The following is a 57,671-nucleotide window of genomic DNA, read 5'->3' as shown; positions in this document are numbered from 1 at the left end:
TGGGCTTCCGGTGCTGTGGATCGACTCGGCGCTCGAGATGACGGTAGGCAAGGCGTCGGCACAGGTCGGGCATGCCTCGATGTTGTTGGCAGCGGCCATGTCCGAGAAACAGTGCTGGGCATGGGCGCAGAACGACTTCCGTTGCTCGGTACGCGACGCAAGTCCGAAACAGTGGGCCGAGGCAGTAGGTCGATTGAAGAGGTCGGAGGCCGTCGCGGTGCGCGATGCGGGGTTCACGGAAGTGGCACCAGGCTCCATGACAGTCATCGCTGTTCCGTAGAGACCTCACCCGACCAGTCCAGTGTCGGCAACTTGGCTATGGATGAACAGTCCAGTGGCCTTCAAGATGGTCGAGTGTTGATACGGAGATTCGCCTCGTTGTTCGTCGGTCTGTGGTTGTACGGCTTCTCGATGGCCATGATGATCACTGCCGGCCTCGGACTGGACCCCTGGGACGTGTTTCATCAGGGTGTGGCCGAGCATGTTTCGCTCAGTTTCGGCGTGATCACTGCTATTACCGGTGCGGTGGTACTGCTGCTCTGGATTCCGATCCGGCAGCGGCCAGGATTCGGCACGGTCGCGAATGTCGTTGTCATTGCAATCTCGGTGGATACTTCACTGGCCTTCTTGCCGGTCTTCGATTCCATGCCAGTTCGTGCCGCGATCATGGTCGCGGGCATCCTCCTCAACGGTCTGGCCAGCGTTCTCTACATCGGCGCAGGCATGGGGCCGGGTCCCCGCGACGGGTTGATGACAGGACTGGTCGCGCGCACCGGCTTGTCGGTCAGGCTCGTGCGTACCAGCATCGAAATCGCGGTCCTCGCTACCGGATGGCTTCTCGGTGGAACCGTCGGCGTCGGAACCGTGTTGTACGCCTTCGGGATCGGGCCGACCATTCAATTCCTGATCAAGGTGCTGCCGGATTCCATGACTGCAGCGGTTACCGGCGGACGTGACACCGAACGTAAGGCCAAGACCGTGGGTCCGGTCAACGAGATCTCGGTGCCGACGGGAACTTCCGCCGTGGAGGCAGGTTCGCCGGTCGGTGACGCCGAATCGAACGATGCAGTCAAGGTGCCGTCGAACCATTCCGGAGTGCCGACCGTGACCTGAACCGGTCCGCCGGAATGCAGAATCAGGAGCCAACTGTCGTCACCGAGCGGGCGCCCGGTCCGAGTGTGAGACCGAACGTCGGCTCCGTCGATCCAGGCCTGCAGTGTTCGGTGACTCTCGTCGTACCATGCGGTGTCGTCGAACTCGACGCCGGCAGAGTCGAACCAGACGAGGTCCGGGTGCTCCAGTCTCCTTCTGCCTTCGAAGAATTCGGGCTGACGCAACGCCGGTGCCGCTCGGCGTAACGCGAACGCTCGGGAGACGAACTGCACCAACGACTGATCGGCCCTCGCCCAGTCCAGTGCCCACGAATCGGCTGGGGAGGCAAGTGTGGGAACACAATACGCGTTGTTGTTTCCGCCCAGGCTGTGGCCGAACTCGTCTCCGGCGGTGAGCATCGGTGTGCCTGTCGACAGCACGAGTGTGGCCAGTAGCGCCCGTACGTGACGTGCCCTGGCGTCCTGAATCTCGGGATCGGTGCTCGGGCCTTCGATTCCGTGGTTGAACGAATCGTTGTGATCGGCGCCGTCACGATTGTCTTCACCGTTGGCCTCGTTGTGCTTGTGGTTGTATGCCACGAGATCGGCGGCGGTGAACCCGTCGTGCGCCGTGACGAAGTTGATCGACGCCCAGGGGCGACGGCCGCTGCCGGCAAAGATGTCCTCGGAACCGGCGAGGCGCGACGCGACCTTCCGAACGCTGGAGCCGCCGTTCCAGAACTGGCGAATGGTGCTGCGGTACTTGTCGTTCCATTCCGACCACTGGAGTCCGAAGTTTCCGACCTGGTAACCGTCGGCCGTCGCATCCCACGGTTCGGCGATGAGCTTGCACCGAGTCAGGACCGGATCGGAGGAGATGGCGGACAGGATGGACGCGCGCTGGTCGAAGGCCCCGCCGCGCGGCCGACCCAACGCGCTCGCGAGATCGAATCGGAAGCCGTCGACACCCATTTCGGTGGCCCAGTAACGGAGGCTGTCCGTGATCATGCGGACGGCGATGGGGGAGCAGGCGTCGACCGTGTTGCCGCACCCGGTCAGATCGATGTCGCGGCCGTTGCCGTCGAGAAGGTAGTAGCCAGGGCCGTCCAAACCTCGCCAGCTGACACTGATTCCGTCGACGCTCTGCTCGCAGGTGTGGTTGTAGACGACGTCGAGGATGACCTCGATGCCTGCCGCGTGGAGTGCGTCGACCATGATCCGGAACTCGGTGACTTCGCCGCCCGGAGTCGCCGCGTATCCGGGATGCGGGGCGAAGTACGACGTCGTCGAGTATCCCCAGTGATTGCGCATCCCTCGCTCGCGGACGCTGTGTTCGGTCAGAAACGCCTGTACGGGAAGCAGTTCCACGGCGGTGACGCCGAGTGAGACGAGGTGATCGATCACAGCCGGTGCCGTCAGGCCGAGGTACGTTCCGCGGTGGGCGGCGGGAACTCCTGGATGAGCGGCGGTGTATGCGCCGACATGCAGTTCGTAGATCACGCTTTCCTCCCACGGCGTCTCGAGGCGGGCCGAGGCGGGAGCGAGGCCGGGAGTCACCACGGACAGCGGCACGTGGCCGAGCGAGTCGAGCGTCGACGGGTCGCCGAAAGGATCGTCGGCGTACGACAGGAGGGCGCGGTGGTCACCGAGTTCCCCTTCGATGCGGCGCGCCCACGGATCGATGAGCAGCTTGTGTGGATTCAGTCTCAGTCCGGCACGCGGATTCCACGGGCCGATCGCCCGAATTCCGTACCGCTGCCCCGCGCCGATCCCGGCGATGATCCCGTGCCAGATTCCGTACGTGTGTTGCCGGAGTTCGACGCGATCTTCGTTTCCGTCCTGGTCGATCAGGCAGATCTGGACGCTCGACGCAGCTGGTGCGTGGACCGCGAACTGGGTTCCGGAGTCCACGATGTGGGCGCCGAGTGGGAATGGAGACCCGGGCGTCGGGGCGGGAGTTTCGATGAGAGGCGACACGCAAGATGATCCTGCCGTGAACGGCCGGAGAATGTGCGGGAAGATGTTCGGGTGCCGCTACCTGATCCAGATCTGCTCATCGATTTCGACAACGTACTCATCCGCCGGGGAGGGTCCACTCTCGTGGGGCCCGTCACCTGGAAAGTGGAGCTGGACGAGCGATGGGTGGTGCTCGGACCCAACGGTGCCGGCAAGACGTCGCTGCTGCGAATCGCAGCCGGTGAAACTTTCCCGACCAGCGGTTCTGCCCACCTCCTCGGTGAAGTTCTCGGCAAGGTCGACGTCAACGAGTTGCGCCCGCGAATCGGACTGTCCTCGTCGTCGTTGGCGAACCGGGTGCCCGGCGACGAGAAGGTCAGCGACCTCGTCGTGTCGGCCGGCTACGCCGTCCTCGGTCGGTGGCGCGAGGAGTACGAAACCATGGACACCTCGCGTGCTGTGGAGATGCTCGAAAGCCTCGGCGCCGAGCACCTGGCGGATCGGACGTACGGGACGCTTTCCGAAGGCGAGCGCAAGCGAGTCCTCATCGCGCGAGCTCTGATGACCGATCCCGAACTTCTACTTCTGGACGAGCCCGCCGCTGGGCTCGACCTCGGTGGCCGTGAGGAACTCGTGGCCAGACTCGCAGAACTGGCTGCCGATCCGGACGCCCCGGCTACCGTTCTGATCACCCATCACGTCGAGGAAATCCCGCCGGGCTTCACGCACGCACTCCTTCTCAAGGAAGGTGAGGTCGTCTCCCAGGGTCTTCTGGACGACGTGATCACCGCCGAAAATCTGAGCGCGGCATTCAGCCAGTCCATCAGCCTCGACAAGGCGGACGGCCGATACTTCGCGCGACGTGCGAGGCCGTCCGGAGCTCATCGCGCGTGAGCGTCAGTGGGACCTGAAATGCGGCCCAGATCACAGATCGCGTAGGTTCGCGAAGCATGGCTAACGAGAATGCAAACGCTGTCCCCGAGCCCAAGGATGCGTCGACCGTCATCTTGGTGCGCGATGCCGAATCCGGTATCGAGATCTTCCTGCTTCAACGAGTGCAGGGGATGGCGTTCGCCGGGGGCATGACGGTCTTTCCCGGCGGCGGCGTCGACAAGTCCGATGCGACGGCCGAGGTCGAGTGGGCCGGCCCTTCCGTCGAGTGGTGGGCCGAGCGATTCAGCACGGATGTGGCTCGGGCGAAGGCTCTCGTCTTGGCTGCGGTGCGGGAAACTTTCGAGGAGTGCGGCGTCCTGCTCGCCGGACCGACCGCGGACACCGTCGTCGCGGACACGGCCGGCTACGCACAGGACCGCGTTGCTCTCGAAAAGCACGAGCTGTCGTTCAGCGATTTCCTGAAGAAGGAGAACCTGGTCCTGCGAACGGATCTGCTGCGGCCGTGGGCGAACTGGATCACGCCGGTGGGCGAGACACGCCGCTACGACACCCGATTCTTCGTCGCAGCGTCACCGACCGGACAGATCGCGGACGGGGTCACCTCCGAGGCCGCCGAGGTACGTTGGCAGAGCCCGCAGGACGCGCTGGCGCACTGGCGGGAGGGTGGCAGCATCCTGTTGCCGCCGACGTGGAGCCAGCTGACCGAATTGGCCAAGTTCAGCTCGGTGGCGGAGATACTCGCAGCCGAGCCGGAGATCCCCGTCATCCTGCCGACGCTGATCACCGACGAGGAAACACTGCGCGTCGAATTCCCGAACCAGGACGGTTACTACACCGCCGGACCGCATCCGTGGTCGATCAAGGTGGCAAAGTAGATTCTCGATCATGGCTGAATTTGTGACTCTCGAAGTTTCCGAAGGCATCGGCACCATCCGTCTGGCGCGCCCGCCCATGAACGCGCTGAACCGTCAGGTCCAGGACGAGTTGGCCGCTGCTGCACACGCCGCGACCGTCGACAAGGCAGTCAAGGCAGTCATCGTCTACGGCGGCGAGAAGGTTTTTGCTGCCGGCGCCGACGTCAAGGAAATGGCCGAGATGGACTACGGCCAGATCCGTGACGCGATCGGCGGCATGCAGGCAGGACTCGGCGCCGTGGCGTCCATCCCGAAGCCGACCGTTGCCGCGATCACCGGATACGCACTCGGTGGCGGTCTCGAAGTTGCACTGTCGGCCGATCGCCGGATCGTCGGAGACAACGCCAAGCTCGGAGTTCCGGAGATTCTGCTCGGAATCATTCCCGGTGGCGGCGGAACGCAGCGCCTCGCTCGGCTGATCGGTCCGGCCAAGGCCAAGGATCTGGTCTTCAGCGGCCGTTTCGTCGGGGCCGACGAGGCGTTGGCCATCGGTTTGGTCGACGAGGTCGTCGCTCCCGACGACGTCTACACCGCGGCCCGGACATGGGCCTCGCAGTTTGTCGGGGGAGCGTCACGCGCGTTGGCTGCTGCCAAGGCAGCCATCGACGAAGGTCTGAACACCGACCTGGAATCCGGCCTCAAGATCGAGCAGCATCTGTTCGCCGGATTGTTCGCGACCAAGGATCAGACGATCGGCATGGAGTCGTTCATCGCCAACGGTCCGGGCAAGGCCGAGTTCACGGGCGAGTAGGCTCCCCTAAACTAGAACTTGTTCATCTCTTACCAGCGAGTAGGATAGCCGCCATGACAGCCAGCCCGAATGACGACGCAACCGTCACGCCGCCCGCCGCTACCGACACCTCGGTAGTCGACCCCGCGCCGCGGCCGCACGCCACGGCCGAAGAGGTCGAGGCCGCTCGTAAGGACACCAAGCTCGCTCAGGTGCTCTACCACGACTGGGAAGCCGAAACCTACGACGACAAGTGGTCCATCTCGTACGACGAGCGCTGCATCGACTACGCACGTGGTCGTTTCGACGCCGTCGCGGGCGACCAGCCGCTCCCGTACGAGCGCGCCCTCGAACTGGGTTGCGGCACCGGATTCTTCCTCCTGAACCTGATGCAGGGCGGAGTCGCCAAGACCGGTTCGGTCACCGACCTCTCGCCCGGCATGGTCAAGGTCGCACTGCGCAATGCCGAAAGCCTCGGCCTTCCGGTCGACGGCCGTGTTGCCGACGCCGAGACCATTCCGTACGAGGACAACACCTTCGACCTGGTGGTCGGCCACGCCGTGCTGCACCACATCCCGGACGTGGAGAAGTCGCTGCGCGAGGTCCTCCGTGTTCTCAAGCCCGGCGGTCGTTTCGTCTTCGCCGGTGAGCCCACGACTGTCGGCAACTTCTACGCCCGCTGGCTCGGCCGCGCGACGTGGGAAGCAACCACACGCGTGACCAAGCTGCCGTTCCTGGCAGATTGGCGTCGCCCGCAGGAGGAGCTCGACGAGTCTTCTCGCGCAGCAGCTCTCGAGGCTGTCGTCGACATCCACACGTTCGACCCCACGGACCTCGAGAACATGGCGAAGTCCGCCGGCGCCGATCAGGTCCACGCTGCCACCGAGGAATTCGCCGCGGCGCTGCTCGGCTGGCCGGTCCGTACCTTCGAGGCGGCTGTTCCGCCGGAGAAGCTCGGTTGGGGCTGGGGGCGTTTCGCTTTCGGTGGTTGGAAGACGCTCAGCTGGGTCGACGAGAAGGTGCTCCGCCACGTCGTTCCTCGCGGATTCTTCTACAACGTCATGATCACCGGCGTGAAGCCCGGCAACTGAATTGGGTTATGACTTCACCCTCGGCGACGTCGACTATCTCGGAAGTGATTCCGGCGTAGCTGCCTTGGCCGAGGTGGATCAGCTCGAACTGTCCACGCGTACGCGTCTGGCCGACATCGGCCGGGCGCGTACGCGTTTCGGTGATCACATGCCTGCGCTCGTGGACACCGTTCTGCTTCGACGCAAAGCCGCTGCGAAACTGCCCGGCAGCGATCAGTGGTTGTTCACGGACGACGCGATGCAGCAGGCCACTCCCGGCGTCGTGGCGGCGCACCGCGCGCAGCGTCTGATCGGGCGCGACGTCCACGACGTGACGTGCTCGATCGGCGCCGAACTGCACGCCTTGACCGGAGTTGCGCATCGCGTGATCGGCAGCGACATCGATTCCGTCCGGCTGGCGATGGCGCAGCGCAATGTGCCGAGCGCAGCGTTGTTGCGTGCCGACGCACTCCGCCCGACGACACGCGAGACCGTCGTACTGGCGGACCCGGCGCGGCGATCGGGCGGTCGTCGCACTCACGATCCCGCAGCCCTGATGCCGCCGCTACCGGACCTCATCGAGGCGTACTCCGGCCGTGATCTCGCCGTGAAGTGCGCTCCCGGACTCGATTTCGACAACCTCGGCTGGGCCGGCGAAGTCGAGGTCGTCTCGCTCGACGGCGGAGTCAAGGAAGCTTGCCTGTGGTCGACGGGACTGGCCGAGTCCGGCGTCACGCGTCGAGCTTCGGTGCTTCGCTCCGACGGGAGCGGGTGGGCGATCACCGACGCCGAGGACGACGTTATTCCGGAGCAGGCTCCGGGGGAGTGGATCATCGACCCGGACGGCGCGGTAGTGCGCGCAGGCCTGGTGCGCCACTACGCGGCCAGACACGGCCTGTGGCAGCTCGATCCGCGGATCGCCTATCTGACCGGCGACAGCGTCCCTGAGGGAGTTCGCGGATTCCGGATCCTCGAGCAGATCAAGTACTCGGAGAAACTGCTCAAACAGACGCTGTCCAAGAGGGACTGCGGTGTGGCCGAAATTTTGGTGCGCGGAGTCGACGTCGACCCGGCAGTGCTGCGTCCACGGCTCAAGCTCAAGGGCTCGCTTGCGCTGAGCGTCGTGATCGTGCGGATCGGACGATCGGCGTCGGCCTTCATCTGTGAGGCGTCCCGCTAGCTCACTTGAAGACGAACAGCTCACCGATTGCGCTGGGCGTCAACACTTCACCCTTCGGGCCGATGGAGGTGCCGACGGTGAAGCCGACCGCTCCGGGCAGCGTGTCCTGATCCACCGTCTCACCGGTCTCCGTGTCGAAGGTGATCAGGCTCAATCCGTTCTCACCCTCGCGGACGACGGTGTAGCCGGTGTTGCCGGCGGTCTGCGCCGGAACGCCCAATTGCAGAAGGTCTTTGCGTTCCCAGGCGAGTTCGGCGTGATCTCCCTCGTCGCGCACGGCAAGGAGGTGACCCTTGTCGCCGCCGGCGGGGATGATCAAACCGTCGTCGGACGTCGAGGCACTACCGGCCGAGTTGAAGCCGATGTCGTAACTCCATCTGGTGTCACCGGTTTCGGCGTCCACCGCCCACAGCGACCCGTTGTTGTCGGTGGCGTACACGGTCTTGCCGTCCTTCGACAGGTCCGGGCTCGACGCCGTCCCACCGGGAAGCGCGTCGGTGGACCACTCGCGGGTGATGGACGGATTGTCACCGCCCGTGTACTTCATGGCGACCAGATCGGCTGCCTGAGAACTGGGTCCGTAGAAGGTGAAGTAGAACTTGCCGGTGCCCAGGTCGACTGCCGGCGTATTGGCCACCGGGCAGCCGGCGGTACCGAGGAAGCACTCGTTCAAACCCTTGTTGTCGGGAATGAGTTCTGCATTCGAGCCCTGGTCGATCGACGGCGGCGGGATCAGGTCGAACGACGGAAGAACCTTTGCGCCGGTCTGCGGGTTGAGCACGTTGATCTGACCCAGCTGGGTGATGAACAACAGGTTTCCGTCGCCGGTGAACTGCGACGAGAGGGGAGTGCCCACAACGAGCGTGCGCCAACGCAATTGACCCGTTTCAGTGAAGGACATCATCGCGCCGCTCTCGCCGACGTAGACATTGGTGGCCGTGTCGACGATGGGCGTCGAGGCGACTACTCCGTCGTTGAGTCGAGCGCACCACTTCTTGCGACCCGAATCCATCTGGAAAGAAAAGAGATTGCAGCCGTTCTCGGTGCGGGCGGTGACGAAACTCTGGCCGTTCGCGGCCACCGACGCGTACGCGGCAACCGGACCGCCGAGGGGGCGTGACCAGGCGAACTCGACATCGCGTGAACCGGTGACCGGGCTCGTGTCGCTGTTGCGGGCGTCGGCGTGCATGGCCGGCCAACCCGCCGACGCGTACCGGTCCACCCGTCCGTCGTCGCTGCCGCAACCGGCGATCAGGACCGCAACGATCGCCGTCGACACCATCACGGACGACCGTAGGACCCGCCGCATCACAATCTCCCTGCCTTCACTTCGTCAAGAGCCTTCGGTAACTGCACAAGCCCGGAGCAGAGACTATCCCGACCGGGGCAACGTGACGGGGCACACCCCGAGGGTCGGTGAGTCGGCCCCACGTAGGCTGAACACTCATGACGAGCATGTGGGGCGCACCGTTGCGCACTCGATGGCGGGGATCACGCCGCAACGACAGCGATCAGGCCAAGTTCTTGACCGTCGATTCCCTCAAATGGGTTCTGGCGAACAAGGCGTACACGCCCTGGTACCTGGTGCGGTACTACCGTCTCGCCAAGTTCAAGATGGCCAACCCGCACGTGATCCTGCGCGGCATGGTGTTCCTCGGCAAGAACGTCGAAATCCATTCCACCCCCGATCTGTCCCGCCTCGAGATCGGGCGCTGGGTACACATCGGCGACGGCAACGCGATCCGTTGCCACGAAGGTTCGCTGCGCATCGGCGACAAGGTCGTCTTCGGCAAGGACAACGTCGTCAACACCTATCTCGACATCGAAATCGGTGCGTCGACGCTCGTAGCCGACTGGTGCTACATCTGCGACTTCGACCACCGCATGGACGACATCAACACACCGATCAAGGACCAGGGCATCGTCAAGGGCCCCGTCCGTATCGGCCCGGACACCTGGGTGGCAGCGAAGGTCACCGTGCTGCGAAATACCCGCGTCGGACGCGGTTGTGTTCTCGGTGCGCACGCCGTCGTCAAGGGAGACATCCCGGATTACAGCATCGCCGTCGGCTCGCCCGCAAAGGCGGTCAAGAACCGCAAGTCCGATTGGGAAGCCGGCGCTGCCGATCGTGCGAAGTACATCGCGGCACTCGAGGACATCGCACGCAAGAAGGCTGCTGCGGACGCTGCCGACGCGTCGTCGACGCCTTAGCTCACGTTCTGACAGCACCAGCGATTACTTTCGGCGCCGCCACCGGTCTGTATCGGTATCGGCGCCGAAAGTCTGCGCCGGTGAAAGGAGTGCCGACATGAGCGAACAGACACCCGAATGGGTCGTGGCGCAGCGCCGCGAACTGGTGGGATTTCTCGAAGGCCTGAGCACGGAGCAGTGGAACGCGCCGACCCTGTGCGACGGGTGGCGGGTCCGCGAAGTGATCGCGCACATCACCATGCCCTACCGATACTCGGCGCCGCGATTCGTCGTGGAAATGGTCAAGTCACGCGGAAACTTCAACAAGATGTCGAATCGGCGAGCGCTCGCCGACGCGTCGGAAGTCGGTGAGCAACAATTGCTTGCCTCGCTTCGCGACAATGTTGCACACCCGTGGAAGCCGCCGGGTGGTGGCTTCGAGGGTGCACTCTCGCACGACGTGATCCACGGTCAGGACATTCGCGTGGCACTCGGCGACGATTACGTGGTGCCAGAAGACCGGCTCACTCGCGTGCTCAGCGGACTCTCGCCCAAAACCGTGAAGTATTTCGGGACGGACCTCGACGGCGCTCGGTTGCGCGCCGACGACCGAGACTGGACGTACGGCGCCGGCGCCGAGGTCCACGGAGCGGCGCAGGATCTGCTGCTGGTGCTGTGCGGCCGGATGTTGCCACCCGGCCATCTGCTCGGGGACGCGAGTTCTCGCTTCACCGCGCCCTTCCCGATCCGCTGAGGTCAGCGCTTCAGCGGCCGGGTAGCGGACGCTCGGGGATCTGCGGACGAGCCAACGGCTGCCGCACCCGACGCTTTGCGCCCGCGTAGACGTGCGCAGTCTCCTCGGCGACCTGATGCCAGTCGAAGTCCGATGTCAGGCGTGCGCGGGCGGCCACTGCCCGTTCCTGCGCCCCGGCGGGATCGTCGAGAACCTCGCGGACAGCCGAGGTGAGCCCGGCGATGTCGCCCGGTTGGAAGGACATCCCCGTCACCCCGTCGACGACGGCTTCGCCCAGTCCGCCTGCGGTGGACGTGATCAGCGGAGTGCCGGCTGCCGCCGCTTCGAGGGCGATGATCCCGAAGGGCTCGTAGCGGGACGGCAGGACGATGGCGTCCGCTCCGTGCAGCCAGCTGAGCAGTTCGGTGTGATCGAGGTTGCCGAGAAAGTCCACTGCCCGCGCGACGCGATGAGTCCGCGCCTGTTGGTAGAGCCACGTGAACTGGGTGCCTTCGCCCGCGATCGCGAGGGTCGTGCCGGGGTGGCTACGACGGATTCGGGGGAGAGCCGCGATGGCGTCCTGCACGCCCTTCTCGTATTCCAGGCGGCCGACGAAGAGGAGTTTCGGCGGTCCGGACCGCGGTCCACGTTCGCGAAAGTTCCACGTGGTCACGTCGATTCCGTTGCGGATGACGGTGATCGGCGGAAGCGTCGGGCCGTAGAGCTCGGTCACTTCTTCCTGCATGGACGCCGAACAGGTTATGAGAGAGTCGGATTCGTTTGCCAGCCACCACTCGACGGAGTGGACCTGGCGGTTGATGCGTCCGGAGATCCAGCCGCTGTGGCGACCCGCCTCGGTGGCATGGAGTGTGGAAACCAGTGGGACGTCATAGAATTCGGCAAGGGCGATAGCCGGATGTGCGACCAGCCAGTCGTGCGCGTGTACGACGTCCGGCTGCCAGCCCTCGCCCACTCCCGGCTTGTGCAGCGCCATCCCGGCGCGGACCATCGCGTGACCCATCGCGAGGGTCCACGCGAGCATGTCCTCACCGAAGACGAAGTGAGCGGGGTCTTCGGCCACCGCGACGACAAGGACGCCTTCGGAGATGTGCGTGACCGTCGGGTGCGTGGACGCATCGGTGCCGGACGGTCGCCGTGAGAGGACCACAACCTCGTGGCCTGCAGCCGCAAGCTCGGTGGCGAGATGGTGGACGTGGCGACCGAGCCCGCCCACGACGACCGGTGGGTACTCCCACGAGACGATGAGAATCTTCACGACGCACTCCCGTTCGCCAGTTCCGTGTCGGGCAGACGGCGTGCATCCAGACCTGGGAACAGTCCGTCGGCACGATTCCAGCCTTCGGCTAGGCGCTCGGCGACGGTGTCGCGGGCGGAAACCGCCGCTTCGGAGATTTCCCTGGTCGCGTGGGCGTGCTTGTGTGCGCGTTCGCGGGCGTACCCCGCGGCCGAATCCTTGCTCACCATGAATGCCCAATCGCTCGAAACTGTCATCAGTGTCTCGCGAAGTACCTGATCGTTGACGCGGTTTCGCAGTTCCGGTCGGCCGGGAGCGTTGTCGCGTCCGCGAGACTTGTCCACGGTGGTGAGGGCAGTCTCGACTACTTCGGAGTTCAGTTGCACGAGGTCGGACACCTGATCGCCGGCCCACACGCGCCAGTCCTTGCCCGATCCCCAGGACGAATCCTCGAGTTGAACGGGTTCGCCGACGTATCCCGATGCCTTGGCGTCAGCGAGGGTCCCGACGCGAATTCCGGCCTCGGGGAGCGCGCGCAGGAGCTTTTCGAGCCACTGCGGACCTTCGTGCCACCAGTGCCCGAACAGTTCCGTGTCGAAAGCCGCGACCACGAGGGCGTCGCGGCCGATACGGGCGGACTCACTGCGCAGACGCGCCCGAACGGTTTCGACGAAGTCGGCAACATGCTTGTCGACGGCGGCGGCAGCGAGTTCGGGGTCGTACGGCAACTTGTCGGCGGAGTCGACGGTCCGTCCGGTGACCCGCGACGGCTTGAGGCCCGTCTCGTGGTCGTAGGTGTGGAAGTCGCGGTAAGCAGCGTGACCCGGGTATCCGGATTTCGGGGACCAGACGCGGTAGCTGACCTGCAGGTCGCGGCCGAAGGCAACCACGTCGGATTCACGAACCGGGCGGCCGAGGGACGTGTCGCCGCGCAAGGCGGGACCGTCGACCATGAAGTGGGTGACGCCCGCTTCGGCGTACCCGCGCTCCATACCCGGTGTGTACCCGCACTCGGGTCCCCAGATCCCGGTCGGAGTGTGGCTCCACCGGGCATGCGCGTCGGCGAGACCCTCGCGGAGAGAGAAGGCCCGCAAGCGAGGATCGAGCAGGGGTTGGAACGGGTGGGCCAGCGGCCCGCCGAGAAGCTCGAAGGCCTCGCGATCGATGAGGTCCCGGAACACCGGGGAAGCGCCGTGCTGCCAGTGAGTCTCGAAATCCTCCAGAGCGGCGGCTGACGCCCGGTGTTCGCGCGCGCCGAGTTCGCGGTGCGCCGCGTCCGGCATCCCGGCGGCTTCGTGGGCACGGATCTGCCAGTTGCCGAGCCAATGATGCATCCCGGCGAGGCAGTGGGGATCGTCCAACTGAGCCGCGAGCACCGGCGTGATTCCCAGTGTCAGCAGGTGCGATCGGCCCTCGTCGGCCAGGCGTCGAAGCGCGGCGGCAAGCGGAATGTACGACGCAGCCCAGGACTGGTAGATCCATTCCTCGCCGACGGGCCATCTGCCGTGGTTGGCGAGCCACGGCAGATGGGAGTGCAGAACCAGGGCGAACATCCCCGGTTCGGTGACGGGTGTTGCGTTACTCACTCGCCGGTTTCCTTCACGGCGATGTCCTTCACTGCGGTGTCCTTCACGGCGATGGCGACGAGGTCGAGGCTGTCGTCGATGTCGGGTTCGCTGATGCTGAAGTCGTCGACGGTGATGCCCTCGACGTCGCGGGTGAGATCTTCCGGCCAGGGCTCGCCGGCCAACGCGCGGTCGATCTGCGCGTTGATGAACGATCCGCCGTGCTTCGCGTCGAGTTCCTTCAAACGAGAACCGTGGTGGACGCCGGTCATCAACTGAACGCGGAATCCGGCGTCTTCGAGCAATTCGGTCATTTCGGCGGCGTTGAGCTCACGAGTGTGGAAAGGGTTGAGCGGCGTGTCGCGGCCGGGGGAGAACGTGATCCGGTTGGGGGTACTGATCAGAAGTTCACCGCCGGGAGCGAGAACGCGGAAGCACTCGCGCAGGAACTGACCCTGATCCCACAGGTGCTCGATCACCTGGAAATTGACGACGACGTCAACCGAGTTGTCGGCCAGTGGAAGCTCGGCGAGATTGCCGTGGAGCATCTCGACGCGGGGGTAGCGCGCACGAACGTGTTCGACCGCGGAGATGTCGTAGTCCAGGCCCGTAACCTTCGTTGCGACGTCCGCAATCATGTTGGCGCCGTAGCCTTCTCCGGATCCGGCCTCGAGGACTCGGCGGTCCGTGCAGCGCTCCAGAAGTGCGCGGTACACCACTTCGTGGCGCCGGAACCAGTAGTTCTCCTCGGGGATTCCTGGCACGGTTCGTTCGCCCGTCAAGGGCAGGGGTGCGTCCTCGTGGTTGCTGACACTCGTTTCACTCACCCGTGCGAGATTAGTGCCATCCGAGTAGAACGTGTTCGCCGTGGTCCAGATCACTGCTGTCAATTCCTGTTCGTGCCGTTATGGTGGACGAGGTTCCACGTTAAGTTACCCACCGGTAACTTAACGTGGGGTAATCTAACGCACAGCCGACGTGAACCGAGAAATCCGCCCGTGGGGAGACCTGTCGGACTCTCTTTTCGGACGCTCGGACTGCGCGAGCACCACAGACGATTTATCAGGTGAATTACACACAGGAGGTCGACGAAGACCCATGACGAATATCGTTGTTTTGATCAAGCAGGTCCCCGACACATGGTCCGAGCGCAAGCTGACCGACGGCGACTACACGCTTGACCGTGAAGCCGCCGACGCAGTCCTCGACGAGATCAACGAGCGCTCCGTCGAAGAAGCACTCCTCATCAAGGAAGCTCAGGGCGGTGAGGTAACGGTGCTGTCCGCAGGTCCCGACCGCGCCACCGACGCTATCCGCAAGGCTCTGTCGATGGGCGCCGACAAGGCCGTCCACATCAACGACCCGGCACTGCACGGCTCCGACGCGATCCAGACCGCATGGACGCTCGCTGCTGCTCTCGGACAGATCACCTTCGAGAACGACGAGCCTGCCGACCTGATCATCGCCGGCAACGAGGCCACCGACGGCCGCGTCGGCGCTGTTCCGGCCATCATCGCCGAGTACCTGGGCATCCCGCAGCTCACGCAGCTGCGCAAGGTCGTCGTCGCCGACGGCAAGATCACCGGTGAGCGCGAGACCGACGAGGGCGTCTTCGGCCTCGAGGCTTCGCTGCCCGCGATCGTCTCGGTCACCGAGAAGATCAACGAGCCGCGCTTCCCGTCCTTCAAGGGCATCATGGCCGCGAAGAAGAAGGAAGTTCTCGTCTACACGCTGGCCGACCTCGGAGTCGATCCGGAGACCGTCGGTGTTGCGAACGCCGGCACCACCGTGACGTCCTCCACCCCGAAGCCCCCCCGTACCGCTGGTGAGCGCATCGTCGACGAGGGAGACGGTGGCACCAAGATTGCCGCTTACCTCGTCAGCAACAAGGTCATCTGACCGCGCCCTTCTAGACATCCAGCAGAAGAACTCAGGGAGAGTTAAGTCATGGCAGAAGTACTTGTGCTCGTAGAGCACGCAGAGGGTGCGCTGAAGAAGGTCAGCACCGAACTCATCACCGCTGCACGCGCACTCGGTGAGCCGTCGGCAGTTGTCGCCGGCCCCGCGGGCACCGCAGCAAAGCTCGCCGACGCTCTGGCAGCAGCCGGCGCCGAGAAGATCTACGTCGCCGAGTCCGACGACATCGACGGCTACCTCGTCACCCCCAAGGTCGACGTTCTCGCCGCTCTGGTCGAGTCCACCAGCCCGGCAGCGGTCATCACCGCGGCCGGCACCGAGGGCAAAGAGGTTGCCGGTCGTCTGGCCGCACGTCTGGGCTCCGGACTGCTGACCGACGTCATCGAGATCAAGGCTGACGGCACCGGCGTCCACTCCATCTTCGGTGGCGCGTTCACCGTCGAGGCCAAGGCCAACGGCGACGTTCCCGTCTACTCGGTTCGCCCGGGTGCAGTCGAGGCTGCTCCGCAGGCCGGCGCAGGCGAGCAGATCACCGTCGAGGTTCCGGCTCAGGACGAGAGTGCCGTCAAGGTCACCTCGCGTGAGCCCATCGTCGGCGGCGACCGCCCCGAGCTCACCGAGGCCTCGGTTGTCGTCTCCGGTGGACGTGGCGTCGGCAGCGCGGACAAGTTCTCCGTCGTCGAAGAGCTGGCCGATTCCCTCGGCGCTGCAGTCGGTGCTTCGCGTGCCGCTGTGGACTCGGGTTACTACCCCGGACAGTTCCAGGTCGGTCAGACCGGTAAGACGGTCTCGCCGCAGCTGTACATCGCGCTCGGCATTTCCGGTGCCATCCAGCACCGTGCCGGCATGCAGACGTCCAAGACCATCGTCGCGGTCAACAAGGACGAAGAGGCACCCATCTTCGAGATCGCCGACTTCGGCATCGTGGGCGACCTGTTCAACGTCGCACCGCAGCTCACCGAAGCTGTGAAGTCCCACAAGGGCTAGAAAGCACAAACTGCTGTGCGCCTTTATCAACCCCCCGCGGTTGATAAAGGCGCACAGTGCTTTATTCACCCGGCCTGCATCGGCATGTCACTTCGTCGATACCGAGACGCCGTTCGCGCTCGATAAACCTTGCGCATGACAATTACGTCAGTCCTTCGCTCCGCGAGTGACAATCTCGGCCGTGAGGTCGCCCAGCCGAGATATTCCCTGATCGTCTCCTCCGACCGCGAGCATCGTGTCGCAGCGCAGCGCCTTCGATACCGAGTGTTCGCCTCCGAGCCAGGCTTCTCCCTCCCGGCCTCGGCCGGCGTGTTCGAGCTCGACGCCGACGCCTTCGACGAATTCTGTGATCATCTTCTCGTTCGCGACAACATCACCGAGGAGTACGTCGGCTGCTACCGAATGCTGCCGCCGGATTCCGCTGCGGCCGCGGGTGGGTATTACACCGCAACGGAATTCGACATCTCCGCGCTCGATCCGGTGGCGAACAGAATCGTCGAAATGGGTCGCGCGTGCGTCGATCCCGCTCACCGCACCGGATCCGTCCTCAGCCTGATGTGGTCAGGAATCCTGCACTACCTCGAATTGACCGGATACGAGTGGGTGATGGGCTGCGTCTCCGTGCCCGTCCTCCCGAGCCCCGATTCAATCGCCGGCGCCGATGTCCGCGGCGTCCGTGACTTCGTGATGAACAAACACGCCAGTCCGGCGTCACGGCGGGTGACTCCACGAAACCCGGTGGTCCTCGGCGGTCTGACGCTCGACGAGATTGCCGCACCGGAACGCGTCACGATGCCGCCGTTGCTTCGTGGCTACTTGCGGATGGGCGCGACGATCTGCGGGGAACCTGCTCACGATCCCGAATTCGGTGTGGCCGATTTTGTTGCGCTGCAAGGCCTTCACTCCGCCAACAAGCGCTACCTCGAACGGCTGCGATCGGCGGCCGCCGCGCACGAATCGGGGATCGGCTGATGACCGCGACGTTGCCGTACTGGGTGCCGACGAGCCCCTGCGGCGACGGGTGCCTACCCGCGGACGCACCCCGTGTGTCGAGTATCACCGTGGTGGCCCGCGGGGTCATGGTCGGCGCCGCACTGGTGACTGCGCCGGTGCTTTCGGCCGGTTGGCTGCTCCCGCGCGCCTGGCGTACGGAGATGCAGCGCGGATACTCGCGGGCGTTGCTGCGTTGCCTGGGGATGAAGCTCACGGTCGACGATCAGCGGTTGGGGCGCGCCGAACCGGCGGGCGTGATGGTTGTCGCCGGCCACGTGTCGTGGACCGACGTCCTCGTCGCGAGTGCCGTTGCCCCGGCCAACTTCGTCGCCCGTGCCGACCTGCTCGACTGGGCAGTGCTCGGTGGTCTCGCGCGCCGGATGCGCGTCGTCCCCATCGATCGCGCTCGACTGCGTGAACTTCCCGGAACCGTCGACGTCGTTCGCGAGCGCTTGCAGCGAGGTGTCCGTGTGATGGTGTTTCCCGAGGGAACGACCTGGTGCGGCCGGGCGTACGGCGGTTTTCGCCCGGCGATGTTCCAAGCTGCCGTCGACGCCGAATGCCCGGTTCAGCCCATGGCGATCCGCTACGAGAACGCCGACGGTTCCCTGTGCACCGGACCGTGCTTTGTCGGCACCGAAACGATCGGTCAGTCCATCCGCCGGATCCTGCGTCAGAAGAACGTCGAGGTGAAGGTCAGGCTGGCTCCATTCGAGGAGGCAGGGGAGTGTCGAATCGACCTCGCACAGCGATGCGAGAGAGCCGTACGGGGCGTCGAAACCATCGATCTGGCAGCTCACGACATCTTCGACCCCGCGCCGGAACTCGTGACACAAGCCGTGGGACAAATCGATCCCTCCCCGGCGATGACCGCGTAGCCTCCTGAGCGAGGCTGGGCGAACTCTCGTGCTGGGCTATCCTTGTCAAGCCATGACTCTGCCTGCACACAGTGCCCACGCCGGATTTCCGGTGTACCTCGATCATGCCGCCACGACTCCGATGTCGGCAGCCGCTATCGAGGCGATGACCGATACCTTCAAAACCGTGGGCAACGCGTCCTCGCTGCACGGCTCCGGCCGTGCGGCCCGGCGCCGCGTCGAGGAATCGCGCGAGTCGATCGCCGCGAGCCTGGGCGCGCGGCCGTCGGAGGTCATCTTCACCTCCGGAGGAACCGAGAGCGACAATCTCGCGGTCAAGGGCATCTACTGGGCTCGCCGTGACGCCGATCCGCGACGCACTCGAATTCTGGCCAGCTCCGTCGAGCATCATGCGGTGCTCGACGCCGTCGAGTGGCTCGAGCAGCACGAGGGCGCGCGTGTGACGTGGTTGCCGGTCGACGAGAACGGTGTCGTCGACCCGAAGACGTTGCGCGACGAGCTGTCCGTCCACGCCGACGAGGTGGCACTCGTGACGGTGATGTGGGCCAACAACGAGGTCGGCTCGATCATGCCGATCATGGAGTTGGCAGAGGTCGCGGCAGAGTTCGAGATTCCGATGCACAGCGACGCGGTCCAGGCCGTTGCACAATTGCCCGTCGATTTCGCGGCGAGCAAGTTGTCCGCGCTGAGCATCGCGGCGCATAAGTTCGGTGGTCCGCACGGCGTCGGCGCACTGCTGCTCGGACGCCAGGTTCCCTGTGTGCCGCTCCTTCACGGCGGCGGACACGAACGTGATCTGCGTTCGGGCACTCCGGATACTGCGGGTGTTGTCGGGATGGCTGCGGCGCTGCGCGCGAATGTCGAGAACTTCGATTCCAGCACAAGGGAATTGGCGCAGTTGCGCGATCGGTTGATAGACGGAGTCCTGGAGATCCTTCCCGAGTCGGTGCTCAACGGCCCGACCGGATCCGATCGGCTTCCCGGTAACGCGCACTTCACCTTTCCCGGTTGCGAGGGCGATTCGCTGTTGATGCTCCTCGACGCGGCCGGTATCGAATGCTCCACCGGTTCGGCCTGCACCGCTGGTGTGGCCCGGGCCAGCCACGTATTGATCGCGATGGGCGTCGAATCGTCTGTCGCGCGTGGCTCCCTGAGATTTTCGCTCGGACATACGTCGAGTGTCACCGATGTGGACGCGCTGATCGCTGCGCTTCCACAAGTAGTAGAGCGCGCTCGGGCCGCCGGTCTTGCCGGCGCCGGTTCGCGTGGAGGGGATCGCTGATGCGAGTACTCGCAGCCATGAGCGGAGGCGTCGACTCCGCTGTCGCCGCCGCCCGCGCCGTTGCCGCCGGACATGACGTCGTCGGTGTTCATCTTGCGCTGTCCACGGCGCCGGGCGCATTGCGGACGGGTTCGCGTGGTTGCTGCTCGAAGGAAGATGCCGGCGACGCCAGGCGCGCTGCCGACGTCCTCGGAATACCCTTCTACGTCTGGGATTTCGCCGATCGTTTCAAGGAAGACGTGATCGACGACTTCGTGGCGTCGTACGCAGCGGGTGAGACCCCGAATCCGTGCCTGCGGTGCAACGAGAAGATCAAATTCACCGCACTGGCCGATCGTGCGGTCGCTCTCGGTTTCGATGCCGTGGCGACGGGTCACTACGCGCGCCTCGAAGACGGCGTCCTGCGCCGGGCGGTTGATGCGGACAAGGATCAGTCGTACGTCCTCGGTGTGCTGACTGCTGATCAGCTTTCGCGGGCGATGTTCCCGATCGGTGACACACCGAAGGAACAGATCCGCGAGGAAGCCGCCGAACGAGGCCTGGCTGTGGCGAACAAGCCCGACAGCCATGACATCTGCTTCATCCCGACCGGCGATACTCGAGCATTCCTGGGTGCGCGGATCGGCGTTCGTCCCGGAAGCGTCGTCGACGCCGATTCGGGTGAGGTCCTCGCTGCGCACGACGGCGTACACGGTTTCACGATCGGACAGCGCAAGGGGCTCGGCGTCGAAGGTCCCGCGGGTGACGGCCGTCCGCGGTACGTGACTGCGATCGAGCCCGAAACCGGAACGGTACGAGTCGGTTCGGCCAAGAATCTCGACGTCTGGGCCATCTCGGCCCAGCGCGCGATCTGGACTTCGGGCCAAGCGCCGGAAGGCCCCGTCGAGTGCATGGTGCAGGTTCGTGCGCACGGCGGATTGGCGCAGGCCGTTGCGGAGGCCGTCGATGACGGTACTTCAACCGGCGGTATCGCGATTTCGTTGCGCGAACCACTGACCGGCGTCGCGAAGGGCCAGGCCGTCGTGTTGTATCGCCCCGACAGCGAACTAGGCGACCAGGTTCTCGGCAGTGGCACCATCTCCGGCACCGAATCCGAGCCGAACGCACTGTGACACAGCAGGTTTCCATCGGTGGCCTCGTCACCGGAATCGGATCCTGGCCGGGCACGGACGCCCGCGAAAGTGCCGCAACCATCCTCGGTGAACTGGGCGGTTTCCCACACCTGGTGGAGTTGCCGGGTCGCGGTCTCGGCGCTGACATGGTCGGCCGGGCGGGAGCCATTTTGGTCGACATCAACCTCGACGCCTCGACGCGTGCCTATCGCGTCGTGCCGCGGAGGGGCAACGTCGCGAAGCGAGCCGAGGACTTCCTGAACCAGGATCTCGACGCACTCGAGGAAGCCTGGGAGTCGGCCCGTCTCGTCGGCGGGGACCACATCGTCAAGCTCCAAGCTGCCGGCCCGCTGACACTCGGCGCCGAGATCGAGGTCGCGAACGGTTCGCGAGTTCTCGTCGACCGCGGGGCGCTGCGTGACATCGCCGAATCACTGGGTGAGGGTCTCGCGCGACACGCGGCCGAGGTCACACGCCGGACCGGCGCCAAGGTCGTGATCCAGTTGGACGAGCCTCAGATCGCGGCAGTGCTGGCCGGTTCGCTGCCCGGGCGTACCAAGATGGAAAGCGTTCCGGCTCTGCCGGAACCCGAGGCGCTGGCGGTGCTCGACTCGACGATCAGCGGTTGCGGGCTGCCGACGATCGTTCACAGCTGCGCTGCCGACATGCCGTGGGATCTACTGAGGCGAAGCCAGGCGTTCGGCGTGAGCTTGGACATGTCGCTCGTCGGTTCTCGTGATCTCGACGGCATCGGCCAGTTGTTCGACGCCGGCAAGGAATTGGCGCTCGGTCTGGTTCCTTCCGCCCCGCCGGAAAAGCCGGTGACGTGGAAAGAGTGCGCGATGCCCGCCGTCACCCTGATCGATCGTCTCGGCTTCTCGCGCGAACTCCTGCAGACCCAGGTCGCGGTAACCCCAAGCTGTGGTCTTGCGGGTGCGAGCCTCGAGTGGAGTCGCGCCGCCCTTCGGCTGTGCACTGACGTCGGTAAGGCATTGGTGGACGATCCGTCGGCATTCTGATGTGTGGAGTCATGGGGTGTGTCGGTGTGAACCGATATTCTCCTAGCTGTGACTGAAACCGCGGATGCAATGCAGCCAGCGCCCAACGAGGCGCGCGAGCAGTGGACGGAGCTGGCCGAAGAGGTACGCCAGCATCAGTTCCGCTACTACGTTCGTGATGCGCCCGTCATTTCGGACGGTGCATTCGACACATTGCTCGGGCAGCTCAATGCTCTCGAAGAGCGGTACCCGGATCTGCGGACTCCCGACTCTCCGACGCAATTGGTCGGAGGCGGATTCGCGACGGACTTCACGTCCGTCGATCACCTCGAGCGGATGCTCAGTCTCGACAACGTCTTCGACGAGTCCGAACTCCGCGGGTGGATCGCGAAGGTAGAGCAGGAAACCGGCCCGGAACTGCACTATCTGTGTGAGGTGAAAATCGACGGTGTCGCGCTCAACCTCGTCTACGAAAACGGCAAACTCGTGCGTGCCGCAACCCGCGGCGACGGCCGCACAGGCGAGTTGGTCACACTCAACGCCCTGACGATCAACGACATCCCGGAGCGGCTCACCGCCACGGACGAGTACCCGATCCCGAGCCTGCTCGAGGTACGCGGTGAGGTGTTCTTCCGCCTCGAGGACTTCGCGGCACTCAACGCCTCCCTGGTCGAGGAGGGCAAGGCGCCGTTCGCCAATCCGCGCAACTCCGCGGCGGGATCCCTGCGTCAGAAGAATCCGGCTGTCACCGCGCGTCGTCGTCTCGGCATGATCTGCCACGGGCTCGGGCGCATGGAAGGTTTCGAGCCGGCGTCGCAATACGACGCTTACGTGGCCCTCTCAGCGTGGGGTCTTCCGGTGTCCACGCACACCTCGCGGGTGGTCGGCGCCGACGCGGTGGTCGAGAAGATGAAGTACTGGGGAGAACATCGCCACGACGTCGAGCACGAGATCGACGGCCTGGTGGTCAAGGTCGACGAGATGTCGTTGCATCGTCGCCTGGGGACAACGTCACGCGCACCACGGTGGGCGATCGCGTACAAGTACCCACCGGAAGAGGTCACGACCAAGCTCCTCGACATCCGGGTCAGCGTCGGTCGCACGGGTCGCGTGACGCCGTTCGCGTACATGGAACCCGTCACGGTGGCGGGATCCACTGTGTCCTTGGCCACGCTGCACAACGGATCCGAGGTCAAGCGCAAGGGTGTGCTGATCGGCGACACCGTGGTGTTGCGTAAGGCCGGTGACGTCATCCCGGAGGTTCTCGGTCCCGTGGCCGACGTACGCGACGGTACCGAGCGCGAGTTCGTGATGCCGACGCACTGCCCCGAGTGCGGCACGTTGTTGGCACCCGCGAAAGAGGGCGACGTCGACGTGCGGTGCCCCAATCAGCAGTACTGCCCGGCGCAGTTGCGCGAGCGCGTGTTCCACGTCTCGGGGCGCGGTGCATTCGACATCGAGGTGCTCGGTTACGAGGCCGCGACCGGGCTGTTGGAGGCGAAGGTCATCGGTGACGAGGGTGATCTCTTCTCACTCGACGCCGAGAAACTGATCGAGGTTCCGATCTTCCGCACCAATGCGGGAGCCCTGTCCGCAAACGGAAAACGCTTGCTGGCCAACCTGGATTCGGCCAAGGACAAGCCGCTGTGGAGAGTGCTTGTGGCACTGTCGATTCGGCACGTCGGCCCCACTGCCGCGAGGGCGTTGGCCGGCGAATTCGGCTCGCTGCAACGCATTCGGGAAGCGTCGGTCGACGAGTTGGCTGCAGTCGACGGCGTCGGATCCACAATCGCCGCCGCTGTTGTGGAGTGGTTCTCCGTCGACTGGCACCAGCAGATCGTCGACAAGTGGGCCGCGGCGGGAGTGCGCATGGAGGACGAACGAGACGACTCGATTCCGCGCAATCTCGAGGGCCTCTCGATCGTCGTCACCGGTTCGCTCGAGACGTACTCGCGAGATCAGGCGAAGGAAGCGATTCTGGTGCGCGGGGGCAAGGCCGCAGGTTCGGTGTCGAAGAAGACTGCGTTTGTCGTCGTGGGTGAAGCGCCCGGTTCCAAGCACGACAAAGCAGTCGAATTGGGTGTGCCGGTGCTCGACGAAGACGGCTTCCGGCGGTTGCTCGAAGATGGCCCGGATGCGGTCGCGCCCACCGAATTGGACGAATCAGAGTGACTTTGTCCGATTTCTGAGATTGGCGTGCAGGGTGCGATAGTGACGCCATGATCGAGATTCGTGAAGTTCTACCGGCTGAGTTCGAGACCGTCGGTGAACTGACTGTGCAGTCGTACGTGGGTGGCGGATTCGTCGCCGACGGATCCCCGTACGCGGAGCGCCTGCGCGACACCGCAACTCGGGTGGAGCAGGGACGGGTACTGGTTGCCGTTCTCGGCGACGAGGTCGTTGGCTCGTTGACGATCGCCGAACCCGGCACGCCCTTCGCGGATGTTGCGCAGAAGGGCGAACTCGAGTTCCGCATGCTCGCGGTCTCGCCGCAAGCTCGGGGATCGGGCGCCGGAACGGCATTGGTTCGCGCCGTGATCGCCGAGGCCTACGACCGCGGCGATCACTCGGTGGTCATCTCGACGCAGCCCGAGATGGTCGATGCGCGTCGCATCTACGACCGCAACGGTTTCGTCCCTGATCCTGAGCGGGCGTGGGAGCCGATTCGCGGTATGGAACTGACCGTCATGGTTCGCGGTCTCGCCTGATTACCCAGCCTGGTCAACCCAGGACCGTCGCCACGATTCCCGCGAGATAGCCGAGGCGGGCTATCTCCGAAGGGCGGAATTCAGGCCCACCAGGACGACCGAGCATGAGGACTCGATTGCCGGAGCCGAGAGGTGCGGCAGCGAGGCTGGTGTTCATGTCGCGCCATACGTCCGGAACCCAGTCGGCCTCGCCGTCGAGGGCGGTGGGCTTGTCCAGTGGCATCCACGGAATGTCGGTGGCATGGGTTTCCGGCGCGCCGGCGCTACCGACGACGCGGTACGCACCGTGCTTGCCGATGTCCGCGACGACGCACCAACCGACTCGCAGTACACGCGGCGCGCCGTCGACGAGGACCTGTAGTCGATCGTTTCGGGCCGTCGCAACGGAATCGATGAGTTCGAGCTCACGGTGAGTGTCGAGAATCCCGGCGTAGGGGCGGATCGAATCGACCAGCACGTCCGGTAGGTGCTCGGCAGCGGTGATCAAAGTGTCGGGCAGCGCGCCCGGTTCGACGTCGACCACGAGATCGTCGATGGCAAAACCGTCGCCTCGTTCCACGACGTCGAGGGAGAGGATGTCTGCGCCCACCGAACCGAGCGCTACGGCGAGAGCGCCGAGGCTGCCGGGTCGATCGGGCAGTTGGACGCGAAGCAGGTACGACACGTGCGTGCCTTTCGCTGATCGGTTCTCACCCGGATCACGTCGACCCGGGTCTGACTCATCTTTGCACTTGCTCAACCTGCGATGGTGGGCGCCGCGGCGGCGTCACGCCAGATGCACATGCTTGTCACACGAGCGAAACACACCGCCGGAATCCGGCGTGGCGATCGACACAGTGAGAGTGCTCGTCGTTCGGTACTGCAGGCGTGCTTACAGGTCTGTCGCGGCGAGCAACTAGGCTGGACCGGCAATGTTCACGTCCTCTTCCGAAAGGGGCCCCGCGGTGCCTGCCATCTCCCGTGACGAGGTCGCGCACCTCGCGCGGCTGTCCAGACTCGCCCTGTCCGATGCCGAACTCGACGAGTTCGCCGGTCAGTTGGATTCGATTCTCAACCACGTCAAGGTGGTCACCGAGGTCGCGGCCGACGACGTCCCGCCCATGGCGAACCCCAATGCCGTCACCAACGTGACGCGCCCCGACGTGATCGTGCCCGGATTGACCCCCGAGCAGGCATTGTCCGGAGCACCCGCAGTCGAACAGGATCGCTTTGCGGTTCCGCAGATCCTTGGAGAGGGCGAATGACCGATCTGACCACGCTGGACGCCGCTGAGCTGGCCGGCAAGATCCACTCGCGTGAGGTGTCCTCGGTAGAGGTCACGCAGGCGCATCTCGACCGCATCGCTGCTGTCGACACCGAGTACCACGCGTTCCTGCACGTGGCAGGCGAACAGGCTCTCGAAGCCGCCGCAGCAGTGGACAACTCGCTCGCAGGCGGAAACGAACCCGCTTCGGCACTCGCCGGTGTTCCGATCGCGTTGAAGGACATCTTCACCACGACGGACATGCCGACCACCTGTGCGTCGAAGATTCTCGAAGGCTGGGTCGCGCCGTACGACGCGACTCTGACCTCGAAGCTGCGCGCGGCCGGCATCCCGATCCTCGGCAAGACGAACCTCGACGAGTTCGCGATGGGCTCTTCGACCGAGAACTCGGCCTTCGGCCCGACGCGCAACCCGTGGGACGTCACCCGCATCCCCGGTGGTTCGGGCGGCGGTAGCGCAGCGGCGCTCGCGTCCCGTCAGGCCCCGCTGGCCATCGGCACCGACACCGGTGGTTCGATCCGTCAGCCCGCTGCGGTCACCGCGACGGTCGGAACCAAGCCGACGTACGGGACTGTCTCACGCTTCGGACTCGTCGCGTGCGCCTCCTCGCTCGATCAGGGCGGCCCCTGTGGTCGCACCGTGCTCGACACCGCTCTGCTGCACGAGGTCATCGCCGGGCACGATCCGCGTGACTCCACGTCCATCGACGCCCCCGTGCGTCCGGTGGTCGCTGCGGCACGTGAAGGTGCAGCCGGCGACCTGCGCGGCGTCAAGGTCGGTGTGGTCAAGGAACTTCACTCCGACAGCTACCAGCCCGGCGTCATCGCTTCCTTCGACGCTGCTGTCGAGCAACTCAAGGCTTTGGGCGCCGAAGTTGTCGAGGTTTCGTGCCCGAGCTTCGAGCATGCGCTCGCGTCGTACTACCTGGTGCTGCCCAGTGAGGTCTCGTCCAACCTGGCCCGCTTCGACGCCATGCGCTACGGACTGCGCGTCGACGAAGGCAACATGAGTGCCGACCAGGTCATGGCGGCAACCCGCGCCGCCGGTTTCGGCCCGGAGGTCAAGCGCCGCATCATGATCGGTACCTACGCACTGTCTTCGGGATACTACGACGCCTACTACGGTTCGGCGCTCAAGGTCCGCACGCTCATCGCGCGCGATTTCGACAAGGCCTACGAGAAGGTAGACGTACTGGTCTCGCCGACCAGCCCGTTCACGCCGTGGAAGTTGGGGGAGAAGGTCGGCGACCCGCTGGCCATGTATCTCTCCGACCTGTGCACGTTGCCGACCAACCTGGCCGGACACTGCGCGATGTCGGTGCCCTCGGGGCTGTCGGCGGACGACAACCTGCCGGTGGGCCTGCAGATCATGGCGCCCGCCATGGCTGACGAGCGCCTCTACCGCGTCGGTGCCGCCTACGAAGCTGCTCGCGGCCCGATTGCAACTGCAGTCTGACCTGTTTGCTGTGCGCCTTTATTAACCCCCCGCGGTTAATAAAGGCGCACAGCAGTTTCAGGAGCACGTCCCCAAAGCCGTTCCCTGATCGGTTCCGTAGCGATGGCCGTGGCCGGCGGGGACACCGAGCGAACCGAGCATGTCGACGGTGGTCTGCAGGAACGTGACACCCGGGATCCACTGAGGAATCGGTGCATCCTGGGCCGCTCGGCTCAGATCCGGCTTCTGTGTCGCGAGGGCGGGCGACCACCACACCACCGGGTCGGACGTGTTCGCGAGGACGGTTGCGCCGTCCGTTCGTGTCGCGCCGGCCGGGGGACCGGCCCACAACACGTCGCACGGGACGATGGGAGTGCCCTCGGACAAAGCCTCGGTCAGTGCGGCGCTTCCGCCGACGGCGCCGAGGCTCTGTCCGTAGAGGAACAGGTCCGGTCGATCCTCGGCGGGCATCGCGGCGATGTGGCTGCCGACAGCCGTGAACAGGGCGGTGGCTGATTCTTCGGCGTCGTCGCGGCTGAACAGGAATGTCGCCCAGCTGGGTGCGTCGGAGTATTGCTGTCCGACGATCGCGACGTCCCCGCCGAACCGTTGCTCGATACCGTCGACGGCGTGGGTGTCGATCCACCCCGAGCCGGTCGGAACGGCCACCACGACGCTGTTGCGGGCAAAGCCGCCGACGCGATCGAGTTCGCTCACCGCGAGAGCGGCACGTGATGTGGCGTCGGGTGCGGAATCCAGACCGGCATAGACGCGCACCGAGTCTTCGCCGGCAGCGACGAACTTGCGTCCCTCCGCCCCCATCGACGTCCACGAGATCAGAGAATCGGGGCCGCCTGACCCGGACGCCGAAAGTGGCTGTGTCAGAGCGCTGTCGATGTACGAGTTGGACTTGTCGAACGAATCGGCGAGACCGTTCCAGACGGCAGGGCCGACGACCAACTGCACTCCGAGGACTCCCATGACCAGGGCGCCCACACCCCGCGCGAAACCCATCCACCGCAGCGCCTTCGACATCCCGACCCCGATGCCCCAGAGGCCAAGGGCGGTCAGCGCGGCAATGCAACCCGCCTCCACCCAGTGGAGCAGTCCGGCAGGCGGTGCCCCCATCGCTGCTCGCAACGAACTCTGCCAACCGGCGGCGGCGAACATCGCTACGGCGGTGGCGGCCGTCGACAGTCCGAACGCGCAGATGCGCCAATGACGTTCGTCGAATCGGTCCTTGACGCGATCGGGCACGAGTGGACGGGCGATCGCGGAGAACACCCACACCGTCAGCAGCCCGACCGCGACGAGCAGTCCGCTGAACACACCCTGGAGTGCGGCTGATCTCGGCAGCAGTCCGGGGGCCAGCGAGATGGCGGACATCGCTGCCACGGCGACACTCGTGGACACTCGAGGGACCGCCAGCGCCCCGACTCGGGCTAGGACGGGGGTCCGTGACGCATTCAGAACGCTCATGCTGCAATCGCTTTCGGGGAGATGGAGAACTCGTTCGACGGGGCGAGGCGCCGCGACCGCATGAGGGTGAAGCCGAGGGCGGAAACAGCAAGAACTCCGGCCGTGCCGTAACCGAATCCAGATTCCGTGACCGGTGTCAGATAGCTTTGGCGCCAGGAGTTTCCGTTCACCGCCGTGACGGCTACATCGGCCATCGCGAAGCAATACCCACGTGAGAGAAAGGACGTACGGTCTTCGCAGGCCGCATGCATTCGCTCGTCGAGCTGACCGTCGAGGACCTGCCGGGCCCACGGCCCCAGTTCCGTTCCGTGTGAATGCGCGTAGCGGAGTAGGTCGTACCCGAGATCGTGTGCTTTGCAGGCCGAGTCGAATTCGTCGGGCAGTGGGACCGGGGACGAGCAGTCGCCGTGGGGATTGGCGAGGTATCCGTCGACCACAGTGGGGGTGTAGCCGGCAAATGCGGCGAAATCTGCCGGGATGGTGGTCGCAGCGTCAGAGGCATTCGCGGTAGTCACGGTGGCGATGGCCCTGGATGCGTTCGAATTCTCGGTGCGCGGCGACTCGGCGCCGCTCGCTCCGGCGGTGACGGTAATCGCTGCCGTTGCAGCCAAGGCCAAGGCAGCCCAGGTACCGCCGCTTCGAGAGAGGTCTTTCACTCGTGTGATCCGCATGCCGTTCACGCTATGAACGGACAATCCTGGCGGTCATCGCTCTGTGGAGGGGTTCTCCGGCGCGCGATCGGGTGAGAATTCCCTCCCCTGTGATACCTCGGAGGTAGGGGGATCTCACTCTGCAGTATGAGGACTTTCGGGGTTCACCTTCATAGGCTTGACGAGTGATCAAGGTCCGAAGGAAGAACAGGGGCGCACCGGATGTGTCCGCGCCGACATACGCCACTGCTGGGTCGATGCTGTCCGGCCTCGACGGGGCGGTAGTACATTCGGAGAAGGTTCGCCGCGCAACCAGTTTCGTGGCGCGCGGTCAGTTCTGGAACATCGTCGTCGTCGTGATCACTCTGATCCTCTATTCGATTGCCTGGCCGACACTGCAACTGACGCATCATGTTTCGCCGCCGATCATGCCCTTCGTCGCCGCGTTGGCGGCATTTCCGTTCGTCCTGATCCGGATCAACGCTCCGTTGGGTTGGGCGGTGTCGGCGGTCTCGGCGCTGATCATCCCGTTGGTGTTCGACAACACTCCCGGTTACGACTATCCGTGGCAGGTCGTCCACATCATCGTGCTGATGTCGTTGCTGGCCGCGGTGAGTCTGCGGGCGCCCATTCAGGTTGTCGGTGTCGCCTGGATCGCCACGGTGTTGCTCTTCCTCGGCAACGCGCCGGGAAGCGACGGAGCCGGTTGGGCCGTCGGGCTGAGCGCGCTGGTCGTCTTCTGCCTGTTGATCCGCTGGTTGGTTCTCTCGCGCCGCCAGTTGGCCAAGCAGGAGGAAGTCAGTGAACTCGAACGCACTCGGCGCACGATCCTCGAGGAGAAGGCGCGGATCGCCCGCGACTTGCACGACATCGTGGCCCATCACATGTCGATGGTGGTCGTGCAAGCGCAGAGCGCGCCCTACCGGCTCGATGCAGTCACCCCGGAGATCCGAACGGAATTCGAATCGATAAGTGAGACAGGGCGAGCAGCGCTCAACGAGATCCGCGGCCTCCTCGGAGTCCTGCGCAGCGACGGGGACACCGTGGTGAAGGCTCCGCAACCGGGCGTCGACCAGTTGGACGAACTGTTGCTCGGCAGTACCCGTGCCGGACTTCCGGTGTCGTGGCGAGTCGACGGCGATCGAGCGTCGGTCTCGGAATCCACGGGCCTTGCGCTCTACCGGATCATTCAGGAGTCGATCACCAACGCGGCCAGGCATTCACCCGGCGGACCCATCGAGGTCGCCGTGGCCTTCGGTCCGCAATCGGTGAGCGCGTACGTGAACAACGGACCTTCGCCATCGGGCGGCAATCAGCACTCGGCGTCGGAAACCACTGGTGGCAACGGAATCCGTGGAATGCGTGAGCGGGCTTCGGCGGTGGGCGGCATGCTGCTGGCAAACCGGCGAGAGGATGGAGGGTTCGAGGTCCGGGCCGAGTTGCCGTCGATGCCCGCCTAGGCTGTCCGAGTGCCCATCACAGTATTCATCGCAGACGACCAGGCGATGGTTCGACAAGGGTTCGGAGCCCTACTCTCCGCCCAGCCCGACATCAGCGTGATCGGCGATGCGCCGGACGGCAAGATCGCCGTCGCCGAGGTTGCGCGTCTGCGCCCGGATGTGGTGTTGATGGATGTTCGTATGCCCGAGATGAACGGACTCGACGCTGCCCGCCAGATTCTGTCCGCCGGGTGGGAACCACCGGTGCGAGTTCTCATGCTCACCACTTTCGACATCGACGACTACGTCTACGAGGCACTGAGCGTCGGGGCGAGCGGGTTCATGCTCAAGGACGCACCGGCCGAGGAACTGATTCGGGCGGTACGCGTCGTCGCCGAAGGGCAGGCCTTGTTGGCCCCGACGGTGACGCGGCGTCTGATCGCCGATGTGACGAGTCGCCGGGCGGCCCCGCGCGCGCGACCCGCAGCGCTCGACGCCTTGACCCCGCGTGAGCGTGAGGTCCTCGAATTGATCGCCCGCGGGCTGTCCAACGTCGAGATCGCCGAGCGTTTGTTCGTCGCCGAACAAACGGTCAAGACCCATGTCGGGAAGGTGCTGTCCAAGCTCGATCTGCGCGATCGTGCCCAGGCAGTCGTGTTGGCCTACGAAAGCGGGCTCGTCACGCCGGGCTAGTGCTCTCGCTCGGCGCGGCGTTGCGGCTCGGCAACGCCGCTATCCTGCGGCAATGCGGTGACTGGGGGAAGATGGACATCAAGATCCACAATCCGGTCACGAGAGGTGCTGCACTATGCGAATCGGAATCCTCACGGGCGGCGGCGACTGCCCGGGCTTGAACGCGGTCATCCGCGCCGTCGTACGTACGTCGGCCGGTCGTTACGGCAGTACCGTGGTCGGATTCCGGGACGGTTGGCGAGGACTGCTCGAGGACCGCAAGGTGCCACTCGACTCCGACGACCGCATCAATCGCATCCTCACCCGCGGCGGCACGATCCTCGGCACAGCTCGCGTGAACCCCGACAAACTCCGCGCGGGCCTCGACCAGATCAAACAGACCCTCGACGACAACGGGATCGACGTCCTGATCCCGATCGGTGGCGAAGGCACACTGACCGCGGCCAGCTGGCTCTCCGAGAGCGGCGTGCCCGTGATCGGCGTGCCCAAGACGATCGACAACGACATCGACTGCACCGACGTGACTTTCGGCTTCGACACCGCCTTGGCCGTCGCGACCGACGCCATCGACAGGCTCCACACCACGGCCGAATCTCACCAGCGCGTCATGCTCGTCGAGGTCATGGGCCGGCACGCGGGTTGGATCGCGCTGCAAGCCGGACTGGCGTCGGGGGCACACCTGACTCTGGTTCCGGAACAGCCGTTCGACGTCGACGAGGTGTGCGCGATGGTCAAGAAGCGCTTCCAGCGTGGCGACTCCCACTTCATCTGCGTCGTGGCCGAAGGTGCGATGCCCGATCCCGCGTCGATGACTTTGCGTGAGGGCGGCATCGACGAGTTCGGCCACAAGATCTTCACCGGCGTCGCGCAGCAACTCGGCAACGAGATCGAGCGCCGCATCGGTAAGGAAGTTCGCACCACAGTCCTCGGACACATTCAGCGCGGCGGTACCCCGACGCCGCACGACCGCATCCTCGCCACTCGCTTCGGAGTTCACGCCACCGACGCAGCTCACCGCGGAGATTTCGGTCAGATGGTCGCGTTGCACGGAACGTCCATCGACCTCGTTCCACTCGCCGAGGCGACACGCAAGCTCAAGACGGTGCCCAAGGAGCGCTACGAGGAGGCAGCCGCATTCTTCGGCTGAGCCGCGGACGCATAAACTGATCACCATGACTGCTGTCGATGCGCCCGACATCCTCGATTACGACGAAGTACTGACCAAGTACGAGCCTGTGATGGGTATGGAGGTGCACGTAGAACTCGGCACCGCGACCAAGATGTTCTGCCCGTGCCCCACCGAGTTCGGTGCCGAACCCAATACCCAGGTGTGCCCGGTCTGTCTGGGCATGCCCGGTTCGTTGCCGGTGGTGAACGCAGCCGCTGTCGAGTCCGCGATCCGGATCGGCCTTGCGCTCAACTGCTCCATCACGCCGTGGGGCCGATTCGCGCGGAAGAACTACTTCTACCCGGATCAGCCGAAGAACTACCAGATTTCCCAGTACGACGAGCCGATCGCCACCGAGGGCTACCTCGACGTGATCCTCGACGACGGCACGACGTGGCGCGTGGAGATCGAACGTGCGCACATGGAGGAGGACACCGGTAAGTCCCTCCACGTCGGTGGCGCTACCGGCCGTATCCACGGTGCGAGCCACTCACTGCTCGACTACAACCGTGCGGGTGTGCCGCTGGTCGAGATCGTCACCAAGACCATCCACGGTGCCGGTGAGCGCGCTCCCGAGGTTGCTCGTGCGTACGTGACGGCGCTTCGTGATCTGCTCAAATCACTCGACGTCTCCGACGTGCGCATGGATCAGGGATCTATGCGCTGCGACGCCAACATCTCGCTGATGCCGATCGGCGCCAAGGAACTCGGAACGCGTACCGAGACCAAGAACGTCAACTCCCTCAAGAGCGTCGAGGTCGCCGTTCGCTACGAAATGCGCCGTCAGGCAGCAGTTCTCGACGCCGGTGGTGAGGTCATCCAGGAGACCCGCCACTTCCAGGAGGCCGACGGCACCACCGCTGCCGGACGCCGCAAGGAAACGGCCGAGGACTACCGCTACTTCCCGGAACCGGATCTCGAGCCTGTTGCTCCGAGCGCCGAGTGGGTCGAAGAACTGCGTGGCACCTTGCCGGAGCTTCCCTGGATTCGCCGCGCGCGGATCCAGAAGGACTGGGGAATTTCCGACGAGGTCATGCGAGACCTCGTCAATGCCGGTGCCATCGATCTGGTGATCGCGACCACCGAGGCCGGTGCTTCGCCCGAGGCAGCGCGCTCGTGGTGGCTGTCTTACCTCTCGCAGCAGGCAAACACCCGCGGCGTCGAACTCGGTGCTCTGCCGATCACCCCGGCGCAGGTTGCGCAGGTCGTAGCTCTCATCGACAGCGGCAAGCTCAACAACAAGGTTGCTCGCCAGGTCGTCGATCACGTCCTCGACGGTGAGGGCGATCCGGAGCAGGTTGTCGCAGCCCACCCGGAATTGGTCGTCGAACGTGACGAAACCAAGCTCAAGGCGGCCGTCGACGAAGCACTCGCAGCCAACCCCGACATCGCCGACAAGATCCGCAGTGGCAAGGTCCAGGCCGCCGGCAAAATCGTCGGCGACGTCATGAAGGCCACTCGTGGGCAGGCAGACGCGGCTCGTGTGAAGGAACTTGTCATCGAGGCGTGCAGCTAGCGCACACTGAATTTCTGACACTGATGCCCGGCCGAAACGAATTCGGCCGGGCATCAGTGTTTTTCCGCAGTGGTTTTCTCCGCGGTCGTTCCACCACCGTCGATCTACAGACCAGGAACCACAACCGCGCGGCCGCTGAGCGTTCCGGCGGCCAGTCGTCGATAGGCTTCGGCTCCGTTGTCGAGGCTGAAGGTCTCCACCGCGATGTCGAAGATGCCGGCGTGCGCCAGGTCGATCAATTCGATCAGCTCGTTGCGGGCACCCCAGTACGGAACTGTCACCGAAGCCTCGTAAGGACTCTGGAAGAACCCGACCTTGGCGTGGGCCTGACCGTCACCGATCCCGACGATGGTGACGTCGGATCCGACACCGGCGACGGCCATCCGGTGTCGATGGTGGGCTGATAGCCCACGAAGTCGAGAACCAGTGCGGCGCCCTGACTTCCGGTGATCTTGCGGACGTTCTCCGCCGCGTCCTTGTCGGACAGAACCACTTCGTGAGCGCCTACCTTGGTTGCCAGTTCGAGCTTGTCCGCGCTCACGTCGAGTGCGATGACAGTTGCTGCCGAGAGGTGGCGGAGGAGTTGGATGGCGACGTGGCCGAGACCACCGGTTCCGATGACAACTGCGTACGAGCCTCCGCGAAGTTTCGGCAGTGAACGCTTGATCGCGTGGTACGGCGTCAGGCCGGCGTCGGTCAGTGGCACTGTCTTGATCGGGTCGAGGTCGCCGATCGGGACGAGATGACGAGGTGAATCGACGATCATGAACTCGGCCAACGCGCCAGGGGCGCCGAGTCCAGGAGGAGTGATGCCGAGTTCTTGTGCGCGAGAACAGTAGTTTTCCAGTCCCTGCGAGCAGTGCCAACAGTTGCCGCAACCCCAAGGCCCGTAGACGACGACATTGGTTCCGATGTCGAGTCCTTCGACACCGTCGCCGACGGCCGCGACCTTGCCCGCGCCTTCGTGACCGAGCGTGAGCGGAAGGCCGTAGGTGTACTGCTCTTCCGGCAGGCTCATGATGAAGTCGTCCGAATGGCAGACGCCGGCAGCGGTCACTTCCAGGAGCACTTCACCTGGACCGGGCTCGGGTTTGGGAATCTCCGTGAGTTCGGGTTCTGCGCCGATTCTCGTGTACTGGATTGCCTTCATACCGACTCCTTTGTCGTGGTTGGCCAACCGGTCCTGGCAAATGCGTGGTGTTTAGCCCCGCTAACAAAAGAGTACGCATCTGTGCATGTTCGGTCACGGGATCCGTGACCGAACAGACATGGCGCTCGGCGATCGCGGCTCAGTCGATCCCGCCGCTGCCACTCGGCATCGGGATCTTGACCACCTTGTCGTCGTTCGGTCCCGGCTCGCCCGCGGTCTTGTTGATCGTGCTCGCCCACATCAAACCGTCGGATCCGAGCGCCAAACCGCCCAGTTGGCCGTACGTGTCTTTCGCCACTGCCGACGGTGCGGTCGTGACTGCTCCTGTTCCCGGATCGGCGGCCAGCGCCGAGATCGCTTTGCCGGCCCCCAGCGCGACAGCTACCACTCCCTGCGCTGCGATGCACCCGCCGACTCCGGGTCGGTCGGGCCACGTCCACGCGGGGGATGTCACCGTGCCGTCGGCGCCGACGCGTTGGAGGCGATCTTCGAGAGTGGTTCGGTCGGTGACCCACGTCGCGATGCCTGGATCGACACATACGCCGCCGCCGTTTCCGATTCCGGACAGAACAACTTCCGGGCGAGGCGGCGCAGCGTTGGGCGTCAACGATCGGACTCGCAACAGCTTCCCCGCCAACGAGCCGGGATCCTGAGCAACGGCAGGGTTGCCGGTATCGCCAGTCAGGACCATGAGCTGATCGGGTGCCGCGAATTCCAGTGATCCACCGTTGCCACTCGCGCCGCGCGGAATTCCGCCGAGGACCTCCTTGGCGGTGTCACCGGGAGCAATGCGGACCACCCGGTTGTCGGTTCCGGTGGTGACGTAGGCGTAGATCAGGTTGTCTTCGACAAATGTGGGGGAGAGGGCGATGTCGAGCAGTCCGCCGTCTCCGCTGCCGTCGACGTCGATTTTGGCGACCTCGACCGGTGTCGTGTTGGGCGCTACCTGCATGATCCGGCCAGTCCGCCGTTCGGCGACCAGTCCGGAGTTCCCGTCCGGGAGTGTGACGAGCCCACCGGTGGTGTCGAGACAGGTTGCGATCACGGCGGTGTCGGCGTCCTGACACGGCCCGAGAGGGCCGGTCCGCGGCGCCGGCGGCGTGGTCGACGGCGGCGGGTTCTCCGGCTGTACTTCGGCGCTGGCCTGGTTGGTCGGTTCGGGTGTGAACGGCGAGGCAGTCGATTCGTCGAAGTCGGCGCAACCTGCGAGCAACGATGTCCCGAGCATCAGAGCCAGTGCGCCCAGCGCTGCATGCCTACCCGTAGTCATGCCCAAGACGTTACGTAACGCACGGCAGATGCCGCCACGCCGGACCAAGGTTCCCCGTCGAGTTCGTGAATCGGTCATAGGCTCACCTACGTGACTGACGAGCGAAAAGATCCCAGCGAGTTGTCGGATGCGGACAAGCCGACGGGCAATGTGTCCAGTCCGTATGATTCGCCCACCGAACAATTTCCGACGGTGAGCGCCAAGAATCCGTTGCCGCGAACCGACGACGATCTCGATTTCGGTTCCACGAACGCCAATTCCCTGACCGAGCAGATACCGACGTACCGAGCACCGGGTGCGGATCAGCCGACAGTAGCTCTCGAGCGCGAGACGGCGTACGACGCTCCGATCGCTGCCGTTCCCACCGCCGAAGCGGTGGCAGGTACCACCGAGACTCCGCGGGGCCGAGGCACTCTCGATCTCGGCCTGCTTGCACTGCGGTTGGCCGTCGGCGGAACCGCGCTGGTGCACGGTCTGCAGAAGTTGACCGGTATCTGGAACGGGCCGGGTCTCGGCGGGTTCGAGACGATGCTGGCCGACGCTGGGTTCCAGCAGGCGAAATGGATGGCGATACTGGGTGCCGTCGGTGAGGTCGCCGGTGGTGCGCTCCTCATCCTCGGGTTGCTGACTCCCGTTGCGGCGGCGTCGGTTCTTGCGGTGATGATCAACGCGTGGGCGCTGCGTCAGGCCAGTGCCCCCGGCCTCGAGTACTTTGCCCCTGACGGCACCGAATACGAGATGCTGCTCGGAATCTGTGCGGGCGTCATCATTTTGACGGGCCCGGGTCGGATTGCGCTCGACGGTCGTCGTGGCTGGGCAACCCGCCCGTTTGTCGGATCGCTCGTGGTCTTGATCCTCGGTATCGCTGCCGGCGTCTGCACCTGGATCTTCCTGAACGGTGCCAATCCGCTCATCTGAAACTCGCGCCGTCGAACAAACGAACCGCCGCTCTNNAGAGCGGCGGTTCGTTTGTGAAGGATCAGTCCTTGACGAGTACCGGGTCGGCGTTCGCGGACGGGATGGCTGTTCCGTCCTTGAGCTTGCGACCGAGGACCGACTTGCGGTGACCGTAGGCGAAGTAGACGACAACACCGATGGCCATCCAGACGAGGAACCGGATCCAGGTCTCGACCGAGAGGTTGAGCATCAGCCAACCGCAGGCGAGCACGGCGACGATCGGAACGAACGGCACCAGTGGGACGCGGAATCCGCGCGGCAGGTCGGGGCGGGTGCGGCGCAGGACGATGACGCCGACACAAACCAGGACGAAAGCGAACAGCGTTCCGATGTTGACCATCTCTTCGAGTGTGCCCATCGGGAAGAAGGCTGCCAGGACGGCGACGATGCCACCGACGATCAACGTGATGCGCATCGGGATGCCCTTGGCGTTGGTCTTGGCCAGGCTGCGCGGCATGAGGCCGTCACGGGACATCGCGAAGAGGACGCGGGTCTGGCCGAGCATCATGACCATGACAACTGTTGTGAGGCCGGCCAGGCCACCGAAGTTGATGGCGGTTTGTGCCCAACCGATTCCGTTGGCCTCGAATGCGGTTGCGAGGGTGGCGCTGGAATCGCCGACGAGAGGACTGCCGTCCTTGAGCTCGGTGTACTTGACCATGCCGGTGAGGACGAGTGTGACGGCAACGTAGAGAACGGTGACGATGGCGAGCGAGCCGAAGATTCCGCGCGGCAACGACTTCTGCGGGTTCTTGGTTTCCTCGGCCGTGGTGGCGACGACGTCGAAGCCGATGAAGGCAAAGAACACGAGGCTGGCTGCTGCGAGCAATCCGTAAGCGCCGTAGCTACTTCCGCCTGCACCGGTCAGCCAGGAGAACAAGGTCTGATGGATTCCGCTTGCAGAGCTCTCGGTTCCTTCGGACGGCGGGATGAAGGGGGAGTAGTTCTCCTTCTTGATGTAGAACGCGCCCACGACGATGACGAGCAGAACTACTGCGATCTTGATCGCGGTGATGATTGCGGAGACTCGCGAGGAAACCTTGGTGCCGATCGCGAGGATCAGAGTGATCGCGCCGATGATGAGCAGGGCGCCCCAGTCGAAGCTGATCGAACCGATGTGGGCGGTGGTGCTGCCGCTGGCCCCGATGACATTGCCGAGGTAGAGCGACCAACCCTTGCCGACGACTGCGGAGGCGAGAGCGAACTCGAGGATGAGGTCCCAGCCGATGATCCAGGCGGCGAACTCACCGAACGTCGCGTAGGAGAACGTGTATGCGCTGCCTGCGACGGGAACGGTGGAGGCGAACTCCGCGTAACACAGCGCGGCAAGGCCACAGGCGATCGCAGCGAGAACGAATGCCAGTGAAATCGAGGGTCCTGCGACATTGCCTGCGGTTCGAGCAGTCAGCGTGAAGATGCCTGCGCCGATGACGACGGCGACTCCGAATACCGTGAGGTCCTTCGCGGTCAGTTCCTTCTTGAGCTTTGTCTCAGGCTCGTCGGTGTCCGCGATCGATTGCTCGACGGATTTGGTGCGCCATATGCCGACTCCGGGCATGTATTGCTCCTTGGTTGTTTCCCGTCGACCTTGTGGGTGACGGGCGGTGGCTGACTGTCGTCGTTGTGATGTGCGTCTCAGCGACCTGATGAGGGAACCACTGGTGAGCGCTGTGTGCAAGTCAGGTCGCTCGAACTGACCGAAATGATCACCTGACTGAAAGTCATCCCCCCTCATGTATCTGAATTGATCAGCTGGTGTCTGGAACCCTACGTCCAAGTGAATTCGCTCACGAGCCGGACGCGCGATTCGGTCTGAAATGTCTGATAGCTCATATCGTTCCGTTGGTGCTCCGCGTGTCGCCCGGTTATTCGGTACCTGTCGGTCGGTCTTGCTGTCGACGAGTTGCATCAACCCATCCCGTTTTGGAAGTGCGGTGCGGCTTCTGCAAACTGTTCACCCGTATCGGGGCGACAGGCGGGATGGGGAATCCGACTCTGTCGATCCTCTGCAGTCGCCCGTTGGCGAGCATCTCGTGGAGCTGAGTTGGTTGCCGCACGTCCGACTGCCCGAAAACCTTGTGCGGCTGTCACATCGGCTACGCGCATCTCGAGCCGCGCGCTGACAGAAAAGATCCCCGGCCGAAAAACGGCCGGGGATCTTTTTCGATTCGTGGCAAAACTTACGGAACGTAGCGAACCGCGCCCTTGTCGGCGGACGTTGCCAGAGCGGCGTAGGCGCGCAGTGCTGTCGTCACGGTGCGCTGACGATCGACCGGCTGCCACGGGCGCTCGGAGGCGTCCATCTTGGCACGTCGCTCGGCGAGGACGTCGTCGTCGACAAGGATCTCGAGCGTGCGCGAGGCGACGTCGATGCGAACCTGATCGCCGTTCTGGACGAGTCCGATGACTCCGCCTGCGGCAGCCTCGGGGGAGATGTGGCCGATGGACAGCCCGGAAGTTCCGCCCGAGAAACGACCGTCGGTGATCAGTGCGCATTCCTTACCGAGGCCTGCGCCCTTGAGGAAGGCAGTGGGGTGCAGCATTTCCTGCATGCCGGGGCCGCCCTTGGGGCCTTCGTAACGCACGACGAGAACGTCGCCGGCCTTGATCTTCTTCTGCAAGATGACCGAGACGGCTTCTTCTTGGGATTCGACGACGAGCGCCGGGCCCTGGAAGGTGAACAGTTCCTCGTCGATGCCGGCCGTCTTGAGGATTGCGCCGTCGAGTGCGATGTTGCCGCGCAGGACAACCAGGCCGCCTTCCACGGTGTAGGCGTTCTCGACGTCGCGGATGCAGCCGCCGGCCGCATCGGTGTCGAGGGCGGACCAACGGTTGTCCGTGGAGAACGGTTCGATGGTGCGTACGCCGCCGGGAGCCGCGTGGAAAAGTTCGATCGCCTCGTCGGTTGCCTTGCCGGAGCGGATGTCCCAGTCGTCGAGCCACTGGTCGAAGCTCTTGGTATGGACGGTGGACACATCGGTTTCGAGGAGTCCGCCGCGGCGAAGCTCACCGAGCAGCGCGGGGATTCCGCCGGCACGGTGGACGTCCTCCATGTGGTAATCCGAGTTGGGGGAGACCTTGGACAGGCACGGCACCTTGCGGCTGATCGCGTCGATGGTGTCGAGGTCGAAGTCGACCTCGCCCTCCTGTGCCGCAGCCAGCGTGTGCAGGACGGTGTTGGTGGAACCGCCCATGGCGACGTCGAGAGCCATTGCGTTGCGGAACGCTGCCGGTGTCGCGATGTTGCGCGGCAGCACCGACTCGTCGCCGTCGCGGTAGTACTTGAGTGCAGCCTCGACCACGGTGGTGCCCGCACGAGAGAAGAGTGCGTGACGAGCCTTGTGAGTTGCCAGCGTGGAGCCGTTGCCCGGCAATGCGAGGCCGAGGGCTTCGGTCAGGCAGTTCATGGAGTTGGCGGTGAACATGCCCGAGCACGAGCCGCACGTCGGGCACGCGCTGCGCTCGACCTCGTCGAGGCCTTCGTCGGACACGGCATCGTTGGCAGAGGCGGAGATCGCGGTGATGAGGTCGGTGGGGGCTTGGGCCACGCCGCCGACGACCACTGCCTTACCGGCCTCCATCGGACCACCGGAGACGAAGACAGTCGGGATGTTCAGACGCATCGCGGCGTTGAGCATGCCGGGAGTGATCTTGTCGCAGTTCGAGATACACACCAGTGCGTCGGCCGTGTGGGCGTTTGCCATGTACTCGACCGAGTCGGCGATGATCTCGCGGCTCGGGAGCGAGTAGAGCATTCCGCCGTGGCCCATTGCGATGCCGTCGTCGACTGCGATGGTGTGGAACTCACGAGCGACGCCGCCGGCCGCGCTGATGGCCTCGGCAACGATCTCGCCCACGTTCTTGAGATGCACGTGGCCGGGTACGAACTGGGTGTACGAGTTCGCTACGGCAACGATCGGCTTACCGAAGTCGGAATCCGTCATTCCTGTGGCGCGCCACAGGGATCGGGCTCCGGCAGCATTACGTCCGATGGTGGTGGTGCGTGACCTCAACGGGGGCATGGGCGTGTTCCTTATGTGATCGTTGCTGGTCCACTCAAATAGAAGCGAGGGCCTTTCAACGCTACTCGCGTGCTACTGGCGCTTCTCTTCGGGCTGGATCGAACCGTTGTCGGCGTTGTCGGACTCGACCCCGGATTCTGCTTCCGATTCTGCCGCTGCTTCTTCTTCGGCTTCCTTGGCGGCGAAGGCTTCTGCCGCCGATGCGTAGGGATCGGTGATGCGGCCGCCGCTGGCGATCGCGATCTCGGGGAGTCTGACGAAGCTGACCGCAGGCAGGGTCACCTCGGTTCCGTCGGTGAGTTCCGCGCGCGCCCAGCTGCGCTTCGGGAAGCGGAAACCCTTGACGTCGTCCCAGGCGAGGGTGCGCTTGGAGAATGTCGAGCGGACCTCGAGGCCGTCGGGGCTGACGGTGGTGCGCAGTCGCGCGACGAGATAGACGGCGATGATCGGAAGGATCAGCAACCAGCTGAAGGCGACGGGCCACCCGAAGATCGGGAAGCTGACCGCGAACAGAAGGAATGCGCACGCCATGTAAGCGAGCTGCGAAATGCGGATGACGTGCCGAAGTGGTTTCGGCGTGTGGGATGATTGAGCCGGTGGCACGGGCTGCTGCGAAGTTGACACCTCTACATCTTCGCATTGCAGCCGATGTATCTCAGATTCTGGGACGGTCGACTCACCAAGTTTGCCGTTCGCGACTAGCGCCTCTACTGTCGAGTGCGTGAAACAGAATGAGTTGCTCGTAATCGGCCGGCGCGTCGTCGCCTGAGTCGATTTTTCAACTCACCAGATAACGACGCGCCACCCTCGCTCAGCAGATGCTGACGGGGGTTTTTTGTTGCCCGGAGCCAGAATCAGAGGATTTCCCAGTGAGCGCACCAACAGCACGGCCTCAACCCACGCCGCGCAAGTCAGGGACACCGAGCCCGACAACCGCGGCTGCCGCAACCCAGACGGCCAACCGTCGCCAGCTCCCGCCTGAGCGGGTAACCGGCGCCCAGTCTGTGGTTCGCGCCCTCGAAGAGCTCGAGGTCGACACGGTATTCGGCATTCCCGGCGGTGCCGTGCTCCCGGTCTACGACCCACTCTTCGATTCGGTCAAGGTTCGCCACGTGCTCGTGCGCCACGAGCAGGGTGCAGGCCACGCTGCCACCGGCTACGCCCAGGCGACCGGCAAGGTCGGCGTGTGCATGGCTACCTCGGGTCCCGGTGCGACCAATCTGGTCACGCCACTGGCCGACGCGCAGATGGACTCCGTTCCGATCGTCGCGATCACCGGACAGGTGGCGCGCTCGCTGATCGGTACCGACGGCTTCCAGGAAGCCGACATCTCAGGCATCACGATGCCGGTCACCAAGCACAACTTCCTGATCACCGACGCGATCGACATCCCGCGCATCATGGCCGAGGCCTTCTACCTCGCGGCCAGTGGTCGCCCCGGCGCCGTCCTGGTCGATATCCCCAAGGACATCCTGCAGTCGCAGACCACGTTCTCGTGGCCGCCGGAGATGCGTCTGCCGGGCTACCGCCCGGTCACCAAGCCGCACGGCAAGCAGGTTCGCGAAGCTGCGCGTCTGATCGCCGACGCCAAGTCGCCGGTGCTGTACGTCGGTGGCGGCGTCATCAAGTCCGACTCCTCGCCGGAGTTGCTCGAATTGGCCGAGCTGACCGGTATCCCCGTCGTAACCACGCTGATGGCCCGCGGCGCGTTCCCGGACAGTCACGACCTCAACTGCGGTATGCCCGGAATGCACGGCACCGTCGCCGCAGTCGCCGCTCTGCAGCGTAGCGATCTACTGATCACCCTCGGCGCGCGTTTCGACGACCGCGTCACCGGTCAGCTGAATTCCTTCGCGCCCGACGCCAAGGTCATCCATGCCGACATCGACCCGGCCGAGATCGGCAAGAACCGCTACGCCGACGTCCCGATCGTGGGCGACTGCAAAGAGGTCATCACCGAACTCATCGAGGCGATCCGTGCCGACATGGCCACGGGCACCACGTTCGACCTCACCGAGTGGTGGGCGTACCTGAACGACATCCGTCGTACGTACCCGCTGAGCTACGACCGCCCCACCGACGGTCAGCTGAGCCCGGAGTACGTCATCCAGACCGTCGGCAAGCTCGCCGGACCGGATGCCATCTACTGCGCCGGCGTCGGTCAGCACCAGATGTGGGCCGCGCAGTTCGTCGGTTACGAGAAGCCGCGCACGTGGCTCAACTCGGGCGGACTGGGCACCATGGGGTACGCGGTTCCCGCAGCCATGGGCGCCAAGATGGGCATGCCCGACACCGAGGTGTGGGCGATCGACGGCGACGGCTGCTTCCAGATGACCAATCAGGAACTCGCAACCTGCGCACTCGAAGGTATCCCGATCAAGGTTGCCCTCATCAACAACGGCAACCTCGGCATGGTGCGTCAGTGGCAGACACTCTTCTACGAAGAGCGCTACTCCAACACCAACCTCGGAACGCACGGCGCCATCCGCATCCCCGACTTCGTGAAGCTCGCAGAAGCATTGGGCTGCCACGGAATTCGTGTCGAGCGTGAAGAAGATGTCGAAGCTGCGATCCGTGAGGCGCAGTCCATCAACGACAAGCCTGTCGTGATCGACTTCATCGTCACCGCCGACGCACAGGTGTGGCCGATGGTCGCTGCCGGAACGAGCAACGACGAAATCATGGCGGCCCGGGGCATCCGGCCGCTGTTCGACGACGACGAGGCAGTTGCCGAGCCCGCCGTCATCCACGAAGCCATGTCACGCGAGCAAGCCGGACCCGCCGCGGGCACAGGGGAGGATCAGAAGTGAGCACCAGTCACACCCTCAGTGTTCTCGTCGAGGACAAGCCAGGCGTGCTGGCTCGCGTCTCCGCACTTTTCTCCCGCCGCGGATTCAACATCGAATCCCTCGCGGTGGGCGGAACCGAGATCCCCGAGATCTCACGAATGACCATCGTCGTCACGGTCGACGAGTTCCCTCTCGAGCAGGTGACGAAGCAGCTCAACAAGCTGATCAACGTCATCAAGATCGTCGAGCAGGACGGTGAAGCATCCGTCGCTCGCGAGCTCGTGCTCATCAAGGTGCGCGCAGATGCAAGCGTGCGCACGCAGGTCATCGAAACGGTGAACCTGTTCCGCGCCAAGGTGATCGACGTCTCCCCGGAGTCCGTCACCATCGAGGCGACCGGTACTCGGTCCAAGCTGGATGCCCTGCTGCGGATGCTTGATCCGTACGGTATCCGGGAGATCGTTCAGTCCGGGGTCGTGGCAGTCGGTCGAGGGCCGAAGTCGATCACGGCCACCCGCTAGTACTTTTAGACACGTAAAAATCCAAGGAGAGGTTGAGAACTGTGGCAGTCGAGATGTTCTACGACGACGATGCCGATCTGTCGATCATTCAGGGCCGCAAGGTTGCTGTGATCGGCTACGGAAGCCAGGGCCACGCCCATTCGCTGAGCCTGCGCGACTCGGGCGTCGATGTGCGCATCGGCCTCAAGGAGGGCTCCAAGTCCCGCGAAAAGGCACAGGAGCAGGGACTGACGGTCGGTACGCCGGCCGAGGTTTCCGAGTGGGCCGACGTCATCATGGTGCTCGCACCTGACACCGCTCAGGCGAGCATTTTCACAAACGACATCGAGCCGAACCTCAAGGACGGCGACGCGCTGTTCTTCGGTCACGGCCTGAACATTCACTTCGACCTGATCAAGGCTCCGGAGTTCGTCACCGTCGGTATGGTCGCCCCCAAGGGACCCGGCCACCTGGTGCGTCGTCAGTTCGTCGACGGCAAGGGCGTTCCCGCGCTCATCGCCATCGACCAGGATCCCAAGGGTGAAGGCCAGGCTCTCGCTCTGTCCTACGCCAAGGGCATCGGCGGAACCCGCGCAGGCGTCATCAAGACCACGTTCAAGGAAGAGACCGAGACGGACCTCTTCGGCGAGCAGGCTGTGCTGTGCGGCGGCACCGAGGAACTGGTCAAGACCGGTTTCGAGGTCATGGTCGAGGCCGGCTACGCACCCGAGATGGCGTACTTCGAGGTTCTGCACGAGCTCAAGCTCATCGTCGACCTCATGTACGAGGGTGGCATCGCCCGCATGAACTACTCGGTGTCCGACACCGCTGAGTTCGGTGGATACCTCTCCGGCCCGCGCGTCATCGACGCCGACACCAAGGAGCGCATGAAGGCGATCCTGGCCGACATCCAGTCCGGCGAGTTCACCCGTCGTCTGGTTGCCAACGTCGAGAACGGCAACACCGAGCTCGAGGGCCTGCGCAAGGCCAACGCCGAGCACCCCATCGAGGTCACCGGCAAGAAGCTGCGCGACCTGATGAGCTGGGTCGATCGTCCGATCACCGAAACCGCGTAATTCGTCGTTTCACGCTCCACGTCTCCACTGGCCTGATGTCGCGCCGGTTCAATTACGTTGAACCAGCGCGGCATTGGGCCGGAGTCGTTTTCCGGGCCGGTTGAGCCCGGATTCATATTCCATCGAGAATTTGCCCGCGAAAGTGTCCACTATGTGGTATTGCCTACCGCGTTGTGGATTCGAAGTCAGCGCGCACTAAACTATCGGTGGTTAAACCACCTTCACACCCACCTAATCAGGGAGTTTGCACGTGAGCCAGCCTGGCCGTCCCGTTGTTCTGATCGCCGACAAGCTCGCGCCGTCCACAGTCGAGGCGCTCGGTGACGGTGTGGAGGTGCGTTGGGTCGACGGACCTGACCGCCCGGCGCTGCTCGCCGCGGTACCCGAGGCCGACGCGATTCTCGTTCGTTCCGCTACCACCGTCGACGCCGAGGTTCTGGCCGCCGGCACCAAGCTGAAGATCATCGGCCGCGCCGGTGTCGGCCTGGACAACGTCGAGATCCCCGCAGCCACCGAGCGCGGCGTGATGGTCGTCAATGCACCGACCTCCAACATTCACTCCGCTGCCGAGCACGCTGTCGCGCTCCTCATGTCGACCGCTCGCCAGATTCCCGCAGCAGACAAGACCCTGCGTGAGAACACCTGGAAGCGAAGCAAGTTCAACGGTGTCGAGATCCTCGGTAAGACCGTCGGTGTCGTCGGACTCGGCCGTATCGGCCAGCTCTTCGCGCAGCGTCTCGCCGCGTTCGAGACCACCATCATCGCGTACGACCCCTACCTGCCCGCAGCGCGCGCAGCGCAGCTCGGCATCGAACTGGTCACCATCGACGAGCTCGTCGAGCGCGCCGACTTCATCTCCGTGCACCTGCCCAAGACCAAGGAAACGGCCGGCCTGATCAACGCCGAGCGTCTGGCCAAGGCCAAGGACGGCGTCATCATCGTCAACGCCGCCCGCGGTGGTCTGATCGACGAAGATGCGCTTTACGACGCACTGGTCTCCGGCAAGGTTCGCGGCGCCGGCCTCGACGTGTTCAGCACCGAGCCGTGCACCGATTCCAAGCTCTTCGAGCTCGACAACGTCGTTGTCACCCCGCACCTCGGCGCATCGACATCGGAGGCTCAGGACCGCGCAGGCATCGACGTGGCCAAGAGCGTTCTCCTCGCTCTGGCAGGCGAATTCGTTCCCGAGGCTGTCAACGTCTCCGGCGGACCCGTCGGCGAAGAAGTTGCTCCGTGGCTCGAGCTGGTCCGCAAGCTCGGTCTCCTCGCTGCAACGCTGTCGCCTGAAGCTGTCCAGACCGTGCAGGTTGTCGCCACCGGCGAGCTGTCGGCCGAAACCGTCGACATCCTCGGCCTGGCTGCACTGCGCGGCGTGTTCTCCGCCAGCAGCGACGAGGCCGTCACGTTCGTCAACGCTCCGGCACTTGCCGAGCAGCGTGGCGTGACCGTGTCGGTCGAGAAGCACTCCGAGGCACTGGCTCATCGCAGCGCGGTCGAGGTTCGTGCAGTTGCGGCTGACGGCACGGTCACGTCGGTCACGGGCGCACTCACCGGCCTGCAGCAGGTCGAGAAGATCGTCAACATCAACGGACGCAGCTTCGACCTGCGCGCCGAGGGTCACAACATCGTCGTCCACTACAGCGATCGCCCGGGCGTTCTCGGTGTGCTCGGTACCGTTCTCGGTAACGCTGGCGTCGACATCCTGGCTGCAGCACTGAGCCAGGACGCCGAAGGCGAAGGCGCAACGGTCATCCTGCGTGTCGACCGCGTCGTCGGTGACACCGAGGTCGAGGCAATCGTCTCGCAGCTCGACGCTCGCGTCGCCCAGGTCGACCTTTCCTGATTGTTTTTGCTGTGCGCCTTTATTAACCGCCCGCGGTTAATAAAGGCGCACAGTTCTACTGAGATGAGGACTCCATGAAGCTTGCGGTCATTCCGGGCGACGGAATCGGTGTCGAGGTCACAGCCGAAGCACTCAAGGTGCTCGGCAAGTTGGTTCCGGATCTGGAAACCACCGAATACGATCTCGGTGCCCGTCGCTACAACGCCACCGGCGAATTGCTCCCGGCGGACGAGCTGGACCAGATCCGTCAACACGACGCAATCCTGTTGGGCGCCATCGGTGACCCGCGGATCGTCGCGCCTGGCATCCTCGAGCGTGGTCTGCTGCTGAACATGCGTTTCCAGCTCGATCATCACGTGAATCTTCGCCCCGCTCAGCTGTATCCGGGTGCGCTGTCGCCGTTGGCGGCCCAGCCTGAGATCGACTTCGTCGTGGTTCGTGAAGGCACCGAAGGCCCGTACACCGGTAACGGTGGCGCCATCCGCGTCGGCACCGATCACGAGATCGCGACCGAGGTGTCGATCAACACCTGGTTCGGAGCCGAGCGTGTTGTTCGTTATGCATTTGCGTTGGCGCAGACACGTTCCAAGCACCTCACACTGATCCACAAGACCAACGTGCTTTCCAACGCGGGCGCGATCTGGACGCGTGCGATCGAGACCGTCGGAGCCGAGTACCCGGACGTCGAAACCGCGTACTGCCACATCGATGCTGCCACCATCTACATGGTCACCGACCCGTCGCGCTTCGACGTCATCGTCACGGACAACCTTTTCGGTGACATCATCACCGACCTCGCCGGCGCGGTGACCGGTGGAATCGGTTTGGCCGCAAGCGGAAACATCGACGCGTCGGGGGCCAACCCCTCGATGTTCGAGCCCGTTCACGGTAGTGCCCCGGACATCGCCGGCAAGGGAATCGCAGATCCCACCGCCGCGATCCTCTCGGCCGCACTGCTTCTTCGCCATCTCGGGCGCGAGGACGACGCCGCTCGGGTGGAGGCTGTGGTCGCTGCTGACCTGGCTACCCGCGGCGAAGGCCCCATCTCCACGACGGAGATCGGCGACCGGATCACCGCAGCGCTGTAAGGATTTCTTTCACGAGACTGACGCGCGTAAGCCTTTCGGCTTGCGCGCGTCAGTCGTTTCCGACACCCCGATAGACTGGCCGGCATGCGTCTTGGTCGAATTGCCAGTCCCGATGGTGTTGCGTTCGTCAGTATCGAAGGTGAAGAGGATGCCCTCGTCGCCAAGGAAATTGCGGAGCACCCGTTCGGGAACCCCACATTTACCGGCCGAAGTTGGCCGCTCGCCGATGTTCGTCTGCTGGCTCCGATTCTCGCCAGCAAGGTGATCTGCATCGGCAAGAATTATGCAGATCACATCGCGGAGATGGGCGGCGAAGCCCCCGCGGATCCCGTGATCTTCCTCAAGCCCAATACGTCCATCGTCGGCCCGGGTGCCCCGATCGTCTTGCCTCCCACCTCCAACGAGGTGCACTTCGAGGGTGAACTCGCGGTAGTCATCGGTCAACCGTGCAAGGACGTTCCGGCGGCAAAGGCGTTGAGCGTGGTTCTCGGCTACACGATCGCCAACGACGTGTCGGCACGAGATCATCAGCGTCACGACGGGCAGTGGACGCGCGCGAAGGGGCACGACACCTTCTGCCCACTCGGTCCGTGGATCGAGACCAGCCTGGATGCGTCCGACGTCGACATCAAGACCGAGGTGAACGGTCAGGTCAAGCAGGACAGCAGCACCGCATTCCTACTTCACGACATTCCGAAGATCATCGAGTGGATCTCGGCGGTGATGACCCTCCTGCCCGGCGACGTCATCCTGACCGGCACCCCCGCCGGAGTGGGCCCGATCGTCGACGGTGATTCGGTGTCGGTCACGGTCTCGGGGATCGGCACGCTCACCAACCCGGTGACCGCCAAGAAGTGATCTGACCCGGTTCTTTCAGTCATGTGACTACGGAGGCCCCATCCCAACTGGATGGGGCCTCCGTCGTGGGGTGAGTCGAGAGGTGTCTGTCGAAGAAAAGTTGCAAGATAGTAACTATCGCCGGGGGATTGATGGGGATTACCTTTCGGATCGAAGTGATCAGGCCCTGGGACTGACCTGCGAGTTTTGTGAGCCAGGCGAAGCTTCGCCACTGATCCTCCTGGCGTTATGTCTGAATTGATCAGGTTGGGAGGGTTCGCCCCTCGGTTTGCTGCCACGGCCCGTAACAGACCAAATTCCCTGAAATGTAACGCTGAGCAGTAGGGTAACCGATAACTGGATAGAAGCCGATGGGGCAATCGAGTGGATTGCGCAGAAACGTGGTGATACATGACGACCTTCGCGGAAGCCTCCCGGTCAGCGACAGGGGAAGCACGAAACGGGCAGCGGCCCGTGTGGCGAGACAAGAAGCGCTACCTGTGGCCGTTGGGTTTGCTGGTTCCTCTCAGTCCGTTCGCTGCGTGGTTCCTGGTCGACAAATTCAGCCTTGGGCTCTTCTGGGCCATCGGGGCCTGGCTCATCGTGATCGTCATTCCCCTCATCGATCTCCTGGCCGGCGAAGACGGGAACAGCCCGCCGGACGAAGCGATTCCGCATCTGCAGGAGGATCGTTTCTACCGCTGGTGCACGTATCTGTTCCTGCCCCTCCAATACGTCGGTCTCGTGTTCGTCGCCTGGTGCTGGGTGAACGCGCCGATGGCGGCGGGGGAGAAGTTCGCGCTCGCGATGACCGCCGGCGTGGTTGCCGGTGTGGGGATCAACGCGGCACATGAATTGGGGCACAAGAGCGAAAAGCTCGAGAAGTGGCTCGCGAAAGTAGCGCTGGCGCAGTCCTTCTACGGCCATTTCTACGTCGAGCACAACCATGGTCACCACGTCCGTGTTGCGACGCCGGAGGATCCTGCCAGTTCGCGATACAAGGAGAATTTCTGGTTCTTCTTGCCGCGCAGTGTCATCGGCGGCCTGCGCTCGGGATGGCGGATCGAAAGCGCTCGTCTGAAGCGTCAAGGGAGGCGGACCTGGAGTTACCGTAACAACATCCTGAACGCGTGGGCGATGAGTGTCGTGTTGTTCGGCAGTTTGATCGCAGTGTTCGGGTGGGAAATCGCACCGTGGTTGGCCGTTCAGGCTATTGCCGGTTTCACATTCCTCGAGACCGCGAACTATCTCGAGCATTACGGATTGCTTCGTGCCAAGAGGCCTGACGGCTCGTACGTTCGCTGCTCTCCTGAGGACAGTTGGAACAGCGACCACGTCGTCAGCAACCTTTTCCTCTATCAACTTCAGCGTCACAGCGACCATCACGCGAATCCGCGTCTGCGGTACCAGAGCCTGCGAAGTGCGGCCGAAGCTCCGCAACTTCCAGCGGGTTACGCGGTCATGATCGTGTGCGCCTGGGTGCCGCCGCTGTGGCGAAAGGTGATGGACAAGCGCCTACTTGCCTACTACGACGGTGACATGACGCGAATCAACGTCCTACCGGGTAGGTGATCGGGGCGTGGAGGAAGCGCTACCGGACTAACCTGTAGTACGACCATCCATCATCGCCGAGCCAAGTGAGCCATGACCAACAGCGAAGTACGCGTCCGTTTCTGCCCGTCACCCACCGGAACCCCGCACGTAGGTTTGGTGCGCACAGCCTTGTTCAACTGGGCGTTCGCACGACACCACGGCGGCACATTCGTGTTCCGTATCGAAGACACCGATGCGCAGCGCGACAGTGAAGAGTCCTACCAGGCCATCCTCGACGCCCTCCGCTGGTTGGGGCTCAACTGGGACGAGGGCCCGGAGGTCGGTGGACCGCACGCGCCGTATCGCCAGTCCGAGCGTCGTGACCTGCATCTCGACGTCGTGGCCAAGTTGCTGGCCGCGGGTGAGGCATACGAGTCCTTCTCGACAAACGAGGAAGTCGAAGCGCGGCACAAGGCTGCCGGCCGCGACCCGAAGCTCGGATACGACAACTTCGATCGCGACCTGAGCGACGAGCAGCGCGCTGCGTACGTCGCCGAGGGACGCAAGCCCGTCGTCCGACTCCGCATGCCCGATCACGATCTGACCTGGAACGACTTGGTGCGCGGCGAGACCACGTTCAAGGCCGGCACCGTTCCGGACTTCGCGCTGACTCGCGGTAACGGTATTCCGCTGTACACGTTGGTCAACCCGGTCGACGACGCGTTGATGAAGATCACCCATGTACTGCGCGGCGAAGATCTGTTGTCCTCGACTCCGCGTCAGCTCGCGTTGTACGAGGCATTGATCCGCATCGGTGTTGCCGATTTCACACCGTCGTTCGGGCACTTGCCTTTCGTGATGGGTCAGGGCAACAAGAAGCTGTCCAAGCGCGATCCCGAGTCCAACCTCTTCATCCACCGCGATCGCGGCTTCATCCCCGAGGGATTGCTGAACTACCTGGCTCTGCTCGGGTGGAGCATCGCTGACGATCACGACGTCTTCTCACTCGACGAGATGGTTGCGGCCTTCGACGTCTCCAAGGTCAACTCCAACCCCGCGCGCTTCGACCAGAAGAAGGCCGACGCGATCAATGCCGAGCACATTCGCCTGCTCGAGCCGGCCGACTTCGCGGGCCGCCTGAAGTCGTTCCTGGTGGAACACGGCCATATCGGCGCCGACGTCGACGAAGCGACGTTCACTGTTGCGGCGGACCTCGTGCAGACGCGCATCGTCGTCCTGTCCGACGCGTGGGATCTGCTGAAATTCCTGTTCGTCGACGAAGGGTCGTTTGCTCTCGATCCGGCCGCGGCGGCAAAGAACCTGAAGGAAGATGCCGGTCCGGTTCTGGACGCGTCTCTTGCGGCGCTCGATGCCACTTCGGAGTGGACGGCGGCCAGTATCGAGGAAGCACTCAAGAAGGCCCTCATCGAGGATCTGGAGCTCAAACCGCGTAAGGCCTTCGCTCCGGTTCGAGTCGCGATCACGGGCTCTCACATCAGCCCTCCGCTGTACGAGTCGATGGAATTGCTCGGTCGTGAGGTCTCGCTTGCTCGGTTGCGCGCGGGTAGGGCAGCGGTAACCGCCTAGATCGGACGGTCCTCCGGCCGAAAATGAAGCAAAAACCTCCTGTGACCATACGATTTGGTATTTGGGGCAGGGGTACTGGTAATCTTCTTTTCGGCCGGAGACGAGCCGCCGAGCACAACAGCGAAGCGGATCGGGCAAGGCTGGTGAGCAAGACCTTGGGGTATGGTGTAATTGGCAACACAGCGGTTTCTGGTACCGCCATTCTAGGTTCGAGTCCTGGTACCCCAGCGGAAATCCGGTCGATTTTGTGGCCGGACTCAGACAAGCTAAGCTTGCTGAGCATCCAAGAGCAAGACTGAATACCACGTTTAAAAGCGTGTCCTGGCCCCGTCGTCTAGCGGCCTAGGACGCCGCCCTCTCAAGGCGGTAGCGCGGGTTCGAATCCCGTCGGGGCTACAAAGGAAAGACCCTCCGATCATTGATCGGAGGGTCTTTTCGTTTGTGTGGAAATGTTTACCTGCCATGCGAAAAACGATCACCCCCAGTCGAATTCGACTGGGGGTGATCGTCATCTCACTCTGTTGTCCTCGATCGGCTATCCGCTCTTACGGCGGAACTCTCGCTTGTGATCGGCCGGGCCATGCGTGTTGTGGACCTTGGACTGTCCGTCGCGATGGTCAGTCGATTTGGCGTTCTGATGATTCTTCCGTTCGAGGGCCTCACGGAACTTTCGTTTGGTCTCCTCCGATTGGGATTCGGATTCGGACGGGGTATTGCTGTCGAGATCGCTCATATGCTCACTCCTTGTTGTTGGGCCTGTTGGTGAAACTACGCCGGCCCGAATTCGAATGCTCGTGAATTTTCGCTTCACGAATCTCGGGCTCTACGACGGTGGTGCAGTAGAACCGGAAAGTGGGATCGCGGGCATCCCGAGCTTGCGGTGATCCCACGAACGAGTTCGATCGGGAACGAACCGCACCGCGACGCGTTTGTGGAGCATTGCGTCTACGGCCGGGCGGAGATCCTCGGTGTACGGGCCGGTGTATCGCTCCCAGACGCTGACTCCCACGGCGAAGAGGGCTTCGGGATCCTCGACGATCATTCCGGTGCCCTCCATCGATACGCCTCGGAGTGTGTCGTACGTCAGACCGTCTTCGATCAGGACGGACATACGGGAGTCCCGGCGAAGATTGACCGCCTTCTGTGACTTGGCTTTGGTCTCGAACCAGATTTCGCCGTCGACTATTGCGAACCACATCGCGATCAGGTGAGGCATTCCGTCGGCGCTCAACGTCGCCATCGTTGCCGTACGGCTCTTTTCGACGAAGCTCGAAATTTCGGCCTCGGTCATTGTGATCTGACTACGCTGTTTTCCTGCCATGGTCGCGTCGTACTCCTACGTGCTCGAGGATCTGAAGACCTTACTGTGTCACGAATTACAGACGCTTGTGGAGCGCTTCGGCAGCTGCGAGAAGGTCGGCCGCCCAGCGGGCTCCCGGTCGTCGACCCATCCGATCGATGGGGCCGGAGACCGAAATCGCGGCAATGACAGCGCCTGCCGAGTCTCGGACAGGAGCCGCGACGCTGGCGACACCGGGCTCACGTTCGGCCGCGCTCTGAGCCCAGCCGCGCCGGCGAACCTCGAGGAGCACTCGTTCGCCGAACGACGCATCAGCGAGGACGGTCCGTTGGGTTTGTGGATCTGCCCATGCGAGAAGGACCTTGGCGCCGGAACCGGCATTCATCGGCAGTCGGGCTCCGACGAGCACCGTGTCACGCAGGCCGGTCGGCGGTTCCATCGACGCGACGCAGATGCGTTGGGTGCCTTCCCGGCGGTACAGCTGGACGCTTTCGCCGGTGATTTCGCGAAGGCGGGGGAGGATGAGTCCGGCCGCTGCAATGAGTGGATCATTAGCGGTGGCAGCGAGTTCGGCGAGCCCGGGCCCTGGGCACCACTGACCGTCCGAATCGCGAGTGAGGAGTCGATGGACTTCGAGACCGACGGCGAGTCTGTGGGCGGTCGCGCGCGGCAAACCGGTTCGTGCACAGAGTTCGGTGAGGCTGCACGGTTCCTCAGCCACTGCATGAAGCACGCCCATTGCTTTGTCCAGGACGCCGATGCCGCTATGCTGTCTCATAGGTCGATACCAGTTTCTCGCATAGTGGGATGATAGCGCATTTCCTGGTGGGCTAGCGCATTTCCTGGTGGGCTAGCGCATTTCAGGATGAGCTAGCGCATTTCCTCGGAGGTGGCGCAAGTTCCGAAAGGGACAGTCTGAATCTGCTGCGGAGGCTGGGGACCTACTTCACGCGCGGCGGGCCAGCCCGTAGTCCGCCGACGCGAGGCTACGTACAGAGGTGGAAGACATGGCACAGAAAGCACGCACTCTCGCCGAGAAGGTGTGGGACGACCACGTTGTCGTGAAAGGGGAGGGGCAGGATCCCGACCTCATCTACATCGATCTCCACCTCGTTCACGAAGTGACGAGCCCGCAGGCATTCGACGGACTTCGCTTGGCGGGTCGCCAGTTGCGCCGCCCTGACCTGACGATCGCCACCGAGGACCACAACGTCCCGACGATCGACATCGACAAGCCCATTGCCGATCCCGTGTCCAAGACTCAGGTCGACACCTTGCGCCGAAATTGTGAGGAGTTCGGAGTTCGCTTGCACCGCATGGGCGATCTCGATCAGGGCATCGTGCATGTGGTCGGACCGCAGCTCGGCCTGACTCAGCCCGGAACCACCGTGGTGTGCGGTGACAGTCATACGTCGACGCACGGCGCATTCGGTGCGCTCGCAATGGGAATCGGCACGAGCGAGGTCGAGCACGTGATGGCGACGCAGACATTGTCGTTGCGCCCCTTCAAGACCATGGCGATCACGGTCGACGGCGAGCTGCCTCCCGGTGTCACGAGTAAGGACTTGATCCTCGCCGTCATCGCCAAGATCGGCACCGGCGGCGGCCAGGGCTACGTCCTGGAGTACCGCGGTGAGGCCATTCGCAAACTGTCGATGGAAGCTCGTATGACCATCTGCAACATGTCGATCGAGGCCGGAGCCCGTGCGGGCATGATCGCACCGGACGAGACCACATACGAGTTCATCAAGGGCCGTCCGCATGCACCGTCGGGCGCAGAGTGGGACGAAGCCGTCGCCGCGTGGGAGCTGCTCAAGACCGACGAGGGTGCGGAATTCGACAACGAGGTCCACATCGACGCAAGCGCATTGACGCCTTTCGTCACCTGGGGAACCAATCCGGGACAGGGTGCGCCACTCGGTGACCGTGTGCCCGATCCCGAACTCATCGTCGACGAGAGCGAGCGTCAGGCAGCTGAGAAGGCGCTCACCTACATGGGTCTCGACGCCGGCATGCCGCTTCGGGATGTAGCTGTCGACACCGTGTTCGTCGGTTCGTGCACCAACGGACGGATCGAAGATCTGCGCGCAGTAGCCGAGGTGCTCGAAGGTCGCCATGTGGCAGAGGGCGTTCGGATGCTCATCGTTCCCGGTTCGATGCGGGTGCGTGCTCAAGCCGAAAGTGAAGGTCTCGGTGAGATCTTCACAGCGGCAGGGGCGGAATGGCGTCAGGCCGGTTGTTCGATGTGCTTGGGAATGAACCCTGACCAGCTTGCTCCCGGCGAGCGCTCGGCATCGACGTCCAACCGGAATTTCGAAGGCCGACAGGGTAAAGGCGGTCGGACCCATCTGGTTTCCCCGCTCGTCGCGGCGGCCACGGCGGTCCGCGGAACGCTCTCGGCACCGGCCGATCTGGTCTGACCCACTTACCTTCTCTAGGAGAATTTCGATGGAATCCTTTACCACGCACAAGGGTATCGGCGTCCCGCTGCGACGCTCGAATGTCGATACCGATCAGATCATCCCCGCCGTGTACCTGAAACGGGTGACGCGCACGGGATTCGAGGACGGGCTGTTTGCAGGTTGGCGTACCGACCCCAACTTCATTCTCAATCTGGCTCCGTACGACAAGGGAAGTGTCCTCGTAGCCGGCCCCGATTTCGGCACGGGCTCTTCGCGTGAGCATGCCGTGTGGGCTCTCTCGGACTTCGGATTTCGAGTCGTCATCGCTTCCCGGTTCGCCGACATCTTCCGCGGGAACGCCGGAAAAGCCGGTCTCGTGGCGGCACAGGTCGAGCAGAGCGACGTCGAATTGCTCTGGAAGTTGCTCGAAGAGCAGCCCGGACTGGAATTGGCAGTAGATCTCGAGAATCGGACCGTGAGCGCCGGAACTACGGTGGTGCCGTTCAATATTGACGACTACACACGGTGGCGTCTGCTGGAGGGTCTCGACGACATCGGACTGACATTGCGGCAGGTAGAAGCGATTTCCGAGTTCGAAAAGTCAAGGCCTTCATGGAAACCGACTACCCTTCCAGTCCGAATTTCGCAGGGCTGAACCGAAATCCGCGACTCCGCGCGGGAAGAGAAATAGGTCACCATTTCGCAGTCACGTTGAATGAGAATTGGCGTGGCACATAGACTCTTGCCGTTATCAGGTTTACCGTGGTTCTCAGTCGGTCCGACGGTGGACCACAATTAGCGGAGGAATTTCAATGAACAAGGCAGAGCTCATCGATGTTCTGACTGAAAAGCTGGGTTCGGACAGGCGCACAGCGACCGACGCAGTGGAGCACGTCGTGGACACCATCGTCCGCGCCGTCCACCGTGGCGAGAGCGTGACCATCACCGGCTTCGGAGTCTTCGAGCAGCGTCGTCGTGCAGCACGTGTTGCACGCAACCCGCGTACGGGCGAGACCGTCAAGGTCAAGCCGACGTCGGTTCCGGCTTTCCGTCCGGGTGCGCAGTTCAAGGCTGTTATCGCTGGTGGACAGAAGCTTCCGGCCACCGGCCCGGCAGTCAAGCGTGGCGTAGCAGCACCGGCCACCAAGGCTGCAGCCAAGAAGGCTGCTGCCAAGAAGACCGCAGCCAAGAAGGCTCCGGCAAAGAAGGCTCCGGCCAAGA

At 64.0% G+C, this 57,671-nt stretch carries 50 protein-coding genes, 2 tRNA genes and 2 pseudogenes (1 of these 54 cut by a window edge); 38 read left to right on the top strand and 16 right to left on the bottom strand.

The features are described from left to right. Together DBV08_RS01765 and DBV08_RS33125 are read left to right on the top strand one after the other, a co-directional pair. Positions 1–280, top strand: partial view of a peptidyl-tRNA hydrolase gene (locus DBV08_RS01765; RefSeq protein ID WP_124566571.1) — the 3' end only. 467 nt of this gene lie to the left of the window's left edge; only the last 280 of its 747 coding nucleotides appear in the window; its start codon lies beyond the left edge, outside the window; it ends in the stop codon at positions 278–280. Between the two features lie 38 nt (positions 281–318). Next, on the top strand, positions 319–1,113 hold the full coding sequence (locus DBV08_RS33125; RefSeq protein ID WP_240952001.1) for a YitT family protein: 795 nt from the start codon (positions 319–321) through the stop codon (positions 1,111–1,113). On the opposite strand, the pseudogene glgX reads toward DBV08_RS33125, so the two are convergent. Beyond that, a pseudogene (glgX, locus tag DBV08_RS01755) lies at positions 1,026–3,068 on the bottom strand (glycogen debranching protein GlgX); the annotation flags it as partial. The gene DBV08_RS33125 and the pseudogene glgX overlap by 88 nt on opposite strands. A 51-nt stretch (positions 3,069–3,119) precedes the next feature. On the opposite strand from glgX, the gene DBV08_RS01750 reads away from it, so the two are divergent. Genes DBV08_RS01750 through DBV08_RS01730 form a run of 5 tightly spaced genes read left to right on the top strand, consistent with a single transcriptional unit; the run spans position 3,120 to position 7,835 of the window. Beyond that, on the top strand, positions 3,120–3,941 hold the full coding sequence (locus tag DBV08_RS01750; protein ID WP_124566338.1) for an ABC transporter ATP-binding protein: 822 nt from the start codon (positions 3,120–3,122) through the stop codon (positions 3,939–3,941). Positions 3,942–3,997: 56 nt separating this feature from the next. Then, positions 3,998–4,816 (top strand): NUDIX domain-containing protein, encoded by an 819-nt coding sequence (locus DBV08_RS01745; protein ID WP_095969181.1) that lies wholly within the window; start codon positions 3,998–4,000, stop codon positions 4,814–4,816. 10 nt (positions 4,817–4,826) lie between these two features. Further along, positions 4,827–5,606, top strand: coding sequence for an enoyl-CoA hydratase/isomerase family protein (locus DBV08_RS01740; protein ID WP_095969182.1), 780 nt, complete (start codon positions 4,827–4,829; stop codon positions 5,604–5,606). A 53-nt stretch (positions 5,607–5,659) separates the two neighbouring features. Further along, entirely contained in the window at positions 5,660–6,676 is a 1,017-nt protein-coding gene (locus tag DBV08_RS01735) for a class I SAM-dependent methyltransferase (protein WP_003944733.1), read from the top strand. Position 6,677: 1 nt separating this feature from the next. Further along, positions 6,678–7,835 carry a THUMP-like domain-containing protein gene (locus DBV08_RS01730; RefSeq protein WP_124566337.1) on the top strand — a complete coding sequence of 386 codons (1,158 nt, stop codon included), beginning with the start codon at positions 6,678–6,680 and terminating at the stop codon, positions 7,833–7,835. 1 nt (position 7,836) lies between these two features. On the opposite strand, the gene DBV08_RS01725 is transcribed toward DBV08_RS01730, so the two are convergent. Then, entirely contained in the window at positions 7,837–9,144 is a 1,308-nt protein-coding gene (locus DBV08_RS01725) for a PQQ-binding-like beta-propeller repeat protein (RefSeq protein ID WP_124566336.1), read from the bottom strand. A gap of 137 nt (positions 9,145–9,281) precedes the next feature. Between DBV08_RS01725 and DBV08_RS01720 the strand changes: the two genes are divergently transcribed. Next, the gene (locus DBV08_RS01720; protein ID WP_095969185.1) at positions 9,282–10,046 is read left to right on the top strand and encodes an acyltransferase; all 765 of its coding nucleotides are present in this window, start codon (positions 9,282–9,284) and stop codon (positions 10,044–10,046) included. A 97-nt stretch (positions 10,047–10,143) separates the two neighbouring features. Beyond that, complete coding sequence (locus DBV08_RS01715) at positions 10,144–10,779, top strand: maleylpyruvate isomerase family mycothiol-dependent enzyme (RefSeq protein WP_124566335.1); 636 nt, start codon at positions 10,144–10,146, stop codon at positions 10,777–10,779. A 10-nt stretch (positions 10,780–10,789) separates the two neighbouring features. On the opposite strand, the gene DBV08_RS01710 is transcribed toward DBV08_RS01715, so the two are convergent. Genes DBV08_RS01710 through DBV08_RS01700 form a run of 3 tightly spaced genes read right to left on the bottom strand, consistent with a single transcriptional unit; the run spans position 10,790 to position 14,405 of the window. After that, positions 10,790–12,034 (bottom strand): glycosyltransferase family 4 protein, encoded by a 1,245-nt coding sequence (locus DBV08_RS01710; protein WP_020907242.1) that lies wholly within the window; start codon positions 12,032–12,034, stop codon positions 10,790–10,792. Next, complete coding sequence (locus DBV08_RS01705; protein ID WP_124566570.1) at positions 12,031–13,566, bottom strand: glycoside hydrolase family 57 protein; 1,536 nt, start codon at positions 13,564–13,566, stop codon at positions 12,031–12,033. Before DBV08_RS01705 ends, DBV08_RS01710 begins: the two co-directional genes overlap by 4 nt. A 29-nt stretch (positions 13,567–13,595) precedes the next feature. After that, on the bottom strand, positions 13,596–14,405 hold the full coding sequence (locus DBV08_RS01700) for a bifunctional 2-polyprenyl-6-hydroxyphenol methylase/3-demethylubiquinol 3-O-methyltransferase UbiG (RefSeq protein WP_124566334.1): 810 nt from the start codon (positions 14,403–14,405) through the stop codon (positions 13,596–13,598). 271 nt (positions 14,406–14,676) lie between these two features. Between DBV08_RS01700 and DBV08_RS01695 the strand changes: the two genes are divergently transcribed. The 9 genes from DBV08_RS01695 to DBV08_RS01655 all read left to right on the top strand — a co-directional run bounded on the left by DBV08_RS01695 (position 14,677) and on the right by DBV08_RS01655 (position 24,453). Further along, positions 14,677–15,477 carry an electron transfer flavoprotein subunit beta/FixA family protein gene (locus tag DBV08_RS01695; RefSeq protein ID WP_003944754.1) on the top strand — a complete coding sequence of 267 codons (801 nt, stop codon included), beginning with the start codon at positions 14,677–14,679 and terminating at the stop codon, positions 15,475–15,477. Between the two features lie 48 nt (positions 15,478–15,525). Continuing rightward, positions 15,526–16,482, top strand: coding sequence for an electron transfer flavoprotein subunit alpha/FixB family protein (locus DBV08_RS01690; protein ID WP_003944698.1), 957 nt, complete (start codon positions 15,526–15,528; stop codon positions 16,480–16,482). A gap of 135 nt (positions 16,483–16,617) precedes the next feature. Then, positions 16,618–17,454, top strand: a complete 837-nt coding sequence (locus DBV08_RS01685) for a GNAT family N-acetyltransferase (protein WP_095969188.1) — start codon at positions 16,618–16,620, stop codon at positions 17,452–17,454. Then, a complete protein-coding gene (locus tag DBV08_RS01680) occupies positions 17,454–18,353 on the top strand; it encodes a 1-acyl-sn-glycerol-3-phosphate acyltransferase (RefSeq protein ID WP_124566333.1) in 900 nt (299 codons plus the stop codon). Before DBV08_RS01685 ends, DBV08_RS01680 begins: the two co-directional genes overlap by 1 nt. A 52-nt stretch (positions 18,354–18,405) precedes the next feature. After that, positions 18,406–19,635 carry a cysteine desulfurase family protein gene (locus DBV08_RS01675; RefSeq protein ID WP_095969190.1) on the top strand — a complete coding sequence of 410 codons (1,230 nt, stop codon included), beginning with the start codon at positions 18,406–18,408 and terminating at the stop codon, positions 19,633–19,635. Next, positions 19,635–20,747, top strand: coding sequence for a tRNA 2-thiouridine(34) synthase MnmA (gene mnmA / locus DBV08_RS01670; protein ID WP_124566332.1), 1,113 nt, complete (start codon positions 19,635–19,637; stop codon positions 20,745–20,747). Before DBV08_RS01675 ends, mnmA begins: the two co-directional genes overlap by 1 nt. Then, complete coding sequence (locus tag DBV08_RS01665) at positions 20,744–21,766, top strand: methionine synthase (RefSeq protein ID WP_095969192.1); 1,023 nt, start codon at positions 20,744–20,746, stop codon at positions 21,764–21,766. Before mnmA ends, DBV08_RS01665 begins: the two co-directional genes overlap by 4 nt. Before the next feature lie 69 nt (positions 21,767–21,835). Continuing rightward, a complete protein-coding gene (gene ligA, locus DBV08_RS01660; RefSeq protein ID WP_397486707.1) occupies positions 21,836–23,917 on the top strand; it encodes an NAD-dependent DNA ligase LigA in 2,082 nt (693 codons plus the stop codon). 47 nt (positions 23,918–23,964) lie between these two features. After that, positions 23,965–24,453, top strand: coding sequence for a GNAT family N-acetyltransferase (locus tag DBV08_RS01655; RefSeq protein WP_095969194.1), 489 nt, complete (start codon positions 23,965–23,967; stop codon positions 24,451–24,453). Positions 24,454–24,466: 13 nt separating this feature from the next. Here the strand turns inward: DBV08_RS01655 and DBV08_RS01650 are convergent, their stop codons facing one another. Then, positions 24,467–25,117, bottom strand: coding sequence for an amino acid-binding protein (locus DBV08_RS01650; protein WP_003944719.1), 651 nt, complete (start codon positions 25,115–25,117; stop codon positions 24,467–24,469). 280 nt (positions 25,118–25,397) lie between these two features. Here DBV08_RS01650 and gatC point away from each other — a divergent pair, with 280 nt between their 5' ends. Continuing rightward, positions 25,398–25,697 carry an Asp-tRNA(Asn)/Glu-tRNA(Gln) amidotransferase subunit GatC gene (gatC, locus tag DBV08_RS01645; protein WP_003944747.1) on the top strand — a complete coding sequence of 100 codons (300 nt, stop codon included), beginning with the start codon at positions 25,398–25,400 and terminating at the stop codon, positions 25,695–25,697. Further along, positions 25,694–27,172: an Asp-tRNA(Asn)/Glu-tRNA(Gln) amidotransferase subunit GatA gene (gene gatA, locus DBV08_RS01640; RefSeq protein ID WP_020907250.1), complete on the top strand. Its 1,479-nt coding sequence runs from the start codon at positions 25,694–25,696 to the stop codon at positions 27,170–27,172. The genes gatC and gatA overlap by 4 nt, the downstream gene beginning before the upstream one ends. A 57-nt stretch (positions 27,173–27,229) precedes the next feature. Here gatA and DBV08_RS01635 read toward each other — a convergent pair whose 3' ends face one another. Further along, positions 27,230–28,630 carry an alpha/beta-hydrolase family protein gene (locus DBV08_RS01635; RefSeq protein ID WP_124566330.1) on the bottom strand — a complete coding sequence of 467 codons (1,401 nt, stop codon included), beginning with the start codon at positions 28,628–28,630 and terminating at the stop codon, positions 27,230–27,232. Then, the gene (locus tag DBV08_RS01630) at positions 28,627–29,301 is read right to left on the bottom strand and encodes a hypothetical protein (protein ID WP_095969299.1); all 675 of its coding nucleotides are present in this window, start codon (positions 29,299–29,301) and stop codon (positions 28,627–28,629) included. Before DBV08_RS01630 ends, DBV08_RS01635 begins: the two co-directional genes overlap by 4 nt. Positions 29,302–29,465: 164 nt before the next feature. Between DBV08_RS01630 and DBV08_RS01625 the strand changes: the two genes are divergently transcribed. The 4 genes from DBV08_RS01625 (at position 29,466) to gatB (ending at position 34,096) form a co-directional block, all read left to right on the top strand. Continuing rightward, a complete protein-coding gene (locus DBV08_RS01625) occupies positions 29,466–30,740 on the top strand; it encodes a sensor histidine kinase (protein WP_124566329.1) in 1,275 nt (424 codons plus the stop codon). Positions 30,741–30,749: 9 nt separating this feature from the next. Then, positions 30,750–31,412, top strand: coding sequence for a response regulator transcription factor (locus DBV08_RS01620; protein WP_007729374.1), 663 nt, complete (start codon positions 30,750–30,752; stop codon positions 31,410–31,412). Between the two features lie 115 nt (positions 31,413–31,527). Beyond that, positions 31,528–32,559, top strand: a complete 1,032-nt coding sequence (locus tag DBV08_RS01615; RefSeq protein ID WP_019747919.1) for an ATP-dependent 6-phosphofructokinase — start codon at positions 31,528–31,530, stop codon at positions 32,557–32,559. 25 nt (positions 32,560–32,584) lie between these two features. Then, positions 32,585–34,096, top strand: a complete 1,512-nt coding sequence (gene gatB, locus DBV08_RS01610; protein ID WP_095969199.1) for an Asp-tRNA(Asn)/Glu-tRNA(Gln) amidotransferase subunit GatB — start codon at positions 32,585–32,587, stop codon at positions 34,094–34,096. 104 nt (positions 34,097–34,200) lie between these two features. Here gatB and DBV08_RS01605 read toward each other — a convergent pair. Continuing rightward, positions 34,201–35,246: pseudogene (locus DBV08_RS01605) on the bottom strand (NAD(P)-dependent alcohol dehydrogenase). A gap of 139 nt (positions 35,247–35,385) precedes the next feature. Beyond that, a complete protein-coding gene (locus DBV08_RS01600; protein WP_095969201.1) occupies positions 35,386–36,516 on the bottom strand; it encodes a sorbosone dehydrogenase family protein in 1,131 nt (376 codons plus the stop codon). A gap of 90 nt (positions 36,517–36,606) precedes the next feature. On the opposite strand from DBV08_RS01600, the gene DBV08_RS01595 reads away from it, so the two are divergent. Further along, positions 36,607–37,434 carry a DoxX family protein gene (locus tag DBV08_RS01595; protein ID WP_095969202.1) on the top strand — a complete coding sequence of 276 codons (828 nt, stop codon included), beginning with the start codon at positions 36,607–36,609 and terminating at the stop codon, positions 37,432–37,434. 61 nt (positions 37,435–37,495) lie between these two features. Here the strand turns inward: DBV08_RS01595 and DBV08_RS01590 are convergent, their stop codons facing one another. From DBV08_RS01590 to DBV08_RS01580, 3 genes are all read right to left on the bottom strand, one after another. After that, positions 37,496–39,031 (bottom strand): amino acid permease, encoded by a 1,536-nt coding sequence (locus DBV08_RS01590; protein ID WP_058038609.1) that lies wholly within the window; start codon positions 39,029–39,031, stop codon positions 37,496–37,498. A 622-nt stretch (positions 39,032–39,653) separates the two neighbouring features. After that, on the bottom strand, positions 39,654–41,495 hold the full coding sequence (gene ilvD, locus DBV08_RS01585; RefSeq protein ID WP_095969203.1) for a dihydroxy-acid dehydratase: 1,842 nt from the start codon (positions 41,493–41,495) through the stop codon (positions 39,654–39,656). 72 nt (positions 41,496–41,567) lie between these two features. Beyond that, positions 41,568–42,098 (bottom strand): PH domain-containing protein, encoded by a 531-nt coding sequence (locus tag DBV08_RS01580; RefSeq protein ID WP_124566569.1) that lies wholly within the window; start codon positions 42,096–42,098, stop codon positions 41,568–41,570. 266 nt (positions 42,099–42,364) lie between these two features. Between DBV08_RS01580 and DBV08_RS01575 the strand changes: the two genes are divergently transcribed. From DBV08_RS01575 to DBV08_RS01530, 10 genes are all read left to right on the top strand, one after another. Then, entirely contained in the window at positions 42,365–44,305 is a 1,941-nt protein-coding gene (locus tag DBV08_RS01575; RefSeq protein WP_030535411.1) for an acetolactate synthase large subunit, read from the top strand. Continuing rightward, positions 44,302–44,805 carry an acetolactate synthase small subunit gene (gene ilvN / locus DBV08_RS01570; RefSeq protein WP_003944718.1) on the top strand — a complete coding sequence of 168 codons (504 nt, stop codon included), beginning with the start codon at positions 44,302–44,304 and terminating at the stop codon, positions 44,803–44,805. Before DBV08_RS01575 ends, ilvN begins: the two co-directional genes overlap by 4 nt. A gap of 53 nt (positions 44,806–44,858) precedes the next feature. After that, on the top strand, positions 44,859–45,860 hold the full coding sequence (gene ilvC, locus DBV08_RS01565; RefSeq protein ID WP_172436500.1) for a ketol-acid reductoisomerase: 1,002 nt from the start codon (positions 44,859–44,861) through the stop codon (positions 45,858–45,860). Between the two features lie 250 nt (positions 45,861–46,110). Next, complete coding sequence (serA, locus tag DBV08_RS01560) at positions 46,111–47,703, top strand: phosphoglycerate dehydrogenase (protein WP_124566328.1); 1,593 nt, start codon at positions 46,111–46,113, stop codon at positions 47,701–47,703. 74 nt (positions 47,704–47,777) lie between these two features. Continuing rightward, the gene (locus DBV08_RS01555; protein WP_095969205.1) at positions 47,778–48,791 is read left to right on the top strand and encodes a 3-isopropylmalate dehydrogenase; all 1,014 of its coding nucleotides are present in this window, start codon (positions 47,778–47,780) and stop codon (positions 48,789–48,791) included. Between the two features lie 84 nt (positions 48,792–48,875). Next, the gene (locus DBV08_RS01550; RefSeq protein ID WP_095969206.1) at positions 48,876–49,649 is read left to right on the top strand and encodes a fumarylacetoacetate hydrolase family protein; all 774 of its coding nucleotides are present in this window, start codon (positions 48,876–48,878) and stop codon (positions 49,647–49,649) included. A gap of 390 nt (positions 49,650–50,039) precedes the next feature. Next, positions 50,040–51,200: an alkane 1-monooxygenase gene (locus tag DBV08_RS01545; protein ID WP_095969207.1), complete on the top strand. Its 1,161-nt coding sequence runs from the start codon at positions 50,040–50,042 to the stop codon at positions 51,198–51,200. Positions 51,201–51,272: 72 nt separating this feature from the next. Next, positions 51,273–52,748 (top strand): glutamate--tRNA ligase, encoded by a 1,476-nt coding sequence (gene gltX, locus DBV08_RS01540; protein ID WP_095969208.1) that lies wholly within the window; start codon positions 51,273–51,275, stop codon positions 52,746–52,748. Positions 52,749–52,904: 156 nt separating this feature from the next. Beyond that, positions 52,905–52,976, top strand: a tRNA-Gln gene (locus DBV08_RS01535). A 95-nt stretch (positions 52,977–53,071) separates the two neighbouring features. Then, positions 53,072–53,144 (top strand) — tRNA-Glu (locus DBV08_RS01530). 139 nt (positions 53,145–53,283) lie between these two features. Here DBV08_RS01530 and DBV08_RS01525 read toward each other — a convergent pair. The 3 genes from DBV08_RS01525 to DBV08_RS01515 form a co-directional block, all read right to left on the bottom strand. Then, on the bottom strand, positions 53,284–53,481 hold the full coding sequence (locus DBV08_RS01525) for a DUF5302 domain-containing protein (protein WP_095969209.1): 198 nt from the start codon (positions 53,479–53,481) through the stop codon (positions 53,284–53,286). 90 nt (positions 53,482–53,571) lie between these two features. After that, entirely contained in the window at positions 53,572–54,069 is a 498-nt protein-coding gene (locus tag DBV08_RS01520) for a pyridoxamine 5'-phosphate oxidase family protein (RefSeq protein WP_124566327.1), read from the bottom strand. A 55-nt stretch (positions 54,070–54,124) separates the two neighbouring features. Further along, entirely contained in the window at positions 54,125–54,826 is a 702-nt protein-coding gene (locus DBV08_RS01515) for an IclR family transcriptional regulator (protein WP_007729342.1), read from the bottom strand. A gap of 220 nt (positions 54,827–55,046) precedes the next feature. Here DBV08_RS01515 and leuC point away from each other — a divergent pair, with 220 nt between their 5' ends. The 3 genes from leuC to DBV08_RS01500 all read left to right on the top strand — a co-directional run. Beyond that, on the top strand, positions 55,047–56,468 hold the full coding sequence (gene leuC, locus DBV08_RS01510) for a 3-isopropylmalate dehydratase large subunit (protein WP_124566326.1): 1,422 nt from the start codon (positions 55,047–55,049) through the stop codon (positions 56,466–56,468). A 28-nt stretch (positions 56,469–56,496) separates the two neighbouring features. Beyond that, the gene (gene leuD, locus DBV08_RS01505; protein WP_124566325.1) at positions 56,497–57,105 is read left to right on the top strand and encodes a 3-isopropylmalate dehydratase small subunit; all 609 of its coding nucleotides are present in this window, start codon (positions 56,497–56,499) and stop codon (positions 57,103–57,105) included. Between the two features lie 157 nt (positions 57,106–57,262). Continuing rightward, the coding region (locus DBV08_RS01500; RefSeq protein WP_148090780.1) for an HU family DNA-binding protein at positions 57,263–57,671 on the top strand (409 nt) is incomplete at its 3' end.

The sequence above is a fragment of the Rhodococcus sp. KBW08 genome, assembly GCF_003852455.1.
In the GTDB taxonomy this organism is placed as follows: Bacteria; Actinomycetota; Actinomycetes; order Mycobacteriales; family Mycobacteriaceae; genus Rhodococcus_F; species Rhodococcus_F baikonurensis.
The sequence above is the reverse complement of the archived record's forward strand: the minus strand, read 5'-3'. Positions and strand labels throughout refer to the sequence as shown.

Excerpts from the sequence above, each read along its gene's own strand:
- DBV08_RS33125 (WP_240952001.1), top strand. The coding sequence starts at position 319 with ATGGATGAACAGTCCAGTGGCCTTCAAGATGGTCGAGTGTTGATACGG.
- DBV08_RS01745 (WP_095969181.1), top strand. The coding sequence starts at position 3,998 with ATGGCTAACGAGAATGCAAACGCTGTCCCCGAGCCCAAGGATGCGTCG.
- DBV08_RS01740 (WP_095969182.1), top strand. The coding sequence starts at position 4,827 with ATGGCTGAATTTGTGACTCTCGAAGTTTCCGAAGGCATCGGCACCATC.
- DBV08_RS01735 (WP_003944733.1), top strand. The coding sequence starts at position 5,660 with ATGACAGCCAGCCCGAATGACGACGCAACCGTCACGCCGCCCGCCGCT.
- DBV08_RS01725 (WP_124566336.1), bottom strand. The coding sequence starts at position 9,144 with ATGCGGCGGGTCCTACGGTCGTCCGTGATGGTGTCGACGGCGATCGTT.
- DBV08_RS01720 (WP_095969185.1), top strand. The coding sequence starts at position 9,282 with ATGACGAGCATGTGGGGCGCACCGTTGCGCACTCGATGGCGGGGATCA.
- DBV08_RS01715 (WP_124566335.1), top strand. The coding sequence starts at position 10,144 with ATGAGCGAACAGACACCCGAATGGGTCGTGGCGCAGCGCCGCGAACTG.
- DBV08_RS01705 (WP_124566570.1), bottom strand. The coding sequence starts at position 13,566 with ATGTTCGCCCTGGTTCTGCACTCCCATCTGCCGTGGCTCGCCAACCAC.
- DBV08_RS01695 (WP_003944754.1), top strand. The coding sequence starts at position 14,677 with ATGACGAATATCGTTGTTTTGATCAAGCAGGTCCCCGACACATGGTCC.
- DBV08_RS01690 (WP_003944698.1), top strand. The coding sequence starts at position 15,526 with ATGGCAGAAGTACTTGTGCTCGTAGAGCACGCAGAGGGTGCGCTGAAG.
- DBV08_RS01685 (WP_095969188.1), top strand. The coding sequence starts at position 16,618 with ATGACAATTACGTCAGTCCTTCGCTCCGCGAGTGACAATCTCGGCCGT.
- DBV08_RS01680 (WP_124566333.1), top strand. The coding sequence starts at position 17,454 with ATGACCGCGACGTTGCCGTACTGGGTGCCGACGAGCCCCTGCGGCGAC.
- DBV08_RS01675 (WP_095969190.1), top strand. The coding sequence starts at position 18,406 with ATGACTCTGCCTGCACACAGTGCCCACGCCGGATTTCCGGTGTACCTC.
- mnmA (WP_124566332.1), top strand. The coding sequence starts at position 19,635 with ATGCGAGTACTCGCAGCCATGAGCGGAGGCGTCGACTCCGCTGTCGCC.
- ligA (WP_397486707.1), top strand. The coding sequence starts at position 21,836 with ATGCAGCCAGCGCCCAACGAGGCGCGCGAGCAGTGGACGGAGCTGGCC.
- DBV08_RS01655 (WP_095969194.1), top strand. The coding sequence starts at position 23,965 with ATGATCGAGATTCGTGAAGTTCTACCGGCTGAGTTCGAGACCGTCGGT.
- gatA (WP_020907250.1), top strand. The coding sequence starts at position 25,694 with ATGACCGATCTGACCACGCTGGACGCCGCTGAGCTGGCCGGCAAGATC.
- DBV08_RS01635 (WP_124566330.1), bottom strand. The coding sequence starts at position 28,630 with ATGAGCGTTCTGAATGCGTCACGGACCCCCGTCCTAGCCCGAGTCGGG.
- DBV08_RS01630 (WP_095969299.1), bottom strand. The coding sequence starts at position 29,301 with ATGCGGATCACACGAGTGAAAGACCTCTCTCGAAGCGGCGGTACCTGG.
- DBV08_RS01615 (WP_019747919.1), top strand. The coding sequence starts at position 31,528 with ATGCGAATCGGAATCCTCACGGGCGGCGGCGACTGCCCGGGCTTGAAC.
- gatB (WP_095969199.1), top strand. The coding sequence starts at position 32,585 with ATGACTGCTGTCGATGCGCCCGACATCCTCGATTACGACGAAGTACTG.
- DBV08_RS01600 (WP_095969201.1), bottom strand. The coding sequence starts at position 36,516 with ATGACTACGGGTAGGCATGCAGCGCTGGGCGCACTGGCTCTGATGCTC.
- DBV08_RS01590 (WP_058038609.1), bottom strand. The coding sequence starts at position 39,031 with ATGCCCGGAGTCGGCATATGGCGCACCAAATCCGTCGAGCAATCGATC.
- ilvD (WP_095969203.1), bottom strand. The coding sequence starts at position 41,495 with ATGCCCCCGTTGAGGTCACGCACCACCACCATCGGACGTAATGCTGCC.
- ilvC (WP_172436500.1), top strand. The coding sequence starts at position 44,859 with ATGTTCTACGACGACGATGCCGATCTGTCGATCATTCAGGGCCGCAAG.
- DBV08_RS01555 (WP_095969205.1), top strand. The coding sequence starts at position 47,778 with ATGAAGCTTGCGGTCATTCCGGGCGACGGAATCGGTGTCGAGGTCACA.
- DBV08_RS01550 (WP_095969206.1), top strand. The coding sequence starts at position 48,876 with ATGCGTCTTGGTCGAATTGCCAGTCCCGATGGTGTTGCGTTCGTCAGT.
- DBV08_RS01545 (WP_095969207.1), top strand. The coding sequence starts at position 50,040 with ATGACGACCTTCGCGGAAGCCTCCCGGTCAGCGACAGGGGAAGCACGA.
- gltX (WP_095969208.1), top strand. The coding sequence starts at position 51,273 with ATGACCAACAGCGAAGTACGCGTCCGTTTCTGCCCGTCACCCACCGGA.
- DBV08_RS01525 (WP_095969209.1), bottom strand. The coding sequence starts at position 53,481 with ATGAGCGATCTCGACAGCAATACCCCGTCCGAATCCGAATCCCAATCG.
- DBV08_RS01520 (WP_124566327.1), bottom strand. The coding sequence starts at position 54,069 with ATGGCAGGAAAACAGCGTAGTCAGATCACAATGACCGAGGCCGAAATT.
- DBV08_RS01515 (WP_007729342.1), bottom strand. The coding sequence starts at position 54,826 with ATGAGACAGCATAGCGGCATCGGCGTCCTGGACAAAGCAATGGGCGTG.
- leuD (WP_124566325.1), top strand. The coding sequence starts at position 56,497 with ATGGAATCCTTTACCACGCACAAGGGTATCGGCGTCCCGCTGCGACGC.